Here is a 57083-nt window from a genome sequence, read left to right as displayed (position 1 = left end):
ATACCCTGGCCATTCTGGTGGGCTCCCTGCTGGCGCGGCTCGGTCGTCGTTACCCCTCCCTGACTGGCAACGGCAAGCTGATGGTTAAAGAGAGTAGCCAGAGCATTGCCGATGAACAGGCCGAAGAGCCGACCCTGCAGAGTCTGGGCATGGGCCTTTTCATCAGCTCCAGCATGTTTGTGCTGGGTTCCCTGCTTGGCAACTTTATCCCCATGCACCCTTTCGCCCTGATGATTTTGGCCGTCGCCTTTATCAAGGTGAGCGGCCTGCTGCCGCGCCGTTATGAGCAGGCGGCGGCCGACTGGTATCAGTTTGTGGTGAGCAACCTCACTCCCTCCCTGCTGGTGGGGATCGGCGTCGCCTATACCAGTATTCCGGAGCTCATCAGTGCCTTCTCCGTCAGCTACTTCGTGCTGGTCATGGTCACCGTAATCGGTGGCGCCCTCGGCGCGGCGCTGTTCGGCAAGCTGATCGGTTTCTATCCCATCGAGGCGGCCATCACCGGCGGGCTCTGTATGGCCAACATGGGCGGCACCGGCGACGTAGCCGTGCTCTCGGCGGCCCAGCGGATGAAGCTGATGCCCTTTGCCCAGATCTCCTCTCGCCTGGGCGGCGCCGTGATGCTGATCTTGGCCACCGCCCTTATCTCCCTGCTCGCCTGATACCGGATTGAGGAACAAACAAGATGAACGACATCATGATGGGCACCAGCCTACCCTATGCCGAGCGCAAGCGTCAGGGGGTGCGGGGTCGCATGCCTCACAAGGAGGAGTCCCTCTCCCAGCAGCGGCGCCGGATCTACCGATTGGTCAGCGCCATGCAGAGTCCGTTTGACCAGCATCTGCTGCTGCGCCAGCTGCAGGAGGACAACCCTGTGCTGTTCTACGATCTGGTACGCCACCACCTGCCGGAGCTGCTGCCGATCATCTACACCCCGGTGGTGGGGGAGGCGTGCCAGCGCCACAGTGACCTCTATCTGCGCAGCCACGGCCTCTACCTCTCCTGGCACGACCGGGATGATCTCGACGATATCCTCGAGTCGGTGGAGCAGGAGGTGGATGTGATCGTCATCTCCGACGGCGAGCGGGTGCTGGGGCTTGGCGATCTCGGTATCGGCGGCATGGGGATCTGTATCGGCAAGCTGGCGCTCTACTCCGCTGCTGGCGGCATCAATCCGGCGCGTACCCTGCCGCTCTGTGTCGATGTGGGCACCAACAACCCCGAGCTGCTGGAGGATGACTCTTACCTCGGCTGGCAATCCCCGCGCATCGACGGCGAGAGCTACTACCACTTCATGGACAAGGTGGTGGCCGCCATTCGCAAGCGCTGGCCCCAAGTGGTGCTGCAGTTTGAAGACTTTGCCGGCAAGCATGCCGCCAACCTGCTGACCCGCTATAGGGACGAGCTCTGCATGTTCAACGACGATATTCAGGGCACGGCGGCAGTGGCTTCTGCCTGCGTGCTGGCCGGGTTGCAGCAGGCGGGTACCGCCCTGTGCGATGCCCCGGTGCTGATCGTCGGGGCGGGTTCTGCCGGTTGCGGCATCGCCGCCATGTTGGCCCAGCTGGCGGGGAGCCACGACGGCGTCTGGCTGTTTGATCAGGACGGGGTGGTCTGCGCCGATCGTCCCAACTTGACTCGCGCCCAACAGCCGTTTGCCCGTGCTGTGGAGGAGGGGAACAGTTCGCTGCTGGAGACCATCCGTCAGGTGCGCCCGGCGGTGCTGATCGGGGTGAGCGGTCAGGGCGGCCTCTTTACCCGCGAGGTGTTGCAGGCGATGGGGGAGGTGTGCGATCAGCCGGTGATCCTGCCACTCTCCAACCCGACCCGCAGCGCCGAGGCCACCCCCGAGCAGGTGTGGGCTGCCACAGATGGCCGCGCCCTGCTGGCCACCGGCAGCCCCTTTGCGCCGGTGACGGTGACGGGGGAGCGGCGGGTAGTCTCCCAGTGCAACAACGTCTATGTCTTTCCGGGGATTGGTCTCGGAGCCTGCGCCGTCAAGGCGCGCCGCATCAGCGATGGCATGTTGCTGGCCGCGGTGCGGGCGGTCGGCGCCTATCCGCTGGTGGCGGGCCGGCTGTTGCCCCCCATCGAGCAGGTGGGAGAGGTGGCCCGCGCCGTCGCCAGAGCGGTGGCGCTCTGCGCCCGCGAGGAAGGATTGGCCGATTTTGTCGGCGATCCGGCACCTTTGATTGACCAGACCTGGTGGCATCCGCACTATTGGGCAGCGTCCTGACGTTTTAAGGTATGTGCATGAAACTTCGCCACCAGTTGGTCACCCTCTCTCTCGGGCTCTCCCTGCTGCTGATCCTCATTCTGGGCAGCCTGCTGGCCCTCTTTATCCGCCATCTGCTGGAGAGCAATCTGCAGGATAAGGGGAGCGATCTGGCACGGGTGATGGCGGCGGATACCCGGGTGGTCGAAGCTCTGCGTCAGGGCAGTGATCCTACCCTGCGCGACTATGTGGAGGCGGTCTGCAACCGCACCGACGCCACCTATATGGTGGTGACCGACGAGCATGGTCGCCGCCTCAGCCACCCCAACCCCGAGCTGGTGGGGCAGAAGTTCCGCGGCGAGGATATCTGGCCCGCGCTGCAGGAGCGGCGCAGCTACTGCTCCAAGGATCGGGGCACCATGGGGCCGGCGATCCGCTGCTTCTCCCCGGTGGTTGGCGGGGATGGGCGCGTCATGGGGACCGTGGTGGTGGGCTACCTGATGCAGCAGGTGGAGGGCATCTATATGGAGCGGGTGGCCCTGCTCATCAGCGCCATTGTGGCGGTGCTGGGGTGCGGCCTGCTGCTGGCACTCTGGGTGCAATACCTGCTGCGCAAGACCCTGCTCGATCTGGAGCCGGAGGCGATCGTGCGCCGCTTTACCCTGCAGGATCTGGTGCTGGAGCACATCACCGAAGGGGTGATCGCCCTCGATGGCCGCGGCAATATCAACATGATCAACAGCACCGCCAGCTATCAGCTGCGGCTGCCGGTCACCGGGCGCCACGCCCTGCAGGGGCAGTCGCTGGCGGAGCTGGTGCCGCCCCTCGCCCCCTGTCTGGAGCAGGAGGGGGGCGAGGTGAGCTTTACTATTCAGGGGGAGTCCTTCGTCGGTCGCTGGCAGGCGGTGCAGGGCAAGGCGCCGGGGCGGTTGCTAATCTTCAGCCGTCCGGAGGTGGCTACGAGTCTGGGGGTACAGGTGACCCACCTGCGCCAGTATGCCGAGATGCTGCGGATGCAGAGCCACGAGTTTGCCAACAAGCTGAGCAGCCTCTCCGGCCTGTTGCAGCTGGGCCATGTGGATCAGGCGGTGGAGCTGATCCAGCAGGAGAACGAAGCGTGCCAGACCATGCTGCAGGAGCTGCTGCGGCTGATCGACAACAAGCCGGTGGCGGGGCTTATTCTCGGCAAGTTCAGCCGGGCCCGCGAGCTGGGGGTGACCCTGGAGCTCGATCCCGATTCGGCGCTGGCGGAGTATCCGGCCTCGGTTTCGGCCGATCTCATCACCCTCATTGGCAACCTGCTGGACAACGGCCTGCAGGCGGCCTGGCGCAACCGCCAGCAGCGGCCGCCGCGGGTGCTGCTCTCTCTGTGCGATGTGGGGCGGCGACTGGTGATCGAGGTGGAGGATAGCGGCGAGGGGGTCGACGAGGAGCTGGCCGATCATCTGTTCGATTACGGGGTGAGTCGCCAGAGCGGCGATCACGGGGTGGGTCTGTTCCTGGTCAAGGAGACCGTGGGTCGGCACGAGGGTGTGATAGAATGGCGGCGAACCGCCGAGCAGACCACCCTGTTTGGTATCTACTTGAATAAAAACCAATTAATGTGAGCCATGGACCCAATAATCACGCTTGTTATTGAAGATGACGATCGGATCGGTGCCATCTTGTCAGAACTGGTGGCGGCGACACCCGGTTTCTCCCTGCTGGGGCGGGCCGGCACCCTGGCCCAGGCCGATGCCATGATGGCCGGTGTGGTGCCCCAACTGCTGCTGGTGGATGTCTCCCTGCCCGATGGCTCCGGCCTTGAGTGGGTGAGCCGCCTGCGCAGCCACAACCGCGAAGCCTACGTCATCATGGTGACTGCCTCGCGGGATGTGGAGACCATACAGCAGGCCCTCAATCTGGGGGTTCATGACTACGTCATCAAACCATTGCGGCTGTTTCGCATCCAGCAGAGTCTGGACGAGATCCTGCAACTGCACAGCCGCCTCTGCGAGCGGGGTCGGCTGGAGCAGGAAGATCTCGACAAACTGCTGGGCAAGGGGGGGCGCTCCCAGATTAAGGAGATGCGTGTCACCCCCAAGGGGATCGACAGCATCACCCTGCGTCAGGTGCTGGATCTGCTGGCGGGCGAGCCGGAGAGCGTCTTCTCCACCGACACGGTGGCGCTGCGACTCTCCCTCAGCCGCACCACGGCGCGCCGCTATCTGGAATATCTGGAGTCGGAAGATCGGGTAGATGTTGATCTCAACTACGGTCAGCGGGGGCGGCCGGAGCGGCGCTACCGCTGGCGCCGGGCCGGTTGAGATGCTCACTGGCGTGTATTGCAGAAACAACAAGGGAGCCATGGGCTCCCTTGTTGTTTCTGGACGATGTTGGTTCTCAGGCGGCTTCCCGCTCGGCTACCGGTGCACGCCCCTTCAGCTGGGAGGTCATCACCCCGCCCAGGATCAGCCCGCCACCCAGCAGGTGGTAGCCGTGGATCGGCTCGCCCAGGCCGACGACGGCGATCAGCGCCGTACAGAGCGGCATCAGGTTCATAAAGACCGAGGTGCGCTCGGCGCCCATGCAGGCAAGGCCGCGCATCCAGCAGTAGGCTGCCAGCAGGGAGGAGGCAAGCCCGGCGAAGAGCACCAGTCCCCACCCTTCGGCCGGCACCGCCATCGAGTCGGCACTGAGAGCGAGCGGTACCAGCAGTAGCACCGCCAGCAGGATCTGCATATAGAGGTTGAGCCAGGGGCCGAAGGGGGGTTGCCAGCGGCGGATCAGCAGGCCGTAGAGGGCATAGCTGGCGGAGCCGAGCAGCATCATGCCATCCCCCGGGTTGATGCCGTTGTGCAGCAGAGCCAGCGGCTCGCCCTTGCCCAGCAGACAAAGCACCCCGAGCAGGGAGAGGCTCATGCCGAGCAGCGCCTGTTTGCCGGGACGCTGGCCGAAGAAGAGCGCCCCTTGCAGCAGGGTGAGCAGCGGAATGAGGGAGCCGATCACCCCCATGTTGGTGGCGGAGGTGCTGTGAGCAGCGTAGTAGGCCAGACACTGGTAGAGCACCATACCGAGCGCCGCCAGCACCAGCAGCTTGCCAAGCCAGGGGCGAACCTCGCTGCGTCGCCGCCAGAGGGTGGGCAGGCAGAAGGGGGTCAGCGCCAGGGCGGCGATCACCCAGCGATAGAAGGAGATGGCCGCGGGGTCGAGCACGCTGGCGGCCGCCTTGGACACCACGGTATTGGTAGCCCAGATCAGCACCGCCATCAGCGGAAAGAGAAGAGGGGAAAAGATTCGCATCAGAGGCTCCTTATTAACAGGGGGCCAAGTCTACCCTTGTCTTTATATTATCAAGTAGCGTAAAACAGACAGATGACCCAGCAGAAAAGACAACTCTTTCTGATGTACCTTATTCCGGCCCACACGGGCTGCGTCTGCCCGCAACTGATGGCTGCTTTTGGCCTGTGCCGGCGACCGAGCCAACAGGGCGTTGCATCACGCCTGCTCCTCTCTCTCGCTGACAAGGGGCGCTGATGGCCACTCACCATTTTCAGCCGGTAGATGCCGTTCTGCCCGCTCCGAATCCGCTCTATTTCAGTTACCAGCAGATGCTGGCCGACAGCGCGACCGTGCTGCACTCCCACCCCTGGGGCCAGCTCAACATGATCAGCCTGGGGATCATGGAGATAGAGCTGGGGGATCAGCGACTGGTGGCCCCTGCCGACTACCTTATCTGGGTGCCGGCGGATCTCGAGCACACCTCCTACAACGAGCAGACCCTCGACTACACCTCCATCTACGTCAGCCACGAGCTGGCGGCCAAGCTGCCGCCAGAGCCCAGATTGCTGCTGCTCACCCCGCTGATCCGCGCCCTGCTGAGCGATTTTTGCGAACGGCGGGTGAGCCATATGGCGGATGAGTGGGATCAGCGCCAGGCCGAGTTGCTGGTGGAGCGACTGGCGCGCACCCGCTGTCAGGAGAGCTACCTGCCGATGAGTCAGGACAAGCTGCTGGCTCCCATGCTGGCGGCGTTACACAGCGATCCTGCCGATCCCCGAACTCTGGCCCAGTGGGCCGGACAACTGCACACCACAGAGCGCACCCTGGCGCGGCGCTGCCTGCGGGAGCTGGGGATGAGCTTCGGTCAGTGGCGGGCGCGGCTGCGGTTGCTCAAGGCACTGGCCTGGCTCAAGGGGGACATGCCCATTCAGGAGATCAGCTGGCGGCTCGGTTACGGCTCCACCTCGGCCTTTATCGCCATGTTCAACCGGGAGCTCGGCTGCTCCCCCCAGCGTTATCGCCAGCAATCGGGCAGATAACTAATCGCCGGACATGTCATCTGGTAAAGCAAAACAAGGAGGGCGCCCACAGGCGCCCTTTCTGATGGTATCTGCTCGCGCTAGAAGAAGCCGAGCGGGTTGATGTCGTGACTCACCAGCAGGTTCTTGGTGTTCTGGTAGTGGTCCAGCATCATCTTGTGGGTCTCGCGGCCGATCCCCGACTTCTTGTAACCGCCAAAGGCGGCGTGTGCCGGGTAGGCGTGGTAGCAGTTGACCCAGACCCGGCCAGCCTGAATGCCACGCCCCATGCGCCAGGCCAGATTGCTGTCGCGGGTCCACAGACCTGCCCCCAACCCGTACTGGGTGTCGTTGGCAATCGCCAGAGCATCCGCCTCGTCCTTGAAGGTGGTGACCCCGAGTGCCGGCCCGAAGATCTCCTCCTGGAATACCCGCATCTTGTTCTGACCGGAGAAGATGGTGGGCTGGATGTAGAACCCCCCCTCCAGTCCGCTCACCTTGGCCGGGCCGCCGCCGATCAGCATCTTGGCCCCTTCGCCGCGGCCGATCTCCATGTAGCCCAGGATCTTGTCGAACTGCTCGCGGGACGCCTGCGCACCCACCTGAGTGGCGGTATCGAGGGGGTTGCCCTGCACTATGGTGCGGGCACGGGCCAGCACTCGGTCCATGAAGTCGTCATAGATGCTGGCTTGCACTAGCGCGCGGGAGGGGCAGGTACACACTTCCCCCTGGTTGAAGAAGGTCATCAGCATCCCTTCTACCGCCTTGTCGATGTAGCTGCTCTCGTGCTGCATCACGTCGGCGAAGTAGATATTGGGGGACTTTCCCCCCAGCTCCACGGTGGAGGGGATCAGCTTGTCGGCTGCGCAGCGCAGGATATGGGCGCCCACTTCGGTCGAACCGGTAAAGGCGAGTTTCTGGATCCGGTTGCTGGTGGCCAGCGCCTGACCTGCCTCGGCGCCGAAGCCGTTGACCACGTTGACTACGCCGGCAGGCAGGATGTCCTTGATGAGATCCATCATCAGCATGATGGTGACCGGGGTCTGCTCGGCGGGCTTGAGCACGCTGCAGCAACCCGCCGCCAGCACCGGGGCCAGCTTCCAGGCAGCCATCAGCAGCGGGAAGTTCCACGGGATGATCTGGCCGACCACGCCGATGGGCTCCTTGAAGTGGTAGCTGACGGTGTTCTGATCCAGCTCGGCGGCCGAGCCCTCCTGAGCGCGAATGCAGCCAGCGAAGTAGCGGAAGTGATCCACCACCAGCGGCAGGTCTGCCGCCAGGGTTTCGCGCACCGCTTTGCCGTTCTCCCAGGTTTCGGCGATGGCGAGTCGCTCGATGTTCTGCTCGATGCGATCGGCGATGCGCAGCAGCAGATTGCTGCGCTCGGTGACGCTGGTCTTGCTCCAGCTGGTGAACGCCTTGTGGGCGGCATCCAGCGCCAGTTCGATATCGGCGGCGTCGGAGCGGGCGACCTCGCAGAATACTTTGCCATCCACCGGCGAGATGTTTTCAAAGTAGCGGCCGGCGCGAGGAGCCACCCACTCACCACCGATGAAGTTGTCGTAACGGGACTTGAAGCTGACCAGGGCACCTGCCTGACCGGGAGCGGTATAAATCATCTCATCATCCTTTATGTGTGTGATCCTGACCGGACTGGCTGACAGACCGGTTGCCAGCTGATATCGCAAGGGGCGTGCCAAAGGGTCTGACCAGCAGATAGAAGGTTACAAAAACGTTATCAAATGGGGTGTGGCAGCGTATCTTGGTTAACCAATGTCCACGGCTATTGCGATAAAACTGTACCGTTTCTGGACAGTGGCCGAGACAGTCGTGCTGTTTGTGAACAGGAGGCGTGATGAGTGAGTCACTTCAACCCGGTCCCGGTCCGATCCAGCGTTCCTGGCAGCGTTGCCTGCATCAGGGGCTGAGCCGCCAGCAGAGTGCCGAGCTGGACTTGCTGCCCCAAGGGGAGCTGTCGGCCCGTCAGGATCAGCACAGGGCTCTGATTTCCTGCTTCCAGCGCTTTGTGCTGCCGCTGTTTGCCCAGTTGCTGGCGGGTCGCCCTTGTCGCCTGTTGTTGTGTGACGGTGAGGGGGCCATTCTGGCCGCCAGTGGTGATGAGGGGTTCGCCCGCCATGCCGAGCGTATCTTTTTGCGCAGTGGCGCCCGCTGGAGGGAGGCGAGCAAGGGTACCAACGCCATCGGTACCGCGCTGGCCGAGCAGAGTGAAGTGCAGGTGCTCGGCAATCAGCACTTCTTCGCCCAGCACAGCTTCCTCAGTTGCAGCGCTTGCCCGTTGCTCGGGCCGGATGGGCAATTGCTCGGGGTACTCGATATCTCCACCGATGCTGCCCATCACGATGGCGATATGCTGGGCACGGTGCGGCTGCTGGCCATGACCCTCGAAAACGCACTGCTGGCGCGTCAGCCGGGCTGGCTGGTGGATCTCGATCCCCAGAGCCTCTGGTCCGCTCGCCTGTTGCTGGGAGAGGAGGGGGAACTGCTCGGCGCCAACCGGGCAGGCCGACTCTGGCTCGGCCAGCACCCTTTCGATGGCAGGCAACTGCTGCGCGAGGGGCGTGGCTTGCGGCTGTTGCCAGAAGCGGACGCGACACCTTCCCGCGCCGTCCTGCCGGGTCACTCAAGCCCGGTGCTACCTCCGCAGCAGGTGCCGCTCAAGATGCTGGAGCGCGGCATCTCGTTGCTTATCGAGGGGGAGACCGGCAGCGGCAAGGAGCATCTGGTGCGGGCCCTGCACCGAGCGTCGAGTCGGCGGGAGCAGCCACTGGTGTGCGTCAACTGCGGCGCGTTACCTGCAGATCTGGTGGAAGCCGAGCTGTTTGGCTATGTGGGCGGGGCCTTCAGCGGTGCCCGCAGCCAGGGCAGTCAGGGTTATCTGCGCGCAGCCCACGGCGGCATGCTGATGCTCGATGAAATTGGCGAACTGCCGCTGCAGGCTCAAACCCGACTGCTGAGGGTTTTGCAGGAACGCAGCGTGACACCGGTTGGCAGTCACAAGCCGGAGGCGGTGGATTTCTGGCTGGTCAGTGCCAGCCACCGGGATCTGGCGGCCATGGTGCAGAGTGGCGCATTTCGCGAAGACCTCTATTACCGGATCTGCGGCTGGCGCCAGCAGCTGATGCCGCTGCGCCGTTGGCCTGCCGCTGAGCGTCTGGAGCTGATCCAGCGACTGTTGGAGGAGATGGACCCGACCCTGCGTCTGACCCGCGATGCGGAGCAACAGCTACTGGCCCATCCGCTGCCCGGCAACGTGCGCCAGCTCAAGCAGACACTGGAAGTGGCCTGTGTGCTGGCAGAGGGGTTAGGTTGGATAGAACCCGCCCACCTGCATCTGCCCAGTGTGGCCACAGAGCCCGGCGCCTTGCCGATGGGGGAGGCGACCAGCTTGCGTGAACAAACCCGGCGGCAGGTACAGCAAACGCTGGCGGCATGCGGCGGCAACGTCAGCGAGGCCGCGCGCCAGCTGGGGATCAGCCGCACCACCCTCTACCGGACGCTGCGCGAAGCGCCTTGAGTGCTCACTCCCCCTCACCGGTTGTTTTCAAGACGCACATGACGGCTGGAGCCCTGCCCATCCAGCCGCTATGATGCGCCCTGGCCGGGGCATTGCGCCCGTTGACTCATCCGTTGAGGATTTTCTGCCATGTCACAACACATAGGGGCGCTGACCCTGCTGGTGGCTGATTACGATCAGGCCATTCGCTTTTTTACCGAGGGACTTGGCTTTGCGCTCCTGGAAGACACCCGGCTTGATGAACCGGGCAAACCGGGCAAGCGCTGGGTGCGGGTTGCCCCCAAAGGTGCCTCCGGTTCTGCACTGCTGCTGGCACAAGCGGCCAATGCGCAGCAGCAGGCCGCCATCGGCCAGCAGGGCGGTGGCCGGGTATTTTTGTTCCTCGAGACCACTGATTTCTGGGGGGATTACCAGCGCATGCAGGCGTACGGTGTTCATTTTTGTGAACAGCCTCGTGACGAGCCTTATGGCACCGTGGTGGTGTTTGAGGATATCAGTGGCAACCGGTGGGACTTGTTGCAACGTACTGCTGCCAACTGAATCTGAAAACGTTTATCATCCCGCCTGTCATAAAGTCATAAAAGTGTCACAGAAAATTCTAATAATTGGCGCACCCATCTTCACAGAGGAGAGAGAAGGGAATGGCTAAGCGAATTCTGGTGGTCGAGGACGAAGCACCGATCCGCGAAATGCTCTGCTTCGTGTTGGAGCAGAAGGGATATGAGACGATTGAAGCGGAAGATTACGCCGATGGACTGGCGAAGGTGCGCGAACCCTACCCCGAACTCATCGTGCTCGACTGGATGATGCCGGGCGGCAGTGGCATCCAGTTTATCAAGCAGCTCAAGCAGGATGAGGTGACGCGCCAGATCCCGGTGGTGATGCTCACCGCTCGCGGTGAAGAGGAGGACAAGGTGCGTGGTCTGGAGGCCGGTGCCGACGACTACATTACCAAGCCGTTCTCGCCCAAGGAGTTGACCGCTCGCCTCCATGCGGTGATGCGCCGCGTGTCGCCCACCTCGGTGGACGAGGTGATCGAGGTGCAGGGGCTGAAACTCGATCCTGTCTCCCACCGGGTCAGTGCCGAAGAGAAGGCGCTCGACATGGGGCCGACCGAATTCAAGCTGCTTCACTTCTTCATGACTCACCCCGAGCGGGTCTACAGCCGTGAACAGCTGCTCAATAATGTCTGGGGTACCAATGTGTACGTCGAGGACAGAACCGTGGATGTGCATATTCGTCGCCTGCGCAAGGCGATTGAAGAGACAGGGCACGACAGATTGATCCAGACGGTGCGTGGAGCCGGATACCGCTTCTCAACCCGTCTCTAGAGGCAGTTATGTTGCAACCTTACGCCTGGCGGCGACAGTTGTGGCGAATGGCGTTTTTTTACGCCCCCTTCGCATTGGTTGGCTGGTTGATTGATCATCTTGCCCTCTGCCTGTTGGTGGCGGCCGTGTTGCATCTGGGCTGGCACTATCGCTTCCAGAAGCGGCTCTCTGACTGGCTGTGGCACGACCGTAGCCTGGTGCCCCCCAGCGGCAATGGCAGCTGGGAGTACATCTTCAACGGTATCTACAAGCTGCAGCAGCGTCACCGCGCCCGTCGCCGCGAGCTGGCGGGGCTGATCCGCCGCTTCCGGGAGGGTGCCGAGGCGCTGCCCGATGCCGCCGTAGTGTTTCGCACCGATGGCAGCATCCTCTGGTGCAACCGGCTGGCGGAGCAACTGCTCGGTTTTCGCTGGCCGGAGGATGCCGGCCAGCATATCGGTAACCTCATTCGCAATCCTGCCTTTAACGCCTATCTGGGCAAGGGGGCGTATGACGAGCCCCTCGAGATGCACTCCCCGGTCAACGAGGAGAAGTTTCTCGAGTTTCGCATCATGCCCTACGCCTCGGATCAGGCGATGCTGGTGGTACGGGATGTCACCCGCTTGCGCAGTCTCGAGAAGACCCGCAAGCACTTCGTCTCCAACGTCTCTCACGAGCTGCGCACCCCGCTGACCGTGCTCAAGGGCTATCTGGAGATGACCGAGGAGCCGCCCCCGCCCGCCATGTGGGCCAAGGCGCATCGGGTGATGATGGAGCAGACTATCCGGATGGATAATCTGGTCAATCAGCTGCTCACCCTCTCCCGTATCGAGGCGGCTCCGACCGTGGATCTCTCCCATCTGGTGGACATGCCTGCCATGCTGGGGCTGCTGGAGCAGGAGGCGCGGGCGCTCTCGGGCGAACGGGCCCACCAGATCGAATTTGTGGTGCAGCCCAATCTGCTGGTGCGCGGGGATCAGGAGCAGCTGCGCAGTGCCGTCTCCAACCTGGTCTATAACGCCATCCACTACACCCCGGCGGGGCGAAAAATTACCGTGGAGTGGCGCAAGCAGGGGGCGATGGCGCTGTTTGCCGTGAGCGATGAAGGGGAGGGGATTGCCCCCGAGCATCTGGCGCGGCTGACCGAGCGGTTCTATCGGGTCGACAAGGCACGCTCGCGCCACACCGGCGGCTCAGGCTTGGGCCTTGCCATCGTCAAGCATGCCCTCAGTCATCATGACTGCCAGCTCGATATCGAGAGCCGGGTCGGCCTTGGCAGCCGCTTCAGCTTTCTCATCCCGAGCCGTATGGTGGTGATTAAATAGTCTTTTATGGCAATGAGTTAGCTGCAAAAGGAGGGCCTTTGAACGGGCCCTCTTTTCATTTGTTCAAATCTGTCACCATGTCATTAAAGTGTCACATTAAATCCATAAATTTGTCACTGCCAGGTCAGATACTGGCGCCGTCTTAAGAACGGACCTTCTGTAACTTTGGAGAGATTGGATGAAACTCAACAAACTGGCTGGTGTAATCGGATTCACCGCAGCAACCCTGTTTTCTGTCAGCGCCCTGGCTGCCGGTGTGGATAAAGACCTGCCGGATTACACACCGACCAGCGGCATTTCGGGCAACCTGTCCTCTGTCGGCTCTGACACCCTGGCCAACATGATGACCCTGTGGGCCGAAGAATTTAAGCGCTTGTACCCCAACGTCAACGTGCAGATCCAGGCCGCCGGTTCTTCTACCGCACCGACTGCCCTGACCGAAGGTGTTGCCCAGTTCGGTCCGATGAGCCGTGCCATGAAGGCCGGTGAAGAGGAAGCATTCGAGAAGCGTTACGGCTACAAGCCGACTGCCATCCGCGTTGCAGTCGATGCCCTGGCGGTGTTCGTCAACAAGGACAACCCCATCAAGGGGCTGACCATGCCGCAGATCGACGCCATCTTCTCCAGCACCCTCAAGTGCGGCGAAGCCAAGGCTGCCACCAAGTGGTCTGATCTGGGTCTGGACGGCAACTGGTCCTCTAAGGATCTGCAACTGTTCGGTCGCAACTCCGTATCCGGTACCTACGGTTACTTCAAGGAGCACGCCCTGTGTAACGGCGACTTCAAGAGCGGCGTGAACGAGCAGCCGGGTTCTGCCTCCGTGGTGCAGTCTGTCTCTGCCTCCCTGAACGGCATCGGCTACTCCGGTATCGGTTATGTCACCTCCGGCGTGCGTGCCGTACCGCTCTCCAAGGATGGCAAGACCTTCATCGATGCGACCTCCGATAACGCCATCACTGGCAAGTATCCGCTGTCACGCTTCCTGTACGTTTACGTGAACAAGCATCCGAACAAGCCGCTCTCCCCGATGGAGCAAGAGTTCGTCAAGATGATGCTCTCCAAAGCAGGCCAGAACATCGTTGCCAAAGATGGCTACGTGCCGGTGCCGGCCAAGGTGGTACAGGCTGACCTGAAAAAGCTGGGTATCATGTAACTGCCTGCAGTCAGCATGCCCTGATAAAACGAGCCCCAAGCGGGCTCGTTTTGTTTTTGGCGGCTGTCAGTTTTGTTAATAGCGCAGGATGGATATTTTTCCGCCAGCCGGGGGCTGGCTCCCTTGCGCAGCAGGGCGGCATTTCCGAGAATAGGGCAACGTTATGGCAAAGGATCCCTTCATGATTGCGTCCCTCACCAAGTTTGGCATGGTAGCCCTCTGTAGTTCCCTGCTGGTCGCCTGCGCCCAGTCGCCGACCGGCCGCAGCCAGATGCTGCTCTACTCTCCCCAGCAGATGAACCAGCTGGGCGCTGACTCCTTCGAGCAGATGAAAAAGCAGGAGAAGGTGAGCAAGGATGCCAAACTCAACGCCTATGTCTCCTGTGTCGCCAAGGCGGTGACCGCCCAGGTGCCGGCCAGCTATGGCATCACCAACTGGGAAGTGGTGGTGTTTGACTCCAAACAGGTCAACGCCTTCGCCCTGCCCGGCGGCAAGATCGGGGTCTACAGCGGCCTGCTCAAGGTGGCCAAGAATCAGGATCAGCTGGCGACCGTCATCGGTCACGAGTTGACTCACGTACTGGCCCAGCACTCCAACGAGCGACTCTCGCGTAGCCAGCTGGCGGGGATCGGTCTGGCGGCTGCGGACATTGCCATGGGCACCAGCGAGTATCGCGGCGCCACCATGGCCGCCCTTGGCCTCGGGGTCGAGGTGGGGGTGATGCTGCCCTACGGCCGCACTCAGGAGAGCGAAGCGGATCGGCTGGGGCTTGAGCTGATGGCGCGCGCCGGGTTCAATCCGGCCGAGGCGATCCCCCTGTGGCAAAACATGAGTGCCGCCGCCGGTGGCAACTCCCCGCCGCAACTGCTCTCCACCCACCCGAGCAACGAGAACCGGATCGCCGAGTTGCAGGCGCAACAGGCGCAAGTGTTGCCGCTCTATGAGCAGGCCCGCGCCAACGGTCTGGTGCCCCAATGCAAGGTATAAGCCTGCGCATGGCGCGCAGCGACGATGCTGCTGCCATGACGGTGATGCAGCGAGCCAGCTGGCTCGCTGCCTATGGCCAGGTGCTCGGAGCCGACCTGCTGGAACAGCTCGATGTCACTGCTCATCTGCAGATCTGGCAGAGCCGTCTGGCCGAACCGGGCCCAAGGCCCATGCTGCTTTGTCTCGACGAGGTGGTGATTGGCCTGCTCTACTGGCAACCACAGCAGGAAGCGGGACAGAGCCATGCCCTGATCCGCGCTTTTTACCTCCATCCCGACCACTGGCGACAAGGTTATGGTAAACGGCTGTGGCAGGCGGTGGCGATGCAGATGCGCCGCGCCGGTTGCCATAGCGTCAAATTGTGGCTGCTCGATGGCAACCACATCGGCGAGGGGTTCTACCTGCGACGCGGCTTCGTCTTTGATGGTGCAGAGCGCACCCTGATAAGCCTCGGGCAGCCCTGCCTGCAGCGACAAATGAGCCGTTTGCTCTGATCACTCTCCCGTTTTTCGCCTTCGGTCACTTTATTTTTTTTGCGAATTAATACAATGTCCCCCTTGGAACAGAGTTGGATAAACACGGGCTGACAAGGGAGTGCTGGCATGTATTACGGCTTTGATATCGGTGGCACCAAGATCGCCTTCGCGGTCTATGACGGTGCATTGAACCTCTGCCATGAGGAGCGCATGAGCACCCCGGGCAATGATTATGAGGGGCTGCAGCTGCTGATCCGCTCCCGGGTCGAGCAGGCGGATGCCCGCTTCGGCGCACGGGGCTCGGTCGGCATCGGTTTCCCCGGTGTCATCAACAGCCACGATCACAGCATAGTGGCGGCCAATCTGCCCTCCATCAATGGTCGCCATCTGGGCGCCGATCTGGCCGAGCTGCTGGAGCGGCCGGTCAAGGTGGATAACGACGCCAACTGCTTTCTCTGGTCCGAAGTGCATCAGGGGGCCGCCGACGGCGCCGGCAGTGCGCTTGGTGTCACCATCGGCACCGGTATCGGCGGCGCCGTCTATCTGGCGGGCAAGCTTATTCAGGGGCGCAACTGGCTGGCTGGCGAGATTGGTCACTACCCCCTGCCCGCGACCATGCTGATGAAGTACCCCGAGTTGCCCCGTCCCCGTTGCGGTTGCGGTCGTCTGGTCTGTTTTGAAACCTATGCCTCCGGTACCGGTCTGGAGCGTCTCTATCACCATTTCCATGGCCAGCGCGCCACGGGTCACCAGATTGTGGGACGCTTCGAGGCCCATGAACCCCATGCGGTCGAGACGGTCGAATGCTGGCTGGAGATCATGGCCGCCGGGCTTGCCACCGCCATTTCGGTGATTGATCCCGAGGTGGTGGTGTTGGGGGGCGGCCTGAGCGGCCTGCCCGCCCTCTATGAACAGCTGCCGCTGCGTCTGCCCGGTCACTTGCTGCCCGGGGTCGCCCTGCCCGAGATCCGCCAGGCCCGCTTCGGCGGTGCTGGTGGTGTGCGCGGCGCAGCCTTGCTCAATCTATGAGATCAGATGTGGGGTCTGATCTCCCCGAAAAAGGAGTCCTCATGACCCGTCTTGAAATCTGTATCGACAACCTGGAATCCCTCTTCACCGCGCAGCAATCCGGGGCGGATCGCATCGAGCTCTGCTCTGCACTGGGTCTGGGCGGCCTGACCCCCTCCTACGGTTTTATGCAGCAGGCGGCCCGCCATGCCACCGTGCCGGTTTATGCCATGATCCGCCCGCGCGCCGGGGATTTTTGCTTCAACGACGGCGAGTTCGAGATGATGCTGCAAGATATCGCGGCGGCCCGCGCTGCCGGTCTGCAAGGGGTAGTGGTCGGTTTGCTGGATGAGGAGGGGCGGGTCCCCGCCGCCAAACTCAAACAGCTGGTGGATGCTGCAGGACCGTTGGGGGTCACTTTCCATCGCGCCATCGACCTCTCCTCCGACTGGCGCCTCGATCTGGAGACCATAGTCGCGGCCGGTTGCGAGCGCATTTTAAGCTCGGGCCATGCGCCGACTGCGTTGGCTGGGTTGGAAACCCTGCAGGAGATGCAGCAGGCGCTGGCGGGGCGTGCCAGCCTGATGCCGGGGGCCGGGGTCAATGCCGACAACGTGCGTACCATCATCGAGTTCACCGGGGTGAGCGAAGTGCATATGTCCGGCATGGGCTGGCGCGGTGGCATGGTGCCGCACGGAGTGAATATGGGCACTTCGGATGATGGTCGGGTCAATATCACCGATGGCGCCAAGGTGGCTGCGGTCAGAGTCTTGCTGGATCGCGGTTAAGCAGATCGCCGCCGTTGGGCGGCGTTCATCCGCATCTTGTGTGAAGTTCCTCCCACTGACGGGGAAATCAGGGGCGCCCCCGGCAGCACCCCGGCCAAAAGTCTGATATTATCCCGCCTCTTTACTACATGGATCTGGAGCAACATCTCAATGTCCCAATACGACTCTATCGAACAGAAGGCCAGCTATGGCATCGGCCGCAACATGGGTGATCAGCTGGCGCAGCAAGCCTTCGCCGGTCTGGATATCCCGGCCCTGCAACAAGGTCTGGCAGATGCCCTGAATGGTCTGGAGTTCGCGGTCAGCCGTGACGATATCAATGATGCCTTCCAGGTGATCACTGCGCGTATGCAAGAAGAGCAGGAAGCCGCCGCCAAGGCCGCCGCTGCTGACGGCGAAGCCTTCCTGGCTGACAACGCCAAGCGCGCTGAAGTGAAGGTGACCGACTCCGGTCTGCAGTACGAAGTGCTGGTAGAAGGCAACGGTGCCGTTCCGGTAGCCGGTCAGTCCGTGCGTGTGCACTACCACGGTACCTTCACCCACGGTGGCGTATTCGACAGCTCCGTCGCTCGCGGCCAGCCGGCTGAATTCCCGGTGACCGGCGTGATTGCAGGCTGGGTTGAAGCGCTGCAGCTGATGCCGGTTGGTTCCAAGTGGAAGCTCTACATCCCCCACGATTTGGCTTACGGTGCCCGTGGTGCAGGTTCCATCCCGCCCTACTCTGCATTGGTATTTGAAGTTGAGCTGCTGGACATCCTGTGATCCTGCTGGCTTGATGCAAACGGCGACCCTCGGGTCGCCGTTTGTTTTTGGGTTATGTGATAGACAGCATTTGTCGCGACCAGCGGGCTGGAGAGCAGAAAAGGGCGGCACTTTTGCGCCATTGACTGGTTTTTTCAGAAACGGGAACAGGCATACTGCGACTCATTAGAGAGGATAAGGAGAACCCGATGAGCAAGAAGATGAAGAAAGTAGCGGGGCTGGCCCTGTTGCTGCTGAGCATTCCGGCCAGTGCCGATGCCATGCGCTGCAAGAACGCCCTGATCACCGAGGGAGACACCACCGCCGAGATGCTGCTCAAGTGCGGTGAGCCGATGTTGCGTGAAGAGCTCAACCGCAACGAGGAGAACCAGTTTGGCAACATGGTACAGGTCAAATATGGTGAACGCTGGACCTACAACTTCGGCAAGAACGAGTTCATGCGCTTTGTGACGGTGCGCAACGGCATCATTACCGATATCGAAAACGGCCCGCGCGGCCAGTAGCCGGCGGGCAAAGCATGGATGCACAACAGACAGTAGGGCAAGACCCTTTGACTCACATGTCCGGCAAGGGGTCGCGGTGACCAAGTTGTCTGACCGCCAGATTGATCTGGCGAGCCAGTCTTAGCCGCTGGCGGCAGGTCAGGCCATGGAGGCTGATCCTGCCTGCGTTGAATTCAAATGTCCCCAGCGACTCGATGGCAAAATAGCCTCGATGAAAGCTCTTGATGTAGCGAGCGATCTGCCGTGGGGATAACTGCTTGAATACCTTCATCACTCGGTTCCCTGATTGCCTGGAAAGGGCACACTATGGTGTCGGTCGATGACACTGATATGACGGTTTATAAAGATTTGCATGAATCCTTATTTTGCCAGTGAGTTCGGCAAATTGACGGCGTCATCGAAAAAGTTGTGCCATGACAAACCACCGCACCGATATACTGCGGGCTTGAATGGAACAAACGAAAGGGCCTGTGCGTGGAATGGGTTGATGTGGTGGACGGGAATAACCGGGTGATTGGCGTGGCCGAGCGAGCCAAGGTGCGGCGAGAGAATCTCTGCCATCGTGCCAGCTATATTCTGGTGCTCGACGACGCGGATCGGATCCTGGTGCAGCGGCGCACCCTCAGCAAGGATTTCTGCCCCGGCATGCTGGATGCCTGCGCCGGTGGCGTGGTCACCACCGGTGAGGAGATGGAGCGCTCCGCCCGCCGCGAGCTGGCCGAAGAGCTGGGGATTATGGATGTTCCCCTGCAGGGCTTTGGCAGCTTTTATGCGGAAGGGGAGGGCTACCGGGTCTGGGGTGGCCTCTTCAGTTGCCGTTATCAGGGGCCGCTGCAGTTGCAGGCCGAAGAGGTGAGCGCGGTGCACTGGATGAGCCTGGCCGAGATTGCCGAGCGTGCCAGCGAATTTACCCCTGACTCCCTGCTCGCCATCGCCACCTGGCAGGCAAGGCGCTGACCAACTTCATATATCCTCTTCTCCAGAGACAAGACGGGCAGCCTGATGGCTGCCCGTTTACATTTGTGCATTTACTTGGCCTGCTACACCAGCTTGAGGCGCCGGTTGGTGCGCCCGCAAGCGCTCGGTTTGGCGAGCCAGTGACCTTGCCAGTCGGTGGCTAGCCGCAGCAGCGGATACTCCAGATCTAGTCGGGTCACCACCAGCTGGCCTGTTTCATCGCCACTCACGGGATTGCCGCTGGCGGGATCGATGATTTCGACGATGCAGCTCTCGTTGACGATAAAGCCCTGACCGGGCTGACTCTCGTAGGCCACCACCCCCACATCCTGCCACACCAGACAGTTGAGGGCCGCAATGCCGTGAATGGCGCGCAGTGGCGCGGTTTCCGGGTGAGTGGCTTCACACAGCAGGGCGCGGCGCAGCGAGTCGCTCGGGATCTCCGCCGCTTCGGCCGCTTCCAGCAGGTCGAGCAGGGTCACCAGCGGGCCGACGTAGCCGGTGGGTTGATAGCGCAGCAGTGCCTCCAGCTGGCGCTGGGTATCGTGGGGGCCACAAGGTACCACGGGGGCACCCAGCTGGCGGGCACCGTTATCGAAGATAAAGGCGGTGGGGCCAGCATGATAGTCGTGGCCGTTGAGCATCACTTCCCCCGCCTTGAAACCGGCGGCAAACAGCGCCCGGGCGGCCCCCCACCAGTCAGCCCCCGCATATTCGGGGATGGCCAGCTGGCCCGGACAGGAGAAGACCCGCAGCGCCTGACTGGCGGGGCGGCCGGTGAGACCGGCAAAGGGGGGATGAGCCTGCTGGGCGGCAAAGAGCTCTTTGCTGTCCAGCAGTGGCAGGGTGGCCAGCTCTGCCAGATCCTCGAGGCGACACTGGCGATAGGCGCTGGAGTAACCGGCGCAATATTGACTGACATGGGTAAGCTGATGATTGAGCTGGTCCAGTTGTTGCTGTTCGCGCATGGCGGGGGGACGAATTTCCAGACCATCGTAATAGTGTTGCATGGGGCCTCCTGGCGCCGTGAAACCAGCTCAAGAGTAGTCTGCCCAAGGGGAAAATGCCTGCCGCTATCCATGGTCAGGCTCAGAGCCGCTGTTAGGCAGCATCGTCACTCTGGGATAAACTGGCGACTTCCCATCACGACTCAGGACGAGAAATCATGATTGCTGTAGGACAACCCCTGCCTGCTGGCGAATTTACCTTTATCACCGCCGAGGGCAAGCAGTTGCGGGATAGCAAGACGCTGTTCGCCGGTAAAAAAGTGGTGCTGTTTGCGGTACCCGGCGCTTTTACTCCCACCTGCTCCAATGCTCATCTGCCCGGCTATGTGGTGCTGGCTGATCAGTTTATGGCCAAAGGGGTGGATGCCATCTGTTGCCTCTCGGTCAACGATGCTTTCGTGATGCGGGCCTGGCAGACGGCCCAGAATGCAGAGGCGATCACCATGCTGGCGGATGGCGACGGCAGCTGGACCCGGGCGCTGGATCTGGCCAAGGATACCGGCGCCTTTGGCGGCATCCGTGCCCAGCGCTTTGCGTTGATCGCCAACGATGGTGTAGTCGAGCAGCTGTTTTTGGAGGAGCCGGGCAAGTTCGAGGTCTCCGATGCCGCGAGCCTGCTGGCTGCACTGTGAAATGTTAATCACGGTTTGATTTCCCCTTGAAATGGGAGGCGGCACAGCTACACTGGCGCCACTTTCCCATGGTGCCTGCCCGTTTGGGCTGGCGCTTCGTTGCAGATAACAAGAGATGAAGATCCTATGACCCTGGCTTTTGTTGCCCTGATTGCCGGACTGGCGCTGCTGGTCTGGAGTGCAGACAAGTTTGTCGATGGCGCTGCCGCCACCGCCCGTTATGCGGGGATGCCGCCGCTGCTGATCGGCATGGTGATCATCGGTTTTGGTACCTCGGCCCCGGAGATGGTGGTCTCGGCGCTGGCGGCGTCCCAGGGCAATCCCGGGTTGGCGCTCGGCAACGCCTATGGCTCCAACATCACCAATATCGCGCTGATCCTGGGTCTGACGGCACTGATCAGCCCTATCGCGGTGGCCTCTCAGGTGGTGCGCAAGGAGATCCCGATCCTGCTCGGTATTACCCTGCTCTCTGGCGCCCTGCTGATTGATGGGCATCTGGGCCGGATGGATGCGGTCATTCTGGGGGCCGTCTTCGTTGCCCTGATGGGTTGGTCCATCTGGGCTGGCATGAATGGCAAGGGAGATGCGCTGGATACCGAGACCGCTGAGGATATCGAGAGCGAGGGGATGTCCCTCAAGAGCGCCATCTTCTGGCTGGTGGTCGGGCTGGTGCTGCTGATCGGCGCTTCCCGCCTGTTGGTCTGGGGGGCGGTGACCATCGCTCAGGCACTCGGTATCAGCGATCTGGTGATTGGTCTCACCATAGTCGCGGTGGGAACCTCCCTGCCGGAGCTGGCTTCTTCACTTATCGCCATTCGCAAGAACGAGCATGATCTGGCCCTTGGCAACGTGCTCGGCTCCAACCTGTTCAACACCCTGGCGGTGGTGGGGATTGCGGCGGGCATCCACCCGCTCGATGTGGCGCCGGAGGTGCTCACCCGTGACTGGAGCATCATGATGGGGTTGACCCTGCTGCTGCTGGTGATGTGTCTGGGCCGCAAGGGGCAGGGCCGTATCAACCGGTTGGAGGGGGGCGTGCTGCTCACCTGCTTCGTCGCCTACACCGGCTGGCTGCTGACCAGTCAGTTTATCTGATAGAGGTTGGTGAAATGAGAGAGGGGGAAGCACAAGCTTCCCCCTCTTGTTTTTGCCCAGTGAACCTGTTGGCGAGCGAGTTGTGTGCTCAGGCTACTGCCACCAGCTTCTGCCCCTTCTGGCTGCTGTCCAGAATGAGGATGCTGGCCTTGGGGAAAAAGTTGAAGGTGGAGGCCGAGGCCCAGGTGTAGGCGCCCATCACCTTGCCAACCACCAACTCGCCGATAGCCAGATCCGGCAGCATGATGCCATCGCGGATCACATCCACGCTGTCGCAGGTGGGGCCGGAGAGCACCGAGTTGTGTTGCTCGCCACTGGCATAAGGCGTGCTCACCGGATAGGTGACGTGGTCATAGAGCTGGCCGTTGTAGCTGCCGTAGAGACCGTCATCCAGGTAGTACCAGATCTTGTCGCCACGGTGGGCCTTGCCCATCACGCTTGAAACCGAAGTCATGGCCGGCGCGCTGATAAAGCGGCCCGGTTCGGCAATCTTCTGCACGGTAGCGGGCAGCTTGGCCAGCGCTTCACGGATCGGCGCGCAGAAACCGTCGATATCGAACTCTCCCCCTTCATAGTCGACCGGGAAACCGCCGCCGATATCCAGCACCCAGGGCTTGAGCCCGAGCGCCCAGGCCTGCTCCATGATCTCGCGGCAGGCGTCGATGGCCTGCACATGGCGACGGGCGTGGGGTACCTGAGAGCCGACGTGGAACGACAGCCCCATCACCTTGATCCCCTTGGCGTGGGCCAGTTGCAACAGCGGCAGCGCCTGCTCCGGAGTGCAGCCGAACTTCTTGGAGAGATCAACCTTGGTCTCGGGGTTGGGGAAGCTGACCCGCAGCAACAGTTTCACTTCGTCCTTGTAGGGAATGAACTTCTCCAGCTCCAGCGGGTTGTCGTAGACAAACACAGTGCAGCCGAACTCCAGCGCATAACGGATATCGCTGTCGCGCTTGATGGGATGGGTATGAATGCAACGTCCCGGGCGAACCCCCTGACTGCGCACCAGATCCACTTCGCCATTGGTGGCCAGATCGAAACAGGCCCCCTCTTCCTTCAAGACAGAGACCACCGCCTCATGGGGCAGGGGTTTGAGTGCATAGTGCAATCGTACATCGGGCAGGGCGGCGGCCAGGGCCCGATACTGTTTGCGGACGGCTGCCTTGTCGAGCAGCAGCAGGGGGGAGCCGAATTGTTCAACCAGCTGACGGTAATCTTGTGCGACCACATCTTTTGCAACCAGGGCGTCGTTCATTCTCTTTTGGTCATCCTTAGGGGGCGTGATATGCCCAAGCCATATGCGATTGAACCGGCGACGGCCGGGTCAGGCGAGCGGTCCGGTGGGACCAACCGAACACAGTGCATAAATTGATGGCAAAGTGCTTGGTTATGCAGCGGATTATCGGCTTATTGATTCTGTGCGCAAGCATTTTGATTGGATATGTCGGCAAGATTTTCTTGGCGAAACGAGAGGGATCACTGTTCTCTATCCGCCATTTTTCCCGTTTGGGTCACATTTGATCCGTGAGAGCCTAACTTGTTGATAGTTAACTAACATTTAACATTCTTGCTGCGATTATGGTGGTCACTAAAAAAATATAAATGGGGGCGGCCAAGTGCGAGACAGCTCACATTTTTTGGATTAACATGCCGACTTCCTAATCCAAACTAGTTCGGATGAAGGTAGCAGGAGAGCGATGGGCAACCATCCACCGAAGAAGTGAATCTTTCAGGTACCGGGCAACCGGTGTGGACTGCTACTGGACGATACTCTGGAGAGACCCGTTAAATCGGGCGCCGAAGGAGCAAGGCACCATGACTACCCGCAAGGGCAGGCTGGCGCCGGAAACTCTCAGGCAAAAGGACAGAGGGGATGGGATGGTTGTACCTGGGCTTGGAACTGTTCACGATCTGTAACGAGAGGTCGTCAGCAAGGTAAAGAGCAGCGCAGGAACCGGAGTGTATGTAAATACATGAGGCTTCCGAGCAGCGCATGAGCCTTGATCACGGCCTCGCAGCAAGAGTGTGAACACGTTCCTGGCCCGCATCCGATCGCCTCTGGGGATCGCGACACCTATGGGAAGATCATCCTTCTCCTCCTTAATTTCTGTTTCTTAAGGAGGATGCATGTCATCAATTCAATCGGCGTTAACCGCCATCGATAGCTTTATCTGGGGACCACCCCTGCTGATCCTGCTGGTCGGGACCGGTATCTATCTCACCCTGCGTCTGGGTCTGCTTCAGGTGGTGCGCTTGCCGCTCGCTCTGCGGCTGGTCTTTGGTCGCGATCAGGGGCAGGGCAAGCAGGGGGATGTCTCCAGCTTCGGCGCCCTCTGTACCGCCCTCTCTGCCACCATTGGTACCGGCAACATCGTCGGGGTGGCTACCGCCATCAAGCTCGGCGGCCCCGGTGCCCTGTTCTGGATGTGGATGGCGGCGCTGTTCGGCATGGCCACCAAGTACGCCGAGTGTCTGCTGGCGGTCAAATATCGCGAGCAGGATGCCAATGGCCAGATGGCTGGCGGCCCTATGTACTATCTGGAGAAGGGGCTTGGCTCCAAGCCGCTGGCCAAGCTGTTTGCCCTGTTCGGTATCGGCGTGGCCTTCTTCGGCATCGGTACCTTCCCGCAGGTCAATGCTATCTCAGACGCCATGAGCCTCTCCTTCTCGGTGCCCCGTGAAGCGACCGCCGTGGTGCTGACCCTGATCGTGGCGCTGGTGACCCTGGGAGGGATCAAGTCCATCTCCAGCGTGTCGAGCAAGGTGGTGCCCTTCATGGCCATCTTCTACATCGTCGCCTGTCTGGGCGTGCTGGTGAACAACGCCAGCGCCTTGCCCGATGCCGTCATGCTGGTTATCGAGAGTGCCTTCACCGGCCATGCGGCGACCGGCGGCTTCGTCGGCGCTAGCATCATGCTGGCCATTCAGTCCGGGGTAGCGCGCGGGGTCTTCTCCAACGAGTCAGGGTTGGGCTCGGCGCCCATCGCAGCGGCGGCGGCCAAGACCGATTCGTGCGTGGAGCAGGGGCTGGTCTCCATGACAGGTACCTTCATCGACACCATCATCATCTGCACCATGACCGGCCTGACCCTGGTGGTGACCGGCGTGTGGAGCGGCGATGCAAGCGGCGCGGCCATGACCAGTCTGGCCTTTGCCCAGGGGCTCGATGCCCATGTTGGCCAGTATCTGGTGAGCATTGGCCTGCTGTTCTTCGCCTTTACCACCATCCTTGGCTGGAACTACTACGGCGAGCGCTGCACCGAGTACCTGTTCGGGGTGAAGGCGATCAAGCCCTATCGTCTGGTCTATCTGGCGCTGGTAGCGAGCGGTGCTTTCCTCCATCTGGACATGATTTGGCTGCTGGCCGATATCGTTAACGGCCTGATGGCGGTGCCCAACCTCATCGGCCTGATTGGCCTGCGCCATGTGGTGATCGCCGAGACCCGCGCCTACTTTAGCCGGGATCTGGATAGCGAAGCCGAGCCGGAGCCGCAGACGGCCTGAATGCCTCAGCCCGTTTCACGTTCCCATTGAAAAGAACAAGCCACGACTCTGGTCGTGGCTTTTTTGTGCGCAGTGTCTCTGGATGGGTACTTTCCCTCTCCCTTCGGGATAAGGTCAGGATGAGGGGGATAGCCCCTCGCTAAGCAGGTTATCCAGATGTGCTCGCACTTTCTCTACCAGTGCCTGATCGCTACCGCGCCAATCGATGCAGCTTGCCAGCGTGGTGGAGGTTCCCGCCATAAAACGCAGCTCGCCGCCCGCCAATTCGTAGAAGCGGCTCGCCATCCTGGTTCCCTCATCCACATCACCCGCCACCAGCAGCATGGCTTGCGCCAGCACGGCGCCCTGGTGATCCTGCCCCGGCGCCAACCAGCGCTGGGCGGTACCGGTGATCTTGCGTCCCCCGATCACCAGATTGTACTGACCATCGCAAAAGGAGCCGGGCACGAAGTCATAGCTTCCCTCAAGGCCGTACTCTGCCAGCAGGGTCAGCAGCGGCGCCCCCAGCAGCCGGTAGTAGTGGGCGAGATCTGTGGTGGTACGGGGCAGCAGCAGAGATAGGTTGAGGATCCCCGCCCCGTGGGGCACGGCAGTGCCGCCGCTGTCGCGCACATGCACTGACCAACCTTCAGCTGCAAGTTGCTGGCAGGCGGCTTCGTAATGGGGGAGGCGGGTATCCTTGCGGGTGACAATCAGACATTGGGGCGCCTGCCAGAGGTGAGCGCGGGGCTGGCCGTCATGGGCACAGTCGCGCAGCCAGCGCTGCTCTTGCGCCAGTATCTGTGCGGGTGAAGCGGTATCGGGAAGGGTGGATAGCAGGCGATAGGGCATGGCGGCATCCTCAAAAAAGGCTGCCCAGCACACTACCCGTGGCGACTGGCAAGGTAAAGCCCCGCAGTGCGGGGCTGTTTGCTATCGGTAGGCTGTGTCTCAGGAGTGGCGCGCTTCGCGCTTGGGCAGCAGCAGGTTGAGCACGATGGCGGTGATGCCACCGGTGGCAACTCCGTAGGAGAGCACGCTCTTGGCCAGCTCCGGCAGGTGTTGCAGCACTTCCGGCACTTGGGCGACTCCCAGCCCCATGGCCAGCGACACCGCCAGGATCATCAGAGCGCGGCGATCCAGCTCCTCGCGGGCAATGATGCGCACGCCAGCGGCGGCGATGGTGCCGAACATGACGATGGTAGCTCCGCCCAGCACGGGTTCCGGGATCTGCTGTACCAGACTGGCGACCGCCGGGAACAGGCCAAGCAGCGCCAGCATGGCGGCGATAAAGAGCCCGACGTGACGGCTGGCGACGCCGGTCAGCTGAATAACGCCGTTATTCTGGGCGAAGGTGGACATGGGGAAGGTGGAGAAAACCGCCGCCAGCATGGAGTTGGCACCATCGGCCAGCACGCCGCCTTTGATCCGCTCCATATAGACAGGCCCTTCCAGCGGCTCGCCGGAGATGTCCGAGGTGGCGGTCATGTCGCCGATCGCTTCGAGCGCCGTCACCACGAAGATGATGGCGAGCGGCACGAACAGCTGCCAGTCAAAGCCTAGGCCGTAGTGGAGCGGAATGGGCACCATCACCAGCGGACCGTCGAAGGTGGGGGCGCTCACTTTGCCCAACAGCAGGGCCACGGCATAGCCCGCCAGCATGGCGATCATGATGGCGGAGAGGCGCAACCAGGGGTTGCGACTGCGTTGCAGCAACACGATAAGGCCGAGCACCAGCAGGGAGAGGAAGAGGTTGGTGTGACTGGCGAAGCTGCCATCAGAGAGGGCTGCATAGCCGCCGCCCATGCTGATCAGGCCCACTTTGATCAGGGTCAGGCCGATCAGCAGCACCACTATGCCGGTGACCAGCGGGGTGATGATCCGTTTCACCAGATGGAGGAAGCGGCTCATCACCACGATAGTGAGTGCGGCAACCATCATGGTGCCAAACAATGTGCCCAACAGATCCTCGTTGGGCATGGCGGCCTGTTTGAGGGCGAGACCGGAGGCGATGATGGGGCCGAGGAAGTTGAAGCTGGTACCTTGCACCGAGAGTAGGCCGGAACCGATGGGGCCGAAGCGGCGGGTTTGAATGAAGGAGGCGATGCCGGACATGACCAGCGACATGGAGACGATATAACGGGTGTCGGCGGCAGGGAGGCCGAGGGCATTGGCGATAATCAGGGGCGGGGTAATGATGGCGACAAACATGGCGAGCATATGCTGCAGGGCGGCGAACAGCGTCTGGGGCAGAGGCGGGACATCCTCTATGCCATAGACCAGTTCGCTATGGGCTCGCCTGGGTGGATGTGCCTCTCGATTGGCGCGTGTGACAGCAGCCTGTTCCATAAGTACCTCGAATTGTGTGGGGAGGGGGAGAAAATTGGGCGCTATTGTAGTGATTGAAATGAGGCTGACCAGCGCTAATTATGCAAAAAAAGGTTTATTTTTTGATGGGTTGAAACGTTTGCGCGCTGCGATTATCATCTGTCGGTTTGTGTGACCGACATCTCCTTTTTATTCTCCCCGCTAATGACATTTTTACCACTTTGTAGGTGTAGAATGAGCCCTCAGTATTCATCGTGGAGACTCTGGATGCTCAAGTTGTCAGAGTTCTGGAGTGCGAGGGTTCACTCCGAAGACTTTACTCGTACTCGCATGGGCTTTATGACGGTGCGTTTGCGCCTGCTGACCTGCTTGCTGATGCTCGGATTGCCCGCCTGGGCCGTGGTGGATTGGCTGACCTTGCCCGCCGTTCATTTCGAGCAGCTATTCCAAGCCAGGATCTTCTGCACCCTGGCGCTCTCGCCACTTATTCCGCTCTCGTACCTCATCCACTTCAAGCGGGAACGGATGAAGCTGGCCCTTGGCTACCTGATGGCCGTGATGATGCTCTTCTCCCTCTTCTGCCTGAACAGCTTTGGCGCCGGACAGGAGTTGCAGGCGGGCTATGCTGCTTTTCCCTATCTGCTGATCACCCTGTTTGCCATCTTCCCTATCCCCCTCTCCCTCGGCTTGCAACTGGCAGGCGTGGTACTGGTGACCATGCTGCTGGGCCACTGGCTGCTGGTGGGCCAGAGCATCTGGAGTCAGGCCACCCTGAATCAGGTGTGGGTGCTCGGCATGTTTACCATGGCCAGTTGCTGGGTGCAGTGCGGTCAACTCAACATGCTGCTGCGGCTCTATCGGGAATCGACCACCGATGAGCTGACCGGCATGATGAACCGCCGCCTGCTGATGAAGCAGCTGGAGCAGGCCAGAATCCGGCTGCAACTCAAGAAGAAGCCCTTCGCGGTGATGCTGCTGGATCTCGATCGCTTCAAGCGGATCAACGATATCTACGGCCATCTGGCGGGGGATGCAGTGCTCAAGGAGGTGGCGACCACCCTAGGGGAGCAGCTGGAGCCTGACATGGTGCTGGGGCGTTATGGTGGTGAAGAGTTTGCCATCCTGATGCACAACTGCGCCGATCCGGCGCTGGCGAGCAAAATGGCCGAGCGGCTGCGCATTGCTGTCGAGGCGCGGCTGGTGAAGAGCCCCACCTCGGACGAATTGCTGGAGGTGACGGTGAGTATCGGGATTGCCATGGCTCGTTCCGATGACACCATCGATATTCTGATCAACCGTGCCGACGAGTGTCTCTATCAGGCCAAGATGGCGGGACGCAACTGCGTGGTGGTCGAGGGGCAGAACCGCGCAAAAACAGATGCCGCCTGAGGGCGGCATCCTGTTGGCAATGAGCTGGTGCGATCAGGCCAGCTTGTACTTGCCGGAGAGCTGCTGAGCCAGCAGCTTGAACATGTTGAAGACCGCCATGGTCTTGCCGGTCGGGGTGCCATCTTCGGCCAGGAAATACTCCCCCTTGAACACCAGAATATCCCCCTTCTGCTCCACCGAATCGGCGCGCATACCGTGGATGAAGTCTTCATGCTCTTTGATGATCTTGTTGGCCATCTCAAGCAGGGCCGTCTCGGTGATCAGCTCTTTCTGTGGTTGCATGCTCGTCTCCTTAAACGACTACTGGACAGGGAAACCGTGGATCCCTGCCTCTGATTGAAGAGGCGCCCAGCATACTGCAAACAGGGTTTTTCTGTCATTGATATGACCCCGATTTGTGGCTGTTTATCCAATCACCAGATTCTTCAACCAGCAGCGCTGGCGAATACGGCGCTGCACCAGCAGCACCTTGCTGAGCTCCTCCAGCAAGACCACCGCCACCACCCAGGAGAGGGGCCAGCCGAGCAGCGTGACCGCCACCCAGGCGAGCGGGATGCCGATGCACCACATGCCGACGATGTCGATAAAGATGCTGTAGTTCACATCACCGCCAGAGCGCAGCACCCCGATGATCCCCACCATGTTGAACACCTTGAGCAGCATCCCGAGACACATGATGCCGAGCACCTGTCCAGCCTCTGTCATCAGCTCGGGGGGCAGGTTGCCGACCCACTGCAACAGGTTGGCTTGCAGCAGCCAGACGATGATTCCCACCAGTAGCGCGCCGATGGGGGCGAGCAGCAGGAACAGCTGGGAGTGCTGCCAGGCGACCTCGTACTCCTCGGCCCCGAGCCGGTGGCCGAGCAGGGTGGAGCAGGCCACCGCCAGTCCGAAGAAGAGGGAGATCAGGATGCTCTCCAGGGTGCCGAGTGTGGTCATGATGGCCAGCGAATCGGTGCCAAGATGGGCGTAGAGAAAGCCGTAAATCAGCATGCCGAAGGCCCAGAGGCCGTCATGGAACAGTAGTGGCAGGGCGATCAGGGTAAAGCGCACCACCTCCTTGCGCTTGAAGGCGGCCAGCCAGTCTGGTGCGCGCGGGATCAGGCGCGCCTCATAACGCTTTACGTAGAGCAGCAGCAGGGCTGTCTGCAGCAGCCGGGAAATGGTGGTGCCCCAGGCCGAACCGGCCACCCCCATCGCCTCGAAGCCGAAGTGACCGAAGATGAGGGCGTAGTTGAGGATGACGTTGGCGATGATGGCGATAATGCCGATGCGGGTCGGCGCGGCGGCATTGCCCACCGAGCGCAGGGCTGATTCCAGCGGCACCACGATGGCGGTACAGAGGATGGTAGCGCCGGTGATCATCAAGAATTGATCCGCCAGCTCGCGCAGTGCCGGATCCTGACTGGCAAAGCCGAGTACGCTGCCCGGTGATAACACATAGATGAAGGCAAAGGGCAGGGTGACCAGCAAGGCGCCCACTATGGCCAGCGCCAGGGAGCGGCGCACCCCGGCCATCTCCCCGCGCCCGAAGTATTGTGCTGCCAATACCGAGACCCCGCCCGCGAGGCCCGCTATCACCAGCAGATTGAAGAAGAAGACCCGGTTACCCAAGCCGACCGCCGCCACAGCCGTGGTGCCAAGCTGGCTCACCATCATGATATCGATGAGGCCGAGCAGGGAGAACATCATTGATTGCAGCGAGACAGGCAGGGCCAGCCGCCACAATCGGGTCATGAACTCGCGATCGGTGGTTTGTTTTAAAATCGCTTGCCAATAATTCATAGTTGTTAACCGGGTATGAGAAAAGCAAGGTTTGTCAGGGGTATGATAGGGACTGGCGAGGCTCTTCTCACTGTGAGTAGCTCTCGATTTTCTTGTGTAAAAATATCCTGTTGAGGTGTTATGCCATTTGCCAGCGAGTGTCTGGAGATAGCACCAGCCTGCGAAGAGCAGATGCTGGGACGTGAAGGGCTGCCCCTGCTCGGCGAGGCAGGGATCTTCCTGACCGGCCTCTCCCGGGTGCGGGATCACTACCTCATTCGCCGCAATCGCCCCGAGTTTCACATTCTGATGGTGAGTCACGATGAGGGGGGGGCGCTGCTCACCGACGAGGGGGAGCAAGCCATTCCGGCCGGGTCACTGATTTTCCTGCCCGCCGCCGTGCCCGGCGGTCTCAAGCTGATTGGCGAAAGCTGGCAGATCAGCTGGATTTTGCTCGATGACGTGCCGCGTTGGCAGCATCTGCACCGCCTTGGTCACCGTATCTGGCAGGGGGATGGCGGCGATCAGCTCTACCATCTGCTCAGCCTGATGCAGGGGGAGGGGGTTCGCTCCCCGCTACAACCCCAACTGCTCAGCCTGTTGTTGGCGCTGCTGGAGCGCACCCTGCAAGGGGAGGTGCGCGGCACCCCTGAACTCAGATTGCAGGCACTGTTTCGCCGGGTGGAGGCGCGCCTGGACGAACCCTGGAGTGTCGCCCTGCTGGCCCGACAGATGGCCTGCTCCGTGCCCCATCTGCATCGCCTCTGTCAGCAAGCGTTCGGTATGGGGCCGATGGCGAGGGTGACCGAGCTCAGAATGAACAAGGCGCGCCAGCTGCTGCTCTATACCAACTGGCCACTTGGCGAGCTGGCGGCCCGGGTCGGTTACAGCGATGGGGCCAACTTTGCCAACCGCTTTCGTCGTCTGACTGGTCAGACCCCCGGCGCCTTTCGTCGACTGGGTCGCAAACCTTTTGCAACGGATGTGCAAACTCTTTGAAATTAATGAGACAAGCCCCTAGGATCGGCGGGTCCCTGCGTCTAGCTAACCGTTTAGGTACCAAGATCCATGTTTGAAGATAATAACCAGAAACGTCCTCTCTACATTCCCTACGCCGGTCCCGCCCTGCTGGAGACCCCTTTGCTCAACAAGGGCAGCGCCTTCACCAGCGAAGAACGCAGCAACTTCAACCTCGAAGGTCTGTTGCCCCAGAATATCGAGACCATCGAAGAGCAGGCCGAGCGTGCCTATCGCCAGTTCATGGCGTTTGGCAACGACATGGACAAGCACATCTATCTGCGCAACATCCAGGATACCAACGAGACGCTCTTCTACCGTCTGCTGCACAACCACCTGACCGAGATGCTGCCCATCATCTACACCCCGACGGTGGGCAAGGCGTGCGAGGAGTTTTCCAACATCTATCGCCGCGCCCGTGGCCTGTTTATCTCCTATCCGGACAAGGACAGGATCGATGACATGCTGCAAAACGCCACCAAGCAGAACGTCAAAGTGATCGTGGTGACCGATGGCGAGCGGATCCTGGGTCTGGGTGACCAGGGGATCGGCGGCATGGGCATTCCCATCGGCAAGCTATCCCTCTACACCGCCTGTGGTGGCATCTCGCCCGCCTACTGCCTGCCGGTGGTGCTGGATGTCGGCACCAACAACCAGCAACTGCTCAATGACCCCTTCTATATGGGGTGGCGCAATCCGCGTATCTCGGGGGATGAGTATGCCGAGTTCGTCGATGCCTTCATTCAGGCGGTCAAGCGCCGTTGGCCCGACATCCTGCTGCAGTTCGAGGACTTCGCCCAGAACAACGCCATGCCACTGCTCAACCGCTACAAGAACGAGCTCTGCTGCTTCAACGACGACATTCAGGGCACTGCTGCCGTGACGCTGGGCAGCCTGATCGCCGCCTGCAAGGCCTCCGGCGCCAAGCTCTCCGAGAAGCGGGTTGCCTTCCTCGGTGCGGGCAGCGCCGGTTGCGGTATCGCCGAGCAGATCGTGGCACAGATGAAGGCCGAGGGGCTGACCGATGCCCAGGCCCGCAGCCGGGTATTTATGGTGGACCGCTTCGGTCTTATCACCGACAAGATCCCCAACCAGCTCGACTTCCAGCGCCGTCTCTCCCAGCCGGTGGAGCGGATCGCTGACTGGCCTGTGGGGGACAATATCTCCCTGCTGGAGGTGATGGAGCACGGTCGCCCGGACATCCTGATTGGGGTCTCCGGTCAGCCGGGGCTGTTTACCGAAGAGGTGGTCAAGACCATGCACAAGCACTGTGCCCGTCCCATCATCTTCCCGCTCTCCAACCCCACCTCCCGGGTCGAGGCGACGCCGGCAGACCTTATCCGCTGGACCGACGGTCAGGCGCTGGTGGCCACCGGCAGCCCGTTCGCACCGGTGGAGCACAAGGGCAAGCGCTACGTCATCGCCCAGTGCAACAACTCCTTCATCTTCCCCGGGATCGGTTTGGGTGTTATCGCCTCCGGTGCCACCCGGGTGACCGACGCCATGTTGATGTCGGCCAGTCGCGCGCTGGCAGAGTGTTCGCCGCTGGTGAAAGGGGAGGAGGGTTCTCTGCTGCCGGATCTGGCGGATATCCATCAGGTCTCCCGCTACATCGCCAAGATGGTGGCCAAGACCGCCATGCTGCAGGGCAAAGCGGTGCAGACCCCGGACGAGGTGATCGATCAGGCCATCGACGCCAACTTCTGGCATCCGGAATATCGCCGCTACCGTCGCACCTCGTTCTGATTTCTGCGGGAAGATGCAAAGCAAAAGGGATGCCTCGGCATCCCTTTTTACTGCACGTCTGACATGGTTATCGCCTCAAGATCAACTACTCGCTGCCGCCCTTTACGCCGGTGACACGCACCTCTACCCGGCGATCCGGCCCAAGGCAGTCGATGAGCGCCGCCTTCGCCTTGATGGCATCACACTGGTTGCCGGTGACCGGATTACTCGCGCCATTGCCCTGGATGCTCACCTTGTCGGCAGGCAATCCCTTGCTGATCAGAAAGTCGGCAACGGTTTGGGCCCGAGCTTCTGACAACCTCTGATTGTTGGCATCCGAACCGATACGGTCGGTATAACCCATCACGACTGCACTGCCATCCTTGGGCTGCACGTCGACGATCTGCTGGTAGAGATCGTCCAGCGCACTCATCCCCTCCTGTTTGAGGTCCGCTTTGCCAAAGGCGAACAGCACATCTGAACTGAGGTTAAAGGTCTGATCCACCACCTCCGGTTCGGCCGGTGGCGGGGGAACCACGACCGGGGCGGGCGTGGGGGCTGCTTCTTTGGGTTGGCTGCGGTTCGGGTGGATCACCAGCTCCAGCGTGGCGGTGCTGATGTCGCTGACCCAGCGCTGGGTGCCGCTGTTGGCTTTGCCGTTATCCGGATCATCGCCAACGCGCACTATGTAGCGGTAGCGTGCCTGCAGATCGACCCAGTCATGGAGCCGGGCCGTCACTCCCAGACCCGCCAGCGGCGCCAGGTTGTCGTCCCCGCCATTGACCGACTCGACGTGATAGATATAGCCACCGCCTTCGGCAAAGAGCGAGAACATCTCGCTGAGCGGCAGGCGGCCAATGACTGACAGCGTGGCTCCCTTGCTGTTGAAGTCATGGCCGCTGATATCCCAGTCACCGGTGGAGAGATAGCCAATCTCGGCCCCCAGGTTTTCCGTGAAGTTGTAGCCGCCAAACAGGGAGAGCGCAGTCGCATCCTTGCCGACATCCTGACTGAAATCATTCAGATTGTGGGCAATGGCCCAGCCACCGCCAACCCCGGCATACCAGTCGTGAACCGGTTCAGCTTGTGCGCCTGTGCTCGCCAATGCCAGTGCAATCCACACAGGTTTTACTCTTATGTTCATCGCGTATCCTCGTCGATGTTTGGTGTAGTGAGGTTGCCTGCTGGTCAAACCCCACACTTATGTATAGGTGACGGGCTGTTTTTAACCACCAAAGAGGTATGGGGGCGACACGCCGTGAACTAGGGCGCGAGACGGGAAGAGGAAGGGGGCAAAAGAGGGTACAAGGTGGGTGAAATAAGCGGCAAGAAAAAGGAGGCCAGGTGGCCTCCTTGTTATGTCGGACTGCAGGATTACTGTTGTACTTGCTGCACGCCGGTGACGCGTACTTCTACACGGCGATCCGGTGCCAGGCAGGAGATCAGCTGAGCCTTGCCCTTGACGCTGTTGCACTGGGTACCGGTGACCGGATTGGCTTCACCGCGACCTTCGATGGCAACTTTGCCAGCCGGCAGACCTTTGCCAACCAGGAAGTCGGCTACGGTACGGGCACGCGCTTCGGATAGTTTCTGGTTGTAGGCATCAGAACCGATACGGTCGGTGTAACCGACGACCACGGCGCTGCCATCTTTCGGCTGAACATCAACGATCTGCTGATACAGGGTGTTGAGCGCTGCGACACCTTCTGGCTTGAGGGTGGATTTGCCAAAGGCAAACAGCACGTCTGAGCTAAGGGCGAAGTTCTTGTCGACCAGTACCGGCTCGGGAACCGGCTCAGGCGCAGGGGCGGCAACCGGGGCAACATAAGAGGTGCGGTTCGGGTGCATCACCAGCTCCAGGGTCGCGACGCTCATGTCGCTCTCCCAGGTTTTCTGCTCGTCACCCAGATTCCACAGATAGCGGTAGCGTGCCTGCACATCGATAAGGTCGGAGAGCTTGGCAGTCAGGCCCAGACCCGCCAGCGGCGCAGTGCCGTTGTCGCTGTTGCCATTGCCGTTGACGTGATTGAAGTAGGCACCGCCTTCAGCAAACACCGAGAAGATATCGCCGAGCGGCAGGCGGGCGATACCGGAGAGGGTGGCACCCTGGGTTTTGAAATCGGCACCGTCCACGCCCGCTTTACCGGCGTAGAGGTAGCCCAGTTCCGCTGCGTAGTAGTCGTTGAAGTTGTAACCGCCGAACAGGCTCAGCGCAGTGGCATCTTTGTCAGTGTCTTTGCCAAAATCATCCAGACCGTGGGCATAAGCCCAACCTGCACCAACACCGGTGTACCAGTCATCGGCAGCCTGAGCTGTGGTGCCTGCGGCGGCGAGCGCCAGTGCAATCAGGGTAGGAGCCATTTTGAGTTTCATCGGTTTATCCTCGTTGTGTTAGCCCATGTCGGGCAATGCACTTGTTTTTATTGCTGCGAAAAATCGCCAGCAAAGTGGATAGCGAAGGCTTTGGACTCTCATGATGCATTGGCGTCATGGACAACAGACCGGACAAGAAGCGCTTTTTAGTGCTTATCCAATACCTTACAGGCGCAACTACTTTATGCTTTCGAGACGGGGCAGGCAAGGGCAGGGAGGCGGGACTGAGGGATGCAAGCGAGAACGAGACAAACAAAAAGGGATGCCGCAGCATCCCTTTTTTTCGCACTATCTGAACGAGGTCAGATTATTGCTGAACTTCTTGTACGCCAGATACGCGAACTTCTACGCGACGATCCGGAGCCAGGCAGGAGATCAGTTGAGCTTTAGCTGTTACGCCGTTGCACTTGGTGCCGGTAACCGGATTGGCTTCGCCACGACCTTCGATGGCAACTTTGCTGGCAGCCATACCTTTGCTTACCAGGAAGTTGGCAACGGTGCGGGCACGGGCTTCAGACAGCTTCTGGTTGTAAGCGTCGGAACCGATACGGTCGGTGTAACCAACAACAACAGCGTTGCCATCTTTCGGCTGGAACTCAACGATTTGCTGATACAGACCGTTCAGGGCTGCAACGCCTTCCGGCTTCAGGGTGTCTTTGCCGAAGGCAAACAGCACGTCTGAGTTCAGGGCGAAGTTCTTCTCTACCACTTGCGGAGCAGGAGCCGGCGCTTCTTCAACAACCGGAGCAGCTACCGGAGCTACGTAGGAAGTACGGAACGGGTGGTATACCGCTTCCAGAGTAGCGATGCTCTGGTTGGCTTTGTAACGCTCACCGTTGGCGTGCAGGTCAGCAACATCCCACATGTAGCGGTAGCGAGCTTGCAGATCCAGCGCGTCACTTACTTTGTAAGTCACACCAGCACCGGCCAGTGGGGAAACTTTAGTGTCGCTGGTACCCAGACCATCGGTGTGACCCCAGTAGGCGCCGCCTTCAGCGAACAGGGAGAAGTCGTTGCCAACCGGCATACGGGCGATACCGGACAGGGTGGCACCCTGGCTCTCGTAACGGTTGCCGTCAGTGTTGCCACGACCGGTGTACTGGTAGCCCAGTTCGGTACCGAAGTTTTCGGTGAAGTTGTAACCCATGAAGGCGTTGGCAGCTGCCGCGTCTTCCTGGCCTACATTGGTGCTTTCCAGCTTGTTCAGGCCGTTGAAGTGAGTAGCACCGACACCGGCACCGAAGTAGATGTCGTCAGCGGCGTGAGCAGCGGTAGCACCCAGAGCAGCCATGGCGATGGCGATCATGGAAGGAGCCATTTTCATCATAAAAAAATCCTCGTTGAGATCGCACGTTATTCACGTGCTTCACACTTTGTAATTTATGTAAGCTGCAGGCTCCGCCGTACGGCTGGCGTCGAGTCTGGCAGATGACCCGGTATAACCGGGTTGCACACTCTCCTGGTGTGTCGAGTGCGCTGGCATGGCACGCAATGCGTGAGAAACCACTGCCAGGCAACTGATGTCATTCCGATGACGAGGCGCACTCTATGCCGATTTTAAAACATGATCAAGCTCACAAATGAGCCTTGTGGCAAATTGTGTCGTGCCCTTAACTGGCTGTTTATCCAGATTAATTAGTGATCCAGATAGGCCCTGTGCAGTTTCTTCTCCAGCTTCATATAGGCCTGAACCCAGTCGCTATGCGGGCTGGCAGGATTCGCTCTGGCGGCAAAGACCGCGAGGTAATCTGCCAGGGTTGCGCTCTGCAGCAGGGGGGTAAATGTCATCAAGAAATGTCGGGCCAGATAGGGGTCAAGGGGCCAGATGTTGAGGATGGCGCGAGCCACAGGCTGAACCGCAGCTGAACAGATGAAGTGGCGATGTCCCGCCTCCAGCCAGTCGGCCATTTCGCACATGCCCGATTCGGGCACCAGACCACCATCACCCGGGGTGGTTGCCAGAGCAATCGCCTGACCATTTACCGTGACGAGCTGCTCATTGTTATGCAAGGTGCCGTCGTGGCTGCGCAGGGCCAGGTCTGGGCATGCCTGTTCAAGAAACAGACTGCAGCTCTCCGGCAGGGCGGCCAGCAGTTCGCTGGCGTGGCTGGACATCAAGGCCGGAAGCCAGAATGCTTCGGCGCGATATTGTTCACCTTGCAGGCGCTGTTGTGCCAGTTCTTCTGTGCTGGATACGGGGTGCAGGCGAGAGATAATGCCGGGAAACGCCATACTTATTCCTCTTAATGGGTATCCGGCGGATTATACGAGTTATTGGGGGGGCCACAATAAAGGTTTCTTTTCGAGACTGTTTACCTGAGGCGGCTGAGCGATTACCATCCCCCCTTGAAGGCAAGGGTTGTCGCCGAAAGGCGCTCATAAGATAGAGGCTCGACCATAACGAGTCCGAACAAAACTGATACACTTGACTACGAGTCGTCGCGAAAAATAAAAGGCGGAGTAAATCCGCCAAACGGAGTATGGAACATTATGAATTCAAATATCGTCACTGTTGGCAAGAAGATCCGTCAGATCCGTGAAGCGGTCGGTTTGAGCCGTCCGAAGTTTGCAGATTTGCTGGGTGTTCCTCCCACCACGCTGAAAAACTACGAGCTGGGTTACCGTGAAGTTGGGGGCGCCTTCCTGGTTGCCCTGGCGCACCACCCGGATCTGCACAAGTTCACCCTCTGGCTGCTGGCAGACAAGAAAGTCGCCGAAATCGGCCAGATTGGCCCGGATGACCTCGCCAAGGCGTGATCATCGATGTGAATAGAAATGCCGCCTTCGGGCGGTATTTTTTTTGGGTTGCCGATCGATATTTTGATCTAACACGCTTTGAATTATCCATACAGGCCAACGAGAATAAGCGGCCCCGAAAAGTGGGCCCCTGGTGGTATCTGGCCACCTGAACACTATTACATTCAGGATGATATGAGCAATCGTATGGAGTATGGGTATGAGCAGTAATGAGTTGGATAAACGTTATGGCCTGATGACTGCCATTGCGATGGTGGTCGGCGTGGTGATCGGCTCCGGTGTCTTCTTCAAGGCCGATGATGTACTGCGTCTGACTGGCGGTAATCTGGCCATTGCGCTGCTGGCATGGGCGCTGGGGGCATTTTCGATGATCTTCGGCGCGCTGGTGTTTGCCGAGTTTGCCCAGCGGATCGAAAAGTCCAACGGTATCGTCGATTATGCCGAAGCGGCATACGGCAAAATGTTTGGTTATCTGGTGGGGTGGTTCAAAGGCGTACTCTATTACGCCCCTCTTTCCGCCATCCTTGCCTGGGTCGCCGCTCTGTACACCATGATCTTGCTCGGTAGTGATAATCCGACCAACTCTGGTGCGACCTGGATACTGGCGGCTGTCTATATGACGGTCACCTATCTGATCAACTTCTATACCCCGGTCCTGGCGGGCAAGCTGCAAGTGGGCTCTACCCTGATCAAGTTGATCCCGCTGATCCTGGTTGCCATTGTGGGCACCATTTCAGGCTTGCTCAATGGTGTCACCGTGACCAACTTTGTGCAGGCAATGGATGGGATAGGAAGCACCGGAGGCACTCTGGCCACGGCCGTGGTTGCCACCGCCTTCGCTTATGAGGGGTGGATCGCCGCCGTGACCATCAACAGCGAAATTCGCGATTCCAAGAAGAATCTGCCCAGAGCGCTGGTGATTGGCACCCTGATAGTCTTTGTGGTCTACGTCACCTATTTTCTGGGGATCGCCAGCGTCTTGCCGACGGACGAGATAGTGGCGCAAGGGGATAACGCGGTAAATCTCGCGACAACCAGCCTGTTTGGCGGGACTGCCTCGACCATTTTGACCGTGTTCGTGATTATCTCCTGCCTCGGCACCCTCAATGGTCTGGTGCTGGCGACCATGCGCATTCCCTACTCGCTGGCGATCCGCAATCAGGGGCCTGCCCCCAAGTGGATGAGCCGTATCGAACCGCATCACCACATGCCCATCAACTCGGCCCTCGCGGCAGCGCTGTTGTCGGTGATCTACTCAGTGCTGTGGTACTGCAGCATCAACGAGACATTCGGTCGTTACATCGCCCTGGACGAGATGCCGATCGTGCTGATTTATGGCCTCTATCTGTTCCTCTATGTCTGGTACATGCGCACCTTTACCGAGTTGGGCTGGATAAAGCGGTTTGTGATCCCGACCTGCGCCACCCTGGGCGCGCTCATCATTCTGTATGGCGGTATCACCAATCCCAGTCTGGGACTCTATCTGCTGGTCTCTGTGGGGGTGATTCTGCTCGGGTTGCTCTTCTACCGTAAGGAGTAACCGGGTAAGCAAGTTGAAAAAAGCGCCGAATGGCGCTTTTTCATGTGTAAACCGCTGCATGTCGACAACTAACTGCCCAGCAACCCGAGGCGGCCCAGTTCATCCTTGAGCTGATCGAGGTTGCGCTCGACGCAGGCTTCCCCCTCGTTTATGGCATCGCTGGCACGATGAAAATCCATGATGGAGAAGCTACCAAGGCGCGGGCAGAGCTGGATCTCCGGCGGGTCACCGGCCATCCGGGCACGGGTGATCCGCTCCTGCATGATGTTGATGGAGCCACTCATCACGCTCCACAGACCCGGTGTGGCTGGCGCCGATTCACCGCGATTGAGCCACTGGCTGAGCAGGCCGCCGCTGCCGGGTTGATCCGGCTCATCGGTCCAGGGTTGGTGCATATCGGTGTTGAGGTTGACCGCAATCACCACCTCGGCCCCCATGGCGCGGGCCAGCGAGATGGGCACCGGATTGACCACGGCGCCATCGACCAGCCAGCGGTCGTTGATCCGGGTCGGGGTGAGGATCCCCGGCATGCCGCAGGAGGCGCGCACCGACTGGCGCAGCGGGCCCTGTTGCAACCAGATCTCGCGGCCGGTATCGAGTTCGGTGGCGATGCAGGCGAAGGGGATGGGCAGGCTCTCGAGATCGGGATCCCCCAGATGGCTGGCGGCAAGGCCAAATACCTTTTCGCCGCGAAACAGACCGCCAGAGAGGGCCGGGTCGAGCAGGCTGACCACCTGCAGGCGGGTAAAGCCGCGCACCCAGGTTTCCAGCCGATCCAGTTCTCCGGCGGCATAGGCGGCACCGACAAAGCTGCCGATGGAGCAGCCAGCGATCAAATCCGGTTTGATGCCGAGACGTTCAAGGGCGCGGATGACGCCGATATGGGCCCATCCTCTGGCGGCGCCGCTCCCGAGAGCGAGCCCTACGCGGGGTTTACGTGGCACGACAGTCCTCCAAAAAAGGGGTTGAGGGCTCAGCTTACTCCGAGAGTCAGGAGGCGTCACCCTGCCATCTTTCGCTGCGGTTGCGACCGTTGGCCTTGGCCTGATAGAGCGCCACATCGGCACGGCGCACCGCTTCGTGCAGGGGAAGGTTCTCCTGATGGGGCAGATAGCCGAGGCTGATGGTGACCTCCAGCCCGGGTTCGATGGCGGCCCAGTCATGATCTGCCACCGCTTTTCTCAGCCGCTCCGCCAGCTCGCCGAGCTGCGTTGCATCTGCGCGGCCAATCAGCAGCAGAAACTCTTCGCCACCCCAGCGGATCAGGTGATCTGTGGGTCTAAGCTGCTGCTGGCAGATCTGCACCAGCCGGATCAGCACGATATCGCCGACGGCATGGCCGAAGTTGTCATTGACCCGTTTGAAGTGATCCGCATCGAACATCAGGATCCCCGCTTGCAACCGGGACAGCTCTCCCGCCTGTTCCAGCAGCACCAGATAGTGGCGGTTGAAGGCGCCGGTGAGGGCATCGTGGCAGGAGAGATAATTGAGCCGCTGGTTGAGGCGATGGGACCTCAGGTTGGAGAGGGCGGCCAGCAGCATAAAGAGGATGGCGAGCAGGGTCGGCGTTGACTGGCAGAGCATGGCCCACACCAGTGGCAGCAGGGTGACGCTGTGCACCAGTCTCAGCGGGGTATCTGGGATTGCCATGGTCAGCTGCAATGCCCCTTGTTGCCACTGGTATTCGTCGGTCGGCTCGGGGTCTTGCGGCACCACGGGTTGGCGCGCGCTGCTGGCCAGCACCTGATGGTACTGATTGAGCAGCAGATACTCACCCAGCGCCGGTGCCAGTTGATTGAGCTGCGATTGCAAGCGTGAGAGCAGGATGTCCATGCTGATCATCCCTACCAGCGAGCCGTCCTTGTAGAGAGGCTGGGACATGGTGACCATGGTGCCCAGTCCGGCAAAATCTTCGTAGGGGCGGGAGAGAATGGTGTCCCGGCTGGGGTTGGGTGACATCAGTGCATCCTGCCAGTAGTGCTTGTCATAGATGCTGCGGGCAAAACGAAACTGGCTGGAGGGGATCCAGGGATAGAGGTAGATAAAGTTGTCCACGCCGGTGAAGTAGGCCCAGGCGATCTCGCTGCCCAGGCGCTGGCTGGCGGTGGACAACAAGGGGGAGAGGCTCAGGGCCAAATGAAGTTGCGCCTCCCGCGCACTGCCGGGGGACGGCAGCGGGCCGTCACCGGTGAGGTTGCCCGCCAGTCCGGCCGGTAAATCGCCGGGGAGCTTGTCGAGGGCCAGCCCCTCTGGCAGCGCCTCGATATGGCCATAGAGCTGGCGGGTGAGCACCGACTGGGGGTCGCTGCGCAGTCGCTCTTCGGCCTGACCGCGCATCGCCTCCAGAAACACTTCGGTCTGTTTGAACCGATCCCGCAGGTAGATGGCGCTGTTGAGAGTATCGCTCTGGTAGAGGCGTTCTATCTGTTTCAGGCTTTGCCGCAAGGTCAGACCAATCAGCAGGATGACCACGGCGAACAGGAGCCAGGTCAGGCGTGTGAGAAAGCGGTGGTCAGACATTTTGGGCATAGGCAGTCAGTCGGGTTGCGAAGGAAATTGTCGTTAGTGTATGCGATGTGGCGTGAAAACAAACGGCGCGACCTGAAACAGAGTGAGCTTATCCCGCTCTTGTTACGTTTTGTCACATTTATACATAGTCACGGCATAGTCTGGGGCTAAAATGGCCCCAATCTGGATTTACCCTCTCACTCTTCATGGACTGTTCGATGAAAATGCGTATCTGGCTCGGCTTGGGCCTTCTTCTAATCGTGGTTGCCGGCGTCTGGGCGCTGCGTCACAGCGAACCCGCCGCCAAAGCACCGACCAGACAGGTCAATATCCGCACTCAAACCGTCAAGCAGAGCCTGGCCGAGCCGACCCTCAAGCTGGTGGGCAAGCTGGCAGCCAATCGCTCTGTCATCATCAGCCCCGAAGTGACCGGTCGCATCGTCAAGATTGCGGTGCAATCTGGTCAGAGCGTGGCGAAGGGGGAGACCCTGATCGCGCTCGATGCGGGCAAGCAGCAGGCTGAGCTGGCCGAGCAGAGCGCCAGTCTGCGCGACGAGAACCGCAAGCTGGGGGATATGCGCAAGCTGGTGGCCCGTGGCGCCGTGACCCAATCCGAGCTGGAGGGGCAGGAGGCCACCGTGGCCCAGGTGCAGGCCCGCCTCGATGCCGCCCGCTACGAGCTCTCCCTGCGTACCTTGCAGGCGCCCTTTGCCGGTACCGTGAGCCTGATTGATCTGAGCGAAGGGGCGCTGGTCAACAGCGGCGATACCCTGCTGCATCTCGATGAACTGGACAAACTGCGCCTCGATCTGGCGGTGCCGGAGCGTTACCTCTCCCTGCTGCGACCGGGCATGGCGGTCACCGCCACCAGTACCGCCTGGCCGGATCAGCAATTCAACGGCACCTTGACCACCCTCGACAGCCGCGTCTCCAACGATACCCAGAACATCAAGGCGCGGGTGATGATCCCCAATGGCAATGGCCAGTTGCGCCCGGGCATGTTGCTCAATGTGGAGCTGGCACTGCCGGCCCAGCAGCTCACCCTGATCCCCGCCCAGTCGGTGGAGTATGCCGGTGAGCAGCGCTTTGTTTACCGTCTTGAGGCCGATGGCCGGGTCAAGCGGGTGCCTGTAGTGCTCGGCGAGACCGAAGGGGAGACCGTCTGGGTCACCGAGGGGCTGAAGGTCGGCGATCGCATCGTGGTCGAGGGGCTGGTCAATCTGCGTGATGGGGTGCAGGTGCGTGATCTGGCCGAGGTAAACGGCTGATGTGGCTCTCCGATATCTCAGTACGTCGCCCGCTGGTGGCGGTGGTGCTCAGCGCCCTGCTCACCGTGTTTGGTCTGGTCGCCTTCAGCAAATTGACGGTGCGGGAGATGCCCGATGTGCAGATCCCGTCGGTCTCCATCACCACCACCTATGAGGGGGCCGCCCCCTCGGTGATGGAGAGTCAGGTCACCAAGCCCATCGAGGATCAGCTCTCCGGCATCAGCGGTATCAAGAACATCAACTCCATGACCCGCAAGGGGCGCTCGATGATCACCGTCGAGTTCAAGCTCGGCTGGAACATGGTGGAGGGGATCTCCGATGTGCGCGATGCCCTCTCCCGCGCGCGGCCCCGGCTGCCCGATGATGTGGACGAGCCGCTGGTGACCAAGGACAGCGGCAACGGTGATGTGGCGATCTGGCTCAACTTCAGCAGCAGCCAGATGGATCGCACCGCCATGACCGACTACGCCAACCGCGTGCTGGTCGACCCCCTGAGTCTGGTGGACGGGGTGAGCGAAGTGGCGCTCTCCGGCGATCTCACCCAGGTGATGTATGTGCGGCTGCGCCCGGCCGACATGGCCGCCCGTGGTATCACGGTGAGCGATGTGGAAGAGGCCCTCAAGCGGGAGAATATCGAGCTGCCGGGGGGCGAGATCCGCAACAACTCCATGACCATGGCGGTGCAGATCGCCCGTCTCTATCACACAGCGGAAGATTTCCAGCAGCTGCAAGTCACCACAGCCGCCAACGGCCAGAGCGTCTATCTGGCCGATATCGCCGACGTGGCGGTGGGAGCCAAGAACGAAGACAGCGCCTATCAGCGCAACGGCAAAGAGAGCCTGGGTATCGGCATCGTCGCCCAGTCCACCGCCAACCCGCTGGCGGTGGCGCAGGGGATCGAGAAGAAACTCGGTGAGATGCAGCGCTTCCTGCCTGAGGGGGCCAAGCTCGAGGTGGATTACGACTCCACCATCTTTATCAAGCAGGCCATCGACGAGGTGTACGAGACCCTGGCCATCTGCGCCGTGTTGGTGGTGGCGGTGCTCTATCTGTTCCTCGGGCAGGGGCGCACCACGCTGATTCCGGCCATTACGGTGCCGGTGTCGCTCATCTCTGCCTTTATCGGTGCCTGGTATTTCGGCTTTTCCATCAACCTCATCACCCTGCTGGCCCTTATTCTCGCCATCGGCCTGGTGGTGGATGACGCTATCGTGGTGGTGGAGAACATCCACCACCATCTGCAGCGGGGGGAACCGCCCCTGCTGGCCGCCTGGCACGGCACCCGCGAGGTGGGCTTTGCGGTCATCGCCACCACCGCCGTGCTGGTGATGGTGTTTGTCCCCATCGCCTTTATGGATGGCATGGTGGGGCGGCTCTTTACCGAGTTTGCGATATTGCTCTCCTTGGCTGTGCTCTGCTCCTCGCTGGTGGCGCTGACCCTGACCCCGGCCATGGGCTCCTGGCTGATGCGACCGCTCGATCGGCCGAACCGGCTGACAGCCGGGCTCGATCGCGGGCTCGGCTGGCTGGAGGGGCACTATCGCCACCTGCTGGCGTGGGTGCTGCGTCGCTCCCGCTGGACGCCGCTGGTGTTGCTGCTCTGTCTGGGCGGTATCGGCGCCCTCTTTACCCAACTACCGACCAGCCTCACCCCGACCGAGGATCGTGGCGTCATCTATGTCTTCGTCAAGGGGGCAGAGGGGACCAGCATCGAGCGGATGAAGCGCAACATGCAGCAGGTGGAGTCCGCCATCATGCCGATGCTGGGTAAAGGGGTGGTGCAGGCGCTGAGCTTCAGTACCCCCGCCTTTGGCCGTGGCGGCGATCAGACCGGTATGGTGATCATCCAGCTCACCGACTGGGCCGAGCGCGACGTCACCGCCACCGAGTTCTCCCGCTCGCTGGGTGCCAAACTCTCCGGCATTCCCGATGTGATGATCCGCACCTTCCAGCCCGGTTTCCGGGGCGGCTCCACCGCGCCGGTGCAGTTCGTGCTGCAGGGCAACGACTATGCCGAGCTCTACCAGCAGGGGTTGGCGCTGCAACAGGCGGCGCAGGGCAGCGGCCTGATGCTGAGCCCGGATCTCGACTACGCCGAGAAGACCCCCGAGCTGCAGGTGACCATCAATCGCGACAGCGCCAGCCAGCTTGGCATTCCGGTCTCCACCGTGGCCAACAGCTTGCAGACCCTGCTGGGCGGGGCGAGCAAGACCACCTATGTGGACAGGGGTGAGGAGTATGACGTCTACCTGCGCGGCAACCAGACCGAGTTCAATGGCATCTCGGATCTCGGTCGCATCTACCTGAAGGCCGCCAACGGCGAGATGGTCAGTCTCTCGACCCTGGCGACCGTCAAGCAGGTGGCGACCGCCAACCGCCTCAACCACTACCAGCGGCAAAAAGCGATCACCCTGACCGCCGACGTCCACCCCGATCACACCCTGGGTGAGGCCCTCGATTTCCTCGATGGCTGGGCCAACGCCAACCTGCCCACCGGCATGACGGTGGATTACGCCGGTGATTCCAAGGATTACCGCGACAATCAGGGGGAGATGGTGCTGGTCTTTGGCCTCGCCCTGCTGGTGGTCTATCTGGTGCTGGTGGCCCAGTTCGAGAGCACCCTGACCCCGGCGGTGGTGATGGTGACGGTGCCGCTCGGCATCTTCGGCGGCCTGCTTGGCCTCTGGCTGACGGGGCAGGAGATGAGCATCTACAGCCAGATCGGGATGATCATGCTGATTGGCATGGTGACCAAAAACGGCATCCTCATCGTCGAGTTCATCAACCAGTTGCGCCAGCGCGGGGAAGGGTTCGAGGAGGCGATCATCGCAGGCTCGGTGCGCCGCTTGCGGCCGATCCTGATGACCTCGCTCACCGCTATTATCGGCGCAGTGCCGCTGATGCTCTCCATGGGGGCAGGCTACGAGAGCCGGATGGCGGTGGGGACAGTGGTCTTCTTCGGATTGTCGCTGGCCACCCTGGTCACCCTGCTGGTGGTGCCCGCCATCTACCATCTGATCGCCCGTCACGCCGGCATGACAGGGGCGCGGGATCAACAGGTAGATGAAGCGCTGGCCGCCAAGGGGGCAGGGGAGTCGCAGCCTCCGGCCCCCTGATCAGCGCCTTGGCCTGAATCCTGGCCTGAATCCTGACCTGCGCGCTCAAGCGGGGGCCGGTTATCAGCCTCTATCATCACAAGGGCGCCTGCGGGCGCCCTTGCTATTGCGGGCGGCGGCCTATTCCGTGGGATCTATAGGGACAAAAAGCCATCGCCCCCCTTGGCTGCAACCGGTATAATGCGCGACCCGAATTGTTCCAGGTGGTTAAAATGCAGCCGGTACCCAACCTTTTCTCCTATCCCCGCTATTGGGCCGAGTGCTACGGCACGGCGCCCTTCCTGCCCATGTCCCGTAAAGAGATGGACAAGCTCGGTTGGGACAGCTGCGACGTCATTCTGGTGACGGGGGATGCCTACGTGGATCACCCGAGCTTCGGCATGGCGGTCATCGGCCGCATGCTGGAGGCGCAGGGCTTTCGGGTCGGCATCATCGCCCAGCCGGACTGGTCATCGAAGGATGACTTTATGCGTCTGGGTAAACCGAACCTCTTCTTCGGGGTCACCGCGGGCAACATGGACTCCATGATCAACCGCTACACCTCCGACAAAAAGCTGCGCCACGACGACGCCTACACCCCGGGGGATGTGGGCGGCAAGCGGCCGGATCGCGCCACCCTGGTCTATACCCAGCGCTGCAAGGAGGCCTTCAAGGAGGTCCCCGTCGTTATCGGCGGCATCGAGGCTTCCCTACGCCGCATTGCCCACTACGACTACTGGTCCGAGACCATCCGCCGCTCCATCCTGCTTGATGCCAAGGCCGATATCCTCATCTACGGCAACGCCGAGCGGCCGCTGGTGGAAGTGGCCCACCGCATCGCAGCGGGGGAGACCATCGAGACCATGCAGGATATTCGCGGCACCGCCGTCATCCGCAAGGAGCCGCTGCCGGGCTGGAAAGGGGTGGATTCGAGCAAGCTCGACCAGATTGGCCGCATCGATCCCATCATGAACCCTTATATGGAAGGGGCCCCATGCTCGGATGACGCTACCGACGCGGCCCCTGCCGCGCAGGAAGCCCAGCCGGTGCTGGTGCAGCCGGCCAAGCCCAAGCCGTGGGAAAAAACCTATGTGAAGCTGCCGGCATTCGAGCGGGTGAAAGAGGACAAGGTGCTCTACGCCCACGCCTCGCGCATTCTGCACCACGAGACCAACCCCGGCTGTGCCCGCGCCCTGTCGCAGGCTCACGGCGATCGCATCGTCTGGGTCAACCCGCCCGCCTTCCCGCTGGAAACCGAGGAGATGGACGGCGTATTCGGCCTGCCTTACCAGCGGGTGCCGCACCCGGCCTATGGCAACGAGAAGATCCCGGCGTTCGAGATGATCAAGACCTCGGTCAACATCATGCGCGGCTGCTTTGGCGGCTGCTCCTTCTGCTCCATCACCGAGCACGAAGGGCGCATCATCCAGAGCCGCTCGGAAGAGTCGATCCTCAAAGAAATCGAAGATATCCGCGACAAGGTGCCGGGCTTTACCGGGGTCATCTCGGATCTCGGCGGCCCCACCGCCAACATGTACAAGCTGCGTTGCAAGAGCCCCAAGGCCGAGCAGACCTGCCGTCGTGCCTCCTGTGTCTGGCCCACCATCTGCCCGCACATGGACACCGACCACAGCCCGACCATCAACCTCTATCGCAAGGCGCGCGACCTCAAGGGGATCAAGAAGATCCTCATCGCCTCCGGCGTGCGTTACGACATCGCGGTGGAAGATCCCCGCTATATCAAGGAGTTGGCCAAGTACCACGTCGGCGGCTACCTCAAGATCGCGCCGGAACACACCGAGGAGGGCCCGCTCTCCAAGATGATGAAGCCGGGCATGGGCAGCTACTACCAGTTCAAGGAGCTGTTCGACAAATACTCCAAAGAGGCGGGCAAGCAGCAGTACCTGATCCCCTACTTTATCTCCGCCCACCCGGGCACTACCGATGAAGACATGATCAATCTGGCGCTCTGGGTCAAAGAGAACCGCTTCAAGCTTGATCAGGTACAGAACTTCTATCCGTCGCCGCTCGCCAACGCCACCACCATGTATTACACGGAGAAAAACCCGTTAAACAAGGTGAGCCGCACCGGTGGCGATGTGTTTGTCGCCAAGGGCGAGCGCCGTCGCCGCCTGCACAAGGCGCTGCTGCGCTATCACGATCCCGCTGGCTGGCAGATGATCCGCGAAGCCCTGCTCGCCATGGGCAAGGGCCACCTGATTGGCAATGGCCCGGGGTGTCTGGTGCCGCCGGAAGGGCGCAACGAGCGCGCCGCCACTGGCAAGGGGTTGAAACCGGCCCTGACCCGTCATAGCAACATCAATCACCAGCGCGGCAATGGCGCAGGCAACAAGCCGACGGGCGGCAAGCCAGTGGGTTCCCAGCTGCACAAAGGCGCGGCTAATGGCAAACCGGCCACACAGGGCGAAGGCAAGAGTGCGGGCCAGAATGCGGGTAAAAGCAAACCGACTGGCAAACCCGCCCATAAGGGTAAAACCCCGACCCGCGCAGGATCTGCCAAGCCAGGTGCTAAACCCGCAGCTCAAGGCGGCAAGCCTGCGGCCAAAGGAAATGGTGCCAAGCGACCGGCTCGGTAATATTTATTTCCTGATTGGAAAGCGATAGAAAATAAAAAGGCGACCGGATGGTCGCCTTTTTAAAATATGTAAATAATTTTTGATGTTATTTATATAATGAATTTTTAATATTAACTTACCGTAGTTGATAGTCTTTAAAGAATTCATTTGACTTGGCTATGCATTGATACATAACTTTTTTCCAATGGTTTGGAAATTGACTAGAATTTATCAATGGTTGAAGATTGGCCTCAATAAAAGCATTTTTCATGTATATTGGATCTATTTGGGGGTTTATTTTCAGTATCATTTTTTTAAATGATTTTTTCTGATCAATTAATTCACTAAGATGTTTACCCGCTTCCAATTGATATCTATTAGTAAGTCCCAAATTTTTAAAATGATTGATTGCTCTATACTTGTCCTCCTGCCGCCAATATATAGGGCATTCTACATAGTAATTTAGCGCACCTTCATTCTCATCAATATAATTAGCAAAAACCCATTGTTCTTTAAAGAAAATATCTTTGTCTAAATATGGATGAATCGTTTGTTCTTCTTCCTTTTGAGCATATTTTTGTCCTTTTTCCCCCATGTTACAATCGCGGCATGAAGGGACTAAATTGAGAGGCATAACTGAAAATTCAGGAAAATGAGCCTTTGGTAGGAAGTGATCTAGATTTCTAGTATATCCAATATCACCACAAAATGGACATCTTTCACCAGATGAGACAAGTAGCTCATCATAGTATATTCTAGCAGGCTTATTTTTATTTCTTAAGTTGTTTTCATAAAGATTAATTAATTTTGACTTTGTCAAATTCCCAACAACGAGAGTAGTATCAGTTAGCGGCTCTATTTTAGGATATTTAAAAAGTACTCCATTCCCCCCCAGTTCTCGGTAGATATTTTCTAGAGCTATAAGAATAGGGAGCTGGTTTTTAAAATCTGACTGTACATTGACTTGCTCCATGCCTTCGGCACACTTAAGCAGCATATCTTGAAACGAAATTTCATGAGGGACTATTTTTTTCATTTATTTTTATTAGCCTCCCTATTCAATACCATTGCTTTTAAAACAGTTCTTCCTTCCAAGCCAATCTGGTTATTATACTTAGTTAGGATGTCCTCGTATGACATTCCTGTGTCGACAGATTTTGCTAATAAAAAATGGTATCCAGAATTAATTATTTCTAGGGAGAAAACTTCACGTGTTAAAACCCCTAAGTTCTCGCCAAACGTTTCAATATCTGGGCGTTCAACACTTATAGCTTCTCTAGAGCGTATAACCTTCCAAACATTAGACTTGGGTACTTCTTGCAAGACAACTGGTGAGTGTGTAGCTATTATCGCGACTCCATTTGTTGTATATAAAAGGTCGCTTAAGGTTCTTAAAAATGCTGATAGTAGTGGGGGGTGTAGGTGCCCTTCTGGTTCATCAAGTAACACCAGAGATTTTTCACCGACAGTGTCAATGAGTCTAGTTATAGTAAATAATACAATTGCATGACCAGAACTCATTCTGGACAAATAGCGATATATATTCTTATAAAACAAATCCCTAAAGTTATTACTATCGACTTGGAGATTGACATGCATTTGTTTAAGTTCTAAATACTTATCACATAGAACACTCAACCCCATATTGGAAAAATTTTGGTCGCTACTTAGTTTGTTAATAGAGTTGATCCAAAGGTCTTTTTTCTTTTCAGCGCTCAAGCAGCCTATCAATGCCGTAACAAACTCTAAACGAAGATCATCAAGTGTGTTTAACTGTTGATTGTTTTCTTTATTTTTTAAACCTATATAAAAATATCTGGTTCCTTTAGCTGGGTCTGGTTGTTCTTTTGGTGGTGTAAAAGGGTCAAAAGCACTAAAGGAGACAGAAACAAGAGATCTAAAATATCCATTTGGTATTTTGGGTTCAGTAATTAGACCTTTTTTTTCAGTAAAGTAAAGAGAGTTATTAGTGGGGTCAGTTATAGCCTCAATCATGCCATTTAATATGGTTGTTTTACCACAGCCATTACGGCCAATTAATGCGTGAATATTTGTGCTCGGAATAGCGTCAACTTTAACTGTGAAAGTTATTCGCAAATCACATAGCCCATTAACGCCACTACGAATAAAGTTAAAGTGAAAGTCCGATAATGCTACTAATCCTTTCAAAACTCTGGCAAATTGACCGTGAATATCTGAAAGGGACACACCACGTAATAAAGATATGTTTAATACTCGCTCATTTTCAAGTTCAGGTAATCTTCCTGGTAGAAATACAATATCCTGTAAAGAGCTCAAAATATTATCTTTAATAGTCGCATCTAATCGACCTAAATTCTCATAAAAATCCAGATCAACTCCAAGCGAAAAATATTCATCTGTGAGGCTAGAAAAATTACTTTCTAGTGTGGAGTGTGTGCTAATTTGTTCTGTCTGACCTTTGAATGCAATTTTAATATTCCCAATGTCATGCTCGGCCCCTGTTTGATCAAACACAGTTAGATAAAACATAGTGACAAAGGAAAAATCATTCCAATAATCAATCCGAAGATAGGCGGTATTAAAAACAGGTGTTGGTTTGTGCTGACCACGATCAATAACAATGAAATTTAAACTCATAATTCACCATAGAATACGGAGAAATCTGGGACACCCACCTTTGTGAGCAATGAGCAATGCTACCGCCCATGGATTACAGCTTCCAATATGCTCCCTTGACCCGTGCTGGCTGTAACCCATCGCAGCTCAACAGGTTCTGGATGGCTATGGTAAGCCAAACGAAACTGCCGAGGCGAGCCTTTAAGTGACATAACCATCAGAAATTAATCATTTTTTGCGCTTGATCAGCAAATGGAACCGGACGGCGGCTTTATCGCCATATCCCGCTTTGGCAAGCAGGGAAGGGGAGTGAATTGGGGCGACCTGCTGGTCGCCCCTTGTGATTGCCATATCCGGCGTGCGAAGGGTTAGCCGTTATAGCCGTAGCAGCGCTTGAGCTCCCCGAAGTCGTAGTAGTGGCTGCCGCTACGGTAGGGCTGGCAGCCCGTTTTAAAGGCGATCTCCTTTTCGTTGTAGAGCATCTTGACCAGCACCTGTCGCTGCCCGTTCTGGTAGATATCCCACTGAATATTGGCGGTATAGGGGGAGACCCAGCCGCCGCGCCACTCGTTGTTCTGCTGGCTGAACAGCTGATCCGGGCTGGCCCCCTGACGGCTCCCTTCCAGCTTCATCAGGGCGGCGAGGGGGATAATGGCTTCGGCATGGGCAAAGCGCAGGGTAGCCCGTCGGCTCTGCTCGCCCTCCACCACCTGACGCTGCACCTCGCCAAACAGGCCGTCGAGCAGCGGCTGGGCAATGGCGTAGGGGGCATTCTGGTTGGCAAAGCTCGGCCCCTTCTCGTAGAAATCTTCCGCATCGGAGAGGTAGGAGAACCAGGCAGACTCTTCCGGGGTGAGGAACTGCTCCAGCGCCCAGGGTTCGCTGCCCTGTGCCTGCGCTTCGCGGATCATGCCGGGGCCGATGATAAAGAGGTTGTAGAGCATCAGGGCGGCATCCACTTCGTCGCGCACATAGGTCATGCCGCCATCCTCCGGGTTGACGGCGACAAACTCGACGCCGCCCGCCAGATAGTCGACAAAGCCCTTGCTGTAGATACGCTCCAGCATGCTGCGGGCCATCTCTTTGGTTTTGCTCAGGTTTTTAAGCTGATCCAGCGCCCTTGCCAGTTCGGGGGCCGGAGCGATTCCGGCATCTTCGTCGCCGATAAAGCGCTGGTAGCTCTCATAGGCGGGCAGGTAGCGGGCGTAATCCCCCTCGGGCGTGGTCTTGTGGAAGTAGAGCTCGAACTTGTTGACCAGCTTTTTGTCGATCTTCGAGGGGTCATCCTGCGTGAGGTAGCACTGCGCCGAGTCGCTGACATAGTTCACGTCGCGCCTGAGGCTCTCCATAAAGTAGAAGGCGCTTTCGTTGGCCCTGTCCTTGCCCGAGGTGACCACCTTGATGCAGTGGGGCTCGCTGCTGTTGAGCAGGGTCGGCAGCCGCGCCGCCAGTCGGGTGGCGAGATTGGCGTGCTCCTCCTTGCCCAGCGCCGAGAGCAGGCCATAGCCCAGTTTCTGGTTGGCGGCCGTCACCAGATCGACCTTGCCTCCCAGCCCCTGCCCGAGGGGGGTGAGCGCCCCCTGACGCTGCGCCTCTTCCCATACCAGCTTGGTCAGCACGTCATATTTCGGGCTGGAGAGGGAGCGCGAGCCGTGGCGCGCCACCATCTCGGTAAAGACCGGGCTGAACCCCTGAGGCGCTGGCTCGTAGCTCTCCGCCTGCTGCTGCGGGCTGTAGACCGCTTTGGTGCTGTATTGGTAGGCGGTTTTGTCCTGGCTGTCGGCAGACGATTCGTTCTCTGACTGGCAGCCGCCAAGCAAGACCAGCGAGACGGCCAAAGCCACATAAGAAGAGCGCGGGAAAGTCATGATGTTCCTTATCTATCCATATGAAAAATAAGTGAAAAACTCTATGACTTGAAAATGACCGCGGGATGTCAGCCAGATGACAGGCTGATGACTTCTGATAAAGCAGTAAGCAAGGGGAGGGGAGAGAGGATGGTTATAGGGAGGGCAATAGAATCCCTTTTTTCGGGACACCCACCTTTTTGACAGTGGCGTAGGGCTGTTCTTGACTTAAGAGGTCACCGTTGAGGGATGTGCCATGACCATTGCCCGTTCACGTCAAATCAGCTTGCAGGATACGCCTTACTACCATGTGGTCAGCCGCTGTGTGCGGCGAGCCTTTCTGTGTGGTGACGATGCCCATTCTGGCCAGAGTTATGAGCATCGGCGTCAGTGGGTGGTCGACAAGTTGGGGCAACTATCGCGGCTGTTTGCAATTGGCATTTGTGCTTATGCGGTGATGAGCAATCATTATCATCTGGTGCTCAAGGTGGAGCCCGATACCGCAGCCAACTGGAGTGAGCGGGAGGTGGCTGAGCGCTGGGCGACGCTTTTCCAGTGGCCGCATTTGGTCAGGCGCTGGTATCAGGGGGAGATGTTGATCGAGCCTGAGCTGGCTGTCGTGCAGCAATTGCTGGCCCAATGGCGGGAGCGGCTTCACTCCATAAGTTGGTTTATTCGGCTACTCAATGAAAATCTGGCCCGTCAGGCCAATCAGGAAGATGGTTGCAAGGGCCATTTCTGGGAGGGGCGCTTCAAGAGTCAGGCTTTGCTCACCGAATCCGCCTTGTTGGCCTGTATGGCGTATGTTGACCTCAATCCGATACGAGCTGCGTTGACCGATCGGCCAGAGCAGAGTGAATACACCAGTATCAAACAGCGCCTTGACGCGCCTGCTACTACTGAGGTTTTGCCACCACTTTTGCTGCCGTTTGCCCGCCAGGGTAAGCCTGAAGAGCTGCCTTATGCCTTCAGCGACTACCTGATGCTGGTTGATTGGACTGGTCGTGCTATTCGGCCCGACAAGCGGGGTCATATTCCGGCCCAATTTGGACCCATTCTGGAACGATTGGGACTCGATGCTGTTCGCTGGTTGAAGCAGGTGACGCTGTTCAGGCGACAAGGGATCAGAGTGGTGGGAGACAGATATCAATGTCAGCAGTTTGCCCGCCACTGTGGCCAGCGACGATGCCATCAACCAAGGCTGTGATAGCTTTGCATCCACCCTGCTGATAGCTCCGAGTATTGCACATAGTCCAATAAATGGCTGTGCAGGGGCTGTTGCTTTCTAAACCTGGCAATCTCTCCCACCAGCCAACTTTTGCAGGCATCAGTTCGGATACCTCCCCTTATTGGGCCTGCAAGTAGCCTAGTAGTGGCTTGCTCCAAAGATGGGTGTCCCAATTTCTCCCGCTCCAAAAGGTGGGTGTCCCAATTTGATTCCTTCCGTCGGCCATCGCCGCCCTTGGGGATTTTCGTGTGCTGGAGCTGGCCGGGGCGCCCCAGCCGTTCGAGGTGGTGGTCGGCAGACACCGCAAAAGCCAGGGCAATCTCGCCATCGAGTGGCTGGCCGAGGTGATCAAGTCGGTCAGCGATCTTGCCATGCCGAGATAACATCGCCGTTTGCACAGAGCTGCACATGCCAGCCAGTGCGCTAACGGCAGGCTGGATCTGCGGGACAAATCCTGCGATGGTGCGGGCAGTTATCCGCTTGTCCCGTTATCGAGTGAAAAGGAGTTGAGATGCGCATTGCCATGATTGGTCTGGGGGATATCGCCCAAAAAGCCTATCTGCCGCTGCTGGCGAGCGACGAGCGGGTCACCCCGCTGCTCTGCACCCGCAGTCCGGCGGTGCTGGAGAAACTCGCCCGCCAGTACCGGATCGCCGAGTGCTTTACCGATGTGGCAGCCATGCTGGCCAGCCGCCCCGACGCCGTGATGATCCACGCCGCCACCGCCGTCCACAGCCAGATTGCCGAGCAGTGCCTGCGCGCAGGCATCCCCACCTTTGTCGACAAGCCCCTGTGCGACAATCTGGCCGAGGCCGAGGGGCTGGCCAACCTCGCCATCGCGCAAGATTACCCCCTCTTTACCGGCTTTAACCGCCGCTATCTGCCCGCCATGGCCGAGGCGCGGGCCCAGCCGCTCACCGAGCTGAACTGGCAAAAACACCGCTTCGCCCTGCCGGGCAAGGCGCGGGATTTTCTGTTCGATGACTTTATCCATGTGCTCGACAGTCTCTGCTTCTATGGCGGCGTGCCGGGCGGCGACTTTCATGCGGTATTGCGACCGGATACGAAGGACAGCAGCCTGTTGGCCGGGGTCAGCGTCAGCTGGCAGAGCGGCGATCGCGCCATCAGCGGCAGCATGAACCGCAGCGCCGGGATCACCGAGGAGCGCATCGATGCCTATGGCGACAATCTCTCCCTGCACCTTGAGAACTGCACCCGCGGCAGCATCGCCCGCGATAAGCAGGCCGAGATGCTTGGCCCCAGCGACTGGCAGCCGGTGCTGGCCCAGCGCGGCTTTGCCGCCATGCTGGAGCACTGGTATCAGCAGATTGAATCGGGCAAGGCAGATAGCGAGCTGATCGCCTCCTACCTGCACGGTCATCGGCTGGCGGAGCAGCTGGTGGCGCTGGCTGACAAGCGGGGATAAGGCTGGCTGGAAGCCTGAGATATATGAATATGAGGTGCGCGAAGATAGCGCACCAAACACAACGGGGGCCGCAGTTGCGGCCCCCGTTGTTATGGGATGAGATGCATGGGATCAGATGCACTTCACC

Annotated in this window: 49 protein-coding genes and 1 riboswitch (1 of these 50 running past the window's edge); of the genes, 31 read left to right on the top strand and 18 right to left on the bottom strand. The window is 59.6% G+C overall.

Annotation, left to right across the window (positions count from 1 at the left end; translation table 11 throughout):
- The 4 genes in view from AB5Y82_RS08220 to AB5Y82_RS08205 are tightly spaced (at most 23 nt apart) and all read left to right on the top strand, a layout consistent with a single transcriptional unit that may run on beyond the window.
- Window positions 1–662: the 3' portion of a 2-hydroxycarboxylate transporter family protein gene (locus tag AB5Y82_RS08220; protein ID WP_368173858.1), read on the top strand. Its footprint begins 655 nt before the window's first position; only the last 662 of its 1317 coding nucleotides appear in the window; its start codon lies off the left edge, out of view; the stop codon is at window positions 660–662.
- 23 nt (window positions 663–685) lie between these two features.
- Window positions 686–2236 carry an NAD-dependent malic enzyme gene (locus tag AB5Y82_RS08215; RefSeq protein WP_368173857.1) on the top strand — a complete coding sequence of 517 codons (1551 nt, stop codon included), beginning with the start codon at window positions 686–688 and terminating at the stop codon, window positions 2234–2236.
- A 17-nt stretch (window positions 2237–2253) separates the two neighbouring features.
- Window positions 2254–3822, top strand: coding sequence for an ATP-binding protein (locus tag AB5Y82_RS08210; RefSeq protein WP_368173856.1), 1569 nt, complete (start codon window positions 2254–2256; stop codon window positions 3820–3822).
- 3 nt (window positions 3823–3825) lie between these two features.
- Window positions 3826–4521, top strand: coding sequence for a response regulator (locus AB5Y82_RS08205; protein ID WP_075115718.1), 696 nt, complete (start codon window positions 3826–3828; stop codon window positions 4519–4521).
- 76 nt (window positions 4522–4597) lie between these two features.
- Here AB5Y82_RS08205 and AB5Y82_RS08200 read toward each other — a convergent pair whose 3' ends face one another.
- Window positions 4598–5497, bottom strand: a complete 900-nt coding sequence (locus AB5Y82_RS08200) for a DMT family transporter (RefSeq protein WP_368173855.1) — start codon at window positions 5495–5497, stop codon at window positions 4598–4600.
- A 233-nt stretch (window positions 5498–5730) separates the two neighbouring features.
- On the opposite strand from AB5Y82_RS08200, the gene AB5Y82_RS08195 reads away from it, so the two are divergent.
- Window positions 5731–6516 carry a helix-turn-helix transcriptional regulator gene (locus AB5Y82_RS08195; protein WP_368173854.1) on the top strand — a complete coding sequence of 262 codons (786 nt, stop codon included), beginning with the start codon at window positions 5731–5733 and terminating at the stop codon, window positions 6514–6516.
- 80 nt (window positions 6517–6596) lie between these two features.
- Here the strand turns inward: AB5Y82_RS08195 and AB5Y82_RS08190 are convergent, their stop codons facing one another.
- Window positions 6597–8114: an aldehyde dehydrogenase family protein gene (locus AB5Y82_RS08190; RefSeq protein WP_005358870.1), complete on the bottom strand. Its 1518-nt coding sequence runs from the start codon at window positions 8112–8114 to the stop codon at window positions 6597–6599.
- Window positions 8115–8350: 236 nt separating this feature from the next.
- On the opposite strand from AB5Y82_RS08190, the gene AB5Y82_RS08185 reads away from it, so the two are divergent.
- The 11 genes from AB5Y82_RS08185 (at window position 8351) to AB5Y82_RS08135 (ending at window position 18343) form a co-directional block, all read left to right on the top strand.
- Window positions 8351–10030, top strand: coding sequence for a sigma-54-dependent Fis family transcriptional regulator (locus AB5Y82_RS08185; RefSeq protein WP_111900369.1), 1680 nt, complete (start codon window positions 8351–8353; stop codon window positions 10028–10030).
- Window positions 10031–10159: 129 nt separating this feature from the next.
- Window positions 10160–10570: a VOC family protein gene (locus AB5Y82_RS08180; protein ID WP_021229136.1), complete on the top strand. Its 411-nt coding sequence runs from the start codon at window positions 10160–10162 to the stop codon at window positions 10568–10570.
- A 101-nt stretch (window positions 10571–10671) separates the two neighbouring features.
- On the top strand, window positions 10672–11361 hold the full coding sequence (gene phoB, locus AB5Y82_RS08175) for a phosphate regulon transcriptional regulator PhoB (RefSeq protein WP_005338414.1): 690 nt from the start codon (window positions 10672–10674) through the stop codon (window positions 11359–11361).
- Between the two features lie 8 nt (window positions 11362–11369).
- A complete protein-coding gene (phoR, locus tag AB5Y82_RS08170; protein WP_021229135.1) occupies window positions 11370–12665 on the top strand; it encodes a phosphate regulon sensor histidine kinase PhoR in 1296 nt (431 codons plus the stop codon).
- Between the two features lie 178 nt (window positions 12666–12843).
- A complete protein-coding gene (locus AB5Y82_RS08165) occupies window positions 12844–13818 on the top strand; it encodes a PstS family phosphate ABC transporter substrate-binding protein (RefSeq protein WP_368173853.1) in 975 nt (324 codons plus the stop codon).
- 181 nt (window positions 13819–13999) lie between these two features.
- A complete protein-coding gene (locus tag AB5Y82_RS08160) occupies window positions 14000–14806 on the top strand; it encodes a M48 family metallopeptidase (RefSeq protein WP_111900371.1) in 807 nt (268 codons plus the stop codon).
- Entirely contained in the window at window positions 14794–15300 is a 507-nt protein-coding gene (locus tag AB5Y82_RS08155) for a GNAT family N-acetyltransferase (protein WP_064337029.1), read from the top strand. The genes AB5Y82_RS08160 and AB5Y82_RS08155 overlap by 13 nt, the downstream gene beginning before the upstream one ends.
- A 108-nt stretch (window positions 15301–15408) precedes the next feature.
- Window positions 15409–16311 carry an ROK family protein gene (locus AB5Y82_RS08150; RefSeq protein ID WP_111900372.1) on the top strand — a complete coding sequence of 301 codons (903 nt, stop codon included), beginning with the start codon at window positions 15409–15411 and terminating at the stop codon, window positions 16309–16311.
- A gap of 41 nt (window positions 16312–16352) precedes the next feature.
- Entirely contained in the window at window positions 16353–17078 is a 726-nt protein-coding gene (locus tag AB5Y82_RS08145; protein ID WP_111900373.1) for a copper homeostasis protein CutC, read from the top strand.
- A 150-nt stretch (window positions 17079–17228) separates the two neighbouring features.
- Window positions 17229–17840, top strand: coding sequence for an FKBP-type peptidyl-prolyl cis-trans isomerase (locus tag AB5Y82_RS08140; RefSeq protein WP_005338405.1), 612 nt, complete (start codon window positions 17229–17231; stop codon window positions 17838–17840).
- A 188-nt stretch (window positions 17841–18028) separates the two neighbouring features.
- Window positions 18029–18343 carry a DUF2845 domain-containing protein gene (locus AB5Y82_RS08135; RefSeq protein WP_005338404.1) on the top strand — a complete coding sequence of 105 codons (315 nt, stop codon included), beginning with the start codon at window positions 18029–18031 and terminating at the stop codon, window positions 18341–18343.
- A gap of 52 nt (window positions 18344–18395) precedes the next feature.
- On the opposite strand, the gene AB5Y82_RS08130 is transcribed toward AB5Y82_RS08135, so the two are convergent.
- On the bottom strand, window positions 18396–18614 hold the full coding sequence (locus tag AB5Y82_RS08130; protein WP_005338403.1) for a DUF1107 family protein: 219 nt from the start codon (window positions 18612–18614) through the stop codon (window positions 18396–18398).
- Between the two features lie 203 nt (window positions 18615–18817).
- Between AB5Y82_RS08130 and yfcD the strand changes: the two genes are divergently transcribed.
- Window positions 18818–19300: an NUDIX hydrolase YfcD gene (gene yfcD / locus AB5Y82_RS08125; protein ID WP_021229132.1), complete on the top strand. Its 483-nt coding sequence runs from the start codon at window positions 18818–18820 to the stop codon at window positions 19298–19300.
- Between the two features lie 83 nt (window positions 19301–19383).
- Here the strand turns inward: yfcD and AB5Y82_RS08120 are convergent, their stop codons facing one another.
- Complete coding sequence (locus tag AB5Y82_RS08120) at window positions 19384–20310, bottom strand: phenylacetate--CoA ligase family protein (protein WP_058056707.1); 927 nt, start codon at window positions 20308–20310, stop codon at window positions 19384–19386.
- 155 nt (window positions 20311–20465) lie between these two features.
- On the opposite strand from AB5Y82_RS08120, the gene AB5Y82_RS08115 reads away from it, so the two are divergent.
- Both AB5Y82_RS08115 and AB5Y82_RS08110 read left to right on the top strand, forming a co-directional pair.
- Complete coding sequence (locus AB5Y82_RS08115) at window positions 20466–20939, top strand: peroxiredoxin (RefSeq protein ID WP_111900374.1); 474 nt, start codon at window positions 20466–20468, stop codon at window positions 20937–20939.
- Window positions 20940–21065: 126 nt separating this feature from the next.
- Complete coding sequence (locus AB5Y82_RS08110; protein WP_005343920.1) at window positions 21066–22034, top strand: calcium/sodium antiporter; 969 nt, start codon at window positions 21066–21068, stop codon at window positions 22032–22034.
- 88 nt (window positions 22035–22122) lie between these two features.
- Here AB5Y82_RS08110 and AB5Y82_RS08105 read toward each other — a convergent pair whose 3' ends face one another.
- Window positions 22123–23289, bottom strand: a complete 1167-nt coding sequence (locus AB5Y82_RS08105; protein WP_058056704.1) for a type III PLP-dependent enzyme — start codon at window positions 23287–23289, stop codon at window positions 22123–22125.
- Window positions 23290–23796: 507 nt separating this feature from the next.
- Window positions 23797–23912, top strand: a riboswitch (glycine riboswitch).
- A 249-nt stretch (window positions 23913–24161) separates the two neighbouring features.
- Here AB5Y82_RS08105 and AB5Y82_RS08100 point away from each other — a divergent pair.
- Complete coding sequence (locus AB5Y82_RS08100) at window positions 24162–25538, top strand: sodium:alanine symporter family protein (RefSeq protein ID WP_005338391.1); 1377 nt, start codon at window positions 24162–24164, stop codon at window positions 25536–25538.
- A 114-nt stretch (window positions 25539–25652) separates the two neighbouring features.
- On the opposite strand, the gene AB5Y82_RS08095 is transcribed toward AB5Y82_RS08100, so the two are convergent.
- Both AB5Y82_RS08095 and AB5Y82_RS08090 read right to left on the bottom strand, forming a co-directional pair.
- Window positions 25653–26369, bottom strand: coding sequence for a protein ligase (locus AB5Y82_RS08095; protein ID WP_111900375.1), 717 nt, complete (start codon window positions 26367–26369; stop codon window positions 25653–25655).
- Between the two features lie 99 nt (window positions 26370–26468).
- Entirely contained in the window at window positions 26469–27866 is a 1398-nt protein-coding gene (locus tag AB5Y82_RS08090) for a nucleobase:cation symporter-2 family protein (RefSeq protein WP_368173852.1), read from the bottom strand.
- A 246-nt stretch (window positions 27867–28112) separates the two neighbouring features.
- Between AB5Y82_RS08090 and AB5Y82_RS08085 the strand changes: the two genes are divergently transcribed.
- Window positions 28113–29234, top strand: a complete 1122-nt coding sequence (locus AB5Y82_RS08085) for a GGDEF domain-containing protein (RefSeq protein WP_005349944.1) — start codon at window positions 28113–28115, stop codon at window positions 29232–29234.
- A 33-nt stretch (window positions 29235–29267) separates the two neighbouring features.
- On the opposite strand, the gene AB5Y82_RS08080 is transcribed toward AB5Y82_RS08085, so the two are convergent.
- Together AB5Y82_RS08080 and AB5Y82_RS08075 are read right to left on the bottom strand one after the other, a co-directional pair.
- Entirely contained in the window at window positions 29268–29516 is a 249-nt protein-coding gene (locus AB5Y82_RS08080) for a YciN family protein (RefSeq protein ID WP_005338382.1), read from the bottom strand.
- A gap of 123 nt (window positions 29517–29639) precedes the next feature.
- The gene (locus AB5Y82_RS08075; protein WP_103251498.1) at window positions 29640–31019 is read right to left on the bottom strand and encodes an MATE family efflux transporter; all 1380 of its coding nucleotides are present in this window, start codon (window positions 31017–31019) and stop codon (window positions 29640–29642) included.
- A 120-nt stretch (window positions 31020–31139) separates the two neighbouring features.
- Here AB5Y82_RS08075 and AB5Y82_RS08070 point away from each other — a divergent pair, with 120 nt between their 5' ends.
- Complete coding sequence (locus AB5Y82_RS08070) at window positions 31140–31997, top strand: AraC family transcriptional regulator (protein WP_040066718.1); 858 nt, start codon at window positions 31140–31142, stop codon at window positions 31995–31997.
- Window positions 31998–32066: 69 nt separating this feature from the next.
- The gene (locus AB5Y82_RS08065) at window positions 32067–33761 is read left to right on the top strand and encodes an NAD-dependent malic enzyme (RefSeq protein WP_005338379.1); all 1695 of its coding nucleotides are present in this window, start codon (window positions 32067–32069) and stop codon (window positions 33759–33761) included.
- Window positions 33762–33846: 85 nt separating this feature from the next.
- Here AB5Y82_RS08065 and AB5Y82_RS08060 read toward each other — a convergent pair whose 3' ends face one another.
- The 4 genes from AB5Y82_RS08060 to AB5Y82_RS08045 all read right to left on the bottom strand — a co-directional run bounded on the left by AB5Y82_RS08060 (window position 33847) and on the right by AB5Y82_RS08045 (window position 38345).
- A complete protein-coding gene (locus tag AB5Y82_RS08060) occupies window positions 33847–34884 on the bottom strand; it encodes an OmpA family protein (protein ID WP_368173851.1) in 1038 nt (345 codons plus the stop codon).
- Between the two features lie 230 nt (window positions 34885–35114).
- Window positions 35115–36113 (bottom strand): porin OmpA, encoded by a 999-nt coding sequence (gene ompA, locus AB5Y82_RS08055; RefSeq protein ID WP_127008130.1) that lies wholly within the window; start codon window positions 36111–36113, stop codon window positions 35115–35117.
- Between the two features lie 307 nt (window positions 36114–36420).
- Window positions 36421–37440 carry a porin OmpA gene (gene ompA, locus AB5Y82_RS08050; RefSeq protein WP_368173850.1) on the bottom strand — a complete coding sequence of 340 codons (1020 nt, stop codon included), beginning with the start codon at window positions 37438–37440 and terminating at the stop codon, window positions 36421–36423.
- A gap of 308 nt (window positions 37441–37748) precedes the next feature.
- A complete protein-coding gene (locus AB5Y82_RS08045) occupies window positions 37749–38345 on the bottom strand; it encodes a hypothetical protein (RefSeq protein ID WP_368173849.1) in 597 nt (198 codons plus the stop codon).
- Window positions 38346–38603: 258 nt separating this feature from the next.
- Between AB5Y82_RS08045 and AB5Y82_RS08040 the strand changes: the two genes are divergently transcribed.
- A complete protein-coding gene (locus AB5Y82_RS08040) occupies window positions 38604–38870 on the top strand; it encodes a DNA-binding transcriptional regulator (RefSeq protein WP_005338367.1) in 267 nt (88 codons plus the stop codon).
- 199 nt (window positions 38871–39069) lie between these two features.
- Window positions 39070–40410, top strand: coding sequence for an APC family permease (locus AB5Y82_RS08035; protein ID WP_005338365.1), 1341 nt, complete (start codon window positions 39070–39072; stop codon window positions 40408–40410).
- Window positions 40411–40478: 68 nt separating this feature from the next.
- Here the strand turns inward: AB5Y82_RS08035 and AB5Y82_RS08030 are convergent, their stop codons facing one another.
- Together AB5Y82_RS08030 and AB5Y82_RS08025 are read right to left on the bottom strand one after the other, a co-directional pair.
- Complete coding sequence (locus tag AB5Y82_RS08030) at window positions 40479–41354, bottom strand: patatin-like phospholipase family protein (protein WP_100654262.1); 876 nt, start codon at window positions 41352–41354, stop codon at window positions 40479–40481.
- Between the two features lie 46 nt (window positions 41355–41400).
- Window positions 41401–42939 (bottom strand): diguanylate cyclase, encoded by a 1539-nt coding sequence (locus AB5Y82_RS08025; RefSeq protein ID WP_368173848.1) that lies wholly within the window; start codon window positions 42937–42939, stop codon window positions 41401–41403.
- Window positions 42940–43136: 197 nt separating this feature from the next.
- Between AB5Y82_RS08025 and AB5Y82_RS08020 the strand changes: the two genes are divergently transcribed.
- The 3 genes from AB5Y82_RS08020 to AB5Y82_RS08010 all read left to right on the top strand — a co-directional run bounded on the left by AB5Y82_RS08020 (window position 43137) and on the right by AB5Y82_RS08010 (window position 49878).
- Complete coding sequence (locus AB5Y82_RS08020; protein ID WP_040065810.1) at window positions 43137–44186, top strand: efflux RND transporter periplasmic adaptor subunit; 1050 nt, start codon at window positions 43137–43139, stop codon at window positions 44184–44186.
- Window positions 44186–47302 carry an efflux RND transporter permease subunit gene (locus AB5Y82_RS08015; RefSeq protein WP_368173847.1) on the top strand — a complete coding sequence of 1039 codons (3117 nt, stop codon included), beginning with the start codon at window positions 44186–44188 and terminating at the stop codon, window positions 47300–47302. The genes AB5Y82_RS08020 and AB5Y82_RS08015 overlap by 1 nt, the downstream gene beginning before the upstream one ends.
- Window positions 47303–47514: 212 nt before the next feature.
- The gene (locus AB5Y82_RS08010) at window positions 47515–49878 is read left to right on the top strand and encodes a YgiQ family radical SAM protein (RefSeq protein ID WP_368173846.1); all 2364 of its coding nucleotides are present in this window, start codon (window positions 47515–47517) and stop codon (window positions 49876–49878) included.
- Between the two features lie 115 nt (window positions 49879–49993).
- Here AB5Y82_RS08010 and AB5Y82_RS08005 read toward each other — a convergent pair whose 3' ends face one another.
- The 3 genes from AB5Y82_RS08005 to AB5Y82_RS07995 form a co-directional block, all read right to left on the bottom strand.
- Window positions 49994–50893: an HNH endonuclease gene (locus AB5Y82_RS08005; RefSeq protein WP_368173845.1), complete on the bottom strand. Its 900-nt coding sequence runs from the start codon at window positions 50891–50893 to the stop codon at window positions 49994–49996.
- A complete protein-coding gene (locus AB5Y82_RS08000) occupies window positions 50890–52476 on the bottom strand; it encodes an AAA family ATPase (protein WP_368173844.1) in 1587 nt (528 codons plus the stop codon). Before AB5Y82_RS08000 ends, AB5Y82_RS08005 begins: the two co-directional genes overlap by 4 nt.
- 347 nt (window positions 52477–52823) lie before the next feature.
- On the bottom strand, window positions 52824–54323 hold the full coding sequence (locus AB5Y82_RS07995; RefSeq protein ID WP_368173843.1) for a histidine-type phosphatase: 1500 nt from the start codon (window positions 54321–54323) through the stop codon (window positions 52824–52826).
- Window positions 54324–54558: 235 nt separating this feature from the next.
- Here AB5Y82_RS07995 and AB5Y82_RS07990 point away from each other — a divergent pair, with 235 nt between their 5' ends.
- The 3 genes from AB5Y82_RS07990 to AB5Y82_RS07980 all read left to right on the top strand — a co-directional run bounded on the left by AB5Y82_RS07990 (window position 54559) and on the right by AB5Y82_RS07980 (window position 56956).
- Window positions 54559–55509 (top strand): transposase, encoded by a 951-nt coding sequence (locus tag AB5Y82_RS07990; RefSeq protein ID WP_368173842.1) that lies wholly within the window; start codon window positions 54559–54561, stop codon window positions 55507–55509.
- Window positions 55510–55778: 269 nt separating this feature from the next.
- A complete protein-coding gene (locus tag AB5Y82_RS07985; RefSeq protein WP_368173841.1) occupies window positions 55779–55913 on the top strand; it encodes a hypothetical protein in 135 nt (44 codons plus the stop codon).
- Window positions 55914–56041: 128 nt separating this feature from the next.
- On the top strand, window positions 56042–56956 hold the full coding sequence (locus tag AB5Y82_RS07980) for a Gfo/Idh/MocA family protein (RefSeq protein WP_368173840.1): 915 nt from the start codon (window positions 56042–56044) through the stop codon (window positions 56954–56956).
- Window positions 56957–57083 lie beyond the last annotated feature (127 nt).

Source organism: Aeromonas sp. s13 (assembly GCF_040907905.1).
In the GTDB taxonomy this organism is placed as follows: Bacteria; Pseudomonadota; Gammaproteobacteria; order Enterobacterales; family Aeromonadaceae; genus Aeromonas; species Aeromonas veronii.
This window is presented reverse-complemented; position numbering and strand designations above follow the sequence as displayed.

Bases quoted from the DNA above. Each gene is read 5' to 3' on its own strand.
- AB5Y82_RS08215 (WP_368173857.1), top strand. From the start codon at position 686: ATGAACGACATCATGATGGGCACCAGCCTACCCTATGCCGAGCGCAAG.
- AB5Y82_RS08210 (WP_368173856.1), top strand. From the start codon at position 2,254: ATGAAACTTCGCCACCAGTTGGTCACCCTCTCTCTCGGGCTCTCCCTG.
- AB5Y82_RS08205 (WP_075115718.1), top strand. From the start codon at position 3,826: ATGGACCCAATAATCACGCTTGTTATTGAAGATGACGATCGGATCGGT.
- AB5Y82_RS08200 (WP_368173855.1), bottom strand. From the start codon at position 5,497: ATGCGAATCTTTTCCCCTCTTCTCTTTCCGCTGATGGCGGTGCTGATC.
- AB5Y82_RS08195 (WP_368173854.1), top strand. From the start codon at position 5,731: ATGGCCACTCACCATTTTCAGCCGGTAGATGCCGTTCTGCCCGCTCCG.
- AB5Y82_RS08190 (WP_005358870.1), bottom strand. From the start codon at position 8,114: ATGATTTATACCGCTCCCGGTCAGGCAGGTGCCCTGGTCAGCTTCAAG.
- AB5Y82_RS08185 (WP_111900369.1), top strand. From the start codon at position 8,351: ATGAGTGAGTCACTTCAACCCGGTCCCGGTCCGATCCAGCGTTCCTGG.
- AB5Y82_RS08180 (WP_021229136.1), top strand. From the start codon at position 10,160: ATGTCACAACACATAGGGGCGCTGACCCTGCTGGTGGCTGATTACGAT.
- phoB (WP_005338414.1), top strand. From the start codon at position 10,672: ATGGCTAAGCGAATTCTGGTGGTCGAGGACGAAGCACCGATCCGCGAA.
- phoR (WP_021229135.1), top strand. From the start codon at position 11,370: ATGTTGCAACCTTACGCCTGGCGGCGACAGTTGTGGCGAATGGCGTTT.
- AB5Y82_RS08165 (WP_368173853.1), top strand. From the start codon at position 12,844: ATGAAACTCAACAAACTGGCTGGTGTAATCGGATTCACCGCAGCAACC.
- AB5Y82_RS08160 (WP_111900371.1), top strand. From the start codon at position 14,000: ATGATTGCGTCCCTCACCAAGTTTGGCATGGTAGCCCTCTGTAGTTCC.
- AB5Y82_RS08155 (WP_064337029.1), top strand. From the start codon at position 14,794: ATGCAAGGTATAAGCCTGCGCATGGCGCGCAGCGACGATGCTGCTGCC.
- AB5Y82_RS08150 (WP_111900372.1), top strand. From the start codon at position 15,409: ATGTATTACGGCTTTGATATCGGTGGCACCAAGATCGCCTTCGCGGTC.
- AB5Y82_RS08145 (WP_111900373.1), top strand. From the start codon at position 16,353: ATGACCCGTCTTGAAATCTGTATCGACAACCTGGAATCCCTCTTCACC.
- AB5Y82_RS08140 (WP_005338405.1), top strand. From the start codon at position 17,229: ATGTCCCAATACGACTCTATCGAACAGAAGGCCAGCTATGGCATCGGC.
- AB5Y82_RS08135 (WP_005338404.1), top strand. From the start codon at position 18,029: ATGAGCAAGAAGATGAAGAAAGTAGCGGGGCTGGCCCTGTTGCTGCTG.
- AB5Y82_RS08130 (WP_005338403.1), bottom strand. From the start codon at position 18,614: ATGAAGGTATTCAAGCAGTTATCCCCACGGCAGATCGCTCGCTACATC.
- AB5Y82_RS08120 (WP_058056707.1), bottom strand. From the start codon at position 20,310: ATGCAACACTATTACGATGGTCTGGAAATTCGTCCCCCCGCCATGCGC.
- AB5Y82_RS08115 (WP_111900374.1), top strand. From the start codon at position 20,466: ATGATTGCTGTAGGACAACCCCTGCCTGCTGGCGAATTTACCTTTATC.
- AB5Y82_RS08110 (WP_005343920.1), top strand. From the start codon at position 21,066: ATGACCCTGGCTTTTGTTGCCCTGATTGCCGGACTGGCGCTGCTGGTC.
- AB5Y82_RS08105 (WP_058056704.1), bottom strand. From the start codon at position 23,289: ATGAACGACGCCCTGGTTGCAAAAGATGTGGTCGCACAAGATTACCGT.
- AB5Y82_RS08100 (WP_005338391.1), top strand. From the start codon at position 24,162: ATGTCATCAATTCAATCGGCGTTAACCGCCATCGATAGCTTTATCTGG.
- AB5Y82_RS08095 (WP_111900375.1), bottom strand. From the start codon at position 26,369: ATGCCCTATCGCCTGCTATCCACCCTTCCCGATACCGCTTCACCCGCA.
- AB5Y82_RS08090 (WP_368173852.1), bottom strand. From the start codon at position 27,866: ATGGAACAGGCTGCTGTCACACGCGCCAATCGAGAGGCACATCCACCC.
- AB5Y82_RS08085 (WP_005349944.1), top strand. From the start codon at position 28,113: ATGCTCAAGTTGTCAGAGTTCTGGAGTGCGAGGGTTCACTCCGAAGAC.
- AB5Y82_RS08080 (WP_005338382.1), bottom strand. From the start codon at position 29,516: ATGCAACCACAGAAAGAGCTGATCACCGAGACGGCCCTGCTTGAGATG.
- AB5Y82_RS08075 (WP_103251498.1), bottom strand. From the start codon at position 31,019: ATGAATTATTGGCAAGCGATTTTAAAACAAACCACCGATCGCGAGTTC.
- AB5Y82_RS08070 (WP_040066718.1), top strand. From the start codon at position 31,140: ATGCCATTTGCCAGCGAGTGTCTGGAGATAGCACCAGCCTGCGAAGAG.
- AB5Y82_RS08065 (WP_005338379.1), top strand. From the start codon at position 32,067: ATGTTTGAAGATAATAACCAGAAACGTCCTCTCTACATTCCCTACGCC.
- AB5Y82_RS08060 (WP_368173851.1), bottom strand. From the start codon at position 34,884: ATGAACATAAGAGTAAAACCTGTGTGGATTGCACTGGCATTGGCGAGC.
- ompA (WP_127008130.1), bottom strand. From the start codon at position 36,113: ATGAAACTCAAAATGGCTCCTACCCTGATTGCACTGGCGCTCGCCGCC.
- ompA (WP_368173850.1), bottom strand. From the start codon at position 37,440: ATGATGAAAATGGCTCCTTCCATGATCGCCATCGCCATGGCTGCTCTG.
- AB5Y82_RS08045 (WP_368173849.1), bottom strand. From the start codon at position 38,345: ATGGCGTTTCCCGGCATTATCTCTCGCCTGCACCCCGTATCCAGCACA.
- AB5Y82_RS08040 (WP_005338367.1), top strand. From the start codon at position 38,604: ATGAATTCAAATATCGTCACTGTTGGCAAGAAGATCCGTCAGATCCGT.
- AB5Y82_RS08035 (WP_005338365.1), top strand. From the start codon at position 39,070: ATGAGCAGTAATGAGTTGGATAAACGTTATGGCCTGATGACTGCCATT.
- AB5Y82_RS08025 (WP_368173848.1), bottom strand. From the start codon at position 42,939: ATGCCCAAAATGTCTGACCACCGCTTTCTCACACGCCTGACCTGGCTC.
- AB5Y82_RS08020 (WP_040065810.1), top strand. From the start codon at position 43,137: ATGAAAATGCGTATCTGGCTCGGCTTGGGCCTTCTTCTAATCGTGGTT.
- AB5Y82_RS08015 (WP_368173847.1), top strand. From the start codon at position 44,186: ATGTGGCTCTCCGATATCTCAGTACGTCGCCCGCTGGTGGCGGTGGTG.
- AB5Y82_RS08010 (WP_368173846.1), top strand. From the start codon at position 47,515: ATGCAGCCGGTACCCAACCTTTTCTCCTATCCCCGCTATTGGGCCGAG.
- AB5Y82_RS08005 (WP_368173845.1), bottom strand. From the start codon at position 50,893: ATGAAAAAAATAGTCCCTCATGAAATTTCGTTTCAAGATATGCTGCTT.
- AB5Y82_RS08000 (WP_368173844.1), bottom strand. From the start codon at position 52,476: ATGAGTTTAAATTTCATTGTTATTGATCGTGGTCAGCACAAACCAACA.
- AB5Y82_RS07995 (WP_368173843.1), bottom strand. From the start codon at position 54,323: ATGACTTTCCCGCGCTCTTCTTATGTGGCTTTGGCCGTCTCGCTGGTC.
- AB5Y82_RS07990 (WP_368173842.1), top strand. From the start codon at position 54,559: ATGACCATTGCCCGTTCACGTCAAATCAGCTTGCAGGATACGCCTTAC.
- AB5Y82_RS07980 (WP_368173840.1), top strand. From the start codon at position 56,042: ATGCGCATTGCCATGATTGGTCTGGGGGATATCGCCCAAAAAGCCTAT.